Raw genomic sequence first — 55,665 nt, 5'->3', positions numbered from 1 at the left:
CATCAGCCGCAGCCGCAGATGCCGCAGTTCTGAAGACGCTGCGGGAGGCGCGGTGCCTTCACGGCGTCGCGCCTCCCGCTGATTGCGCTCAGGTCGTTTCGGGCGCTGTGGCCGGGCGCACGTCTCCGCGCCAGCGCCTGACGACCCGCACGACGGCGATGTAGAGCAGCGGCACGAAGAAGACGCCGAGTACCGTCGCCGAGATCATGCCGCCCATCACGCCGATGCCGATCGCGTTCTGGCTGCCCGAGCCAGCGCCGGTCGCCACCGCCAGCGGCAGGACGCCGAGCACGAAGGCGAGCGAGGTCATCAGGATCGGCCGCAGGCGCTGACGCGCCGCCTCCAGCGTCGCCTGGACGAGAGGCTTGCCCTGCGCTTCCTGCTCGATCGCGAACTCGACGATCAGGATCGCGTTCTTGGCGGCGAGTCCGATGGTCGTCAGCAATCCGACCTTGAAGTAGACGTCGTTGGTCTGGCCGAAGAGCGTCGCAGCCAGCAGCGCCCCGAAGATGCCGATCGGCACGCTGAGCATCACCGCGAAGGGGATCGACCAGCTCTCGTAGAGCGCCGCCAGGCACAGGAAGACGACGAGCATCGAGAGGGCGTAGAGCGCCACAGCCTGGCTGCCCGAGAGCCGCTCCTGGAAGGACAGGCCCGTCCACTCATGGCCGAACCCCGGAGGCAGCTGCGTCATCAGCCGGTCGATCTCGTCCATCGCCGCGCCCGAGGAGGCGCCGGGCGCGGCCGCGCCCTGGATCTCGACGGCAGCCGAGCCGTTGTAGCGCTCCAGCCGCGGTGAGCCGTAGCTCCAGCGCCCGGTCGAGAAGGCCGAGAACGGGACCATCTCGCCGCTGCCGTTGCGGACATACCAGCGGCCGACATCCTCCGGCTGCATGCGGAAGGGCGCGTCCGCCTGGACATAGACCGATTTCACACGGCCGCGGTCGATGAAGTCGTTGACATAGGCCGAACCCCAGGCCGTCGACAGCGTGTTGTTGATCGCGGCGAGCGGCAGGGTGAGCGCACTCGCCTTCTCCTGGTCGATCTCGACCGCGTATTGAGGCGTGTCCTCCTGCCCGTTGGGGCGGGTGCCGGTGAGCAGCTTGCTCTGCCCCGCGAGGCCCAGCAGCTGGTTGCGCACCTCCATCAGCCGCGAATGGCCGGCGCCGGCGATGTCCTGCAGGTAGAAGTCGAAGCCGGCGGTGTTGCCGAAGCCCTGGATCGCCGGCGGGGCCAGCGCATAGACCGTGCCGTCGCGGATCGACCGGAACGCCGCCATGGCGCGCCCCGCCACGGCCTGCGCTGTCGCAGCCTTGCCGACCCGTTCGGCGAAGGGCTTCAGCCGCACGAAGGCGAGGCCGACATTCTGCCCCTGTCCGCCGAAGCCGAAGCCGGCGACGGTGAGCACTCCCTCGACGAGGTCCTTTTCCTTCTCGAGATAGTGCTTCTGCACCTCGTCGAGCACTTTGAGCGTGCGGTCCTGCGTGGCGCCGACCGGGAGCTGGACGCTGGTCAGCAGGATGCCCTGGTCCTCGTCCGGCAGGAAGGAACTCGGCAACCGCGCGAACAGCGCGGCCATGCCGCCGCCGATCAGCAGGAAGACGAGCAGGAAGCGCAGGGGCCGTGCGATCATGCCGGCGACGCCGGCGCGATAACCTTCGGTGGTGCGTTCGAAATTGCGGTTGAACCAGCCGAAGAAGCCCTTGCGCGGGCCGTGATCGCCGATCGGCTTGAGGATCGTGGCACAGAGCGCCGGGGTCAGCACGAGCGCGACAACGACCGACAGGATCATCGCCGTCACGATGGTGATCGAGAACTGCCGGTAGATGACGCCGACCGAGCCGCCGAAGAAGGCCATCGGCACGAACACGGCCGAAAGCACGGTCGCGATGCCGATCAGCGCGCCGGTGATCTCGCCCATCGACTTGATGGTCGCTTCCTTGGGGCCGAGCTTCTCCTCCTGCATCACGCGCTCGACGTTCTCGACGACAACGATCGCGTCGTCGACCAGGAGGCCGATGGCGAGCACCATGGCGAACATGGTCAGCGTGTTGATCGAGTAGCCGGCGACGGCGAGCACGCCGAAGGTGCCGAGCAGTACGACCGGCACGGCGAGCATCGGAATGAAGGTCGCGCGCAGGTTCTGCAGGAAGACGTACATCACCACGAAGACGAGCAGGATCGCCTCGAACAGCGTGTGGACCACCTTCTCGATCGAGAGCGTGACGAAGGGCGTGGTGTCGTAGGGGTAGGTGACCTCGACGCCTTCCGGCAGGGTCTGCTTCAGCCGCTCGATCGTCGCCTGCACCGCCTCGGCCGTGTCGATCGCGTTGGCGCCGGTGGCCAGGCTGATGGCGAGGCCGGTGGTCGGCTGGCCATTGTAGCGCGAGACGGTGTCATAGCTCTTGGCGCCGAGTTCGACGCGGGCGACGTCGTTCAGCCTGACGATCGAGCCCGAGGGGCCGCTCTTCAGGATGATGTTCTCGAACTGCGAGACCGTCTGCAGGCGCGAGGCCGCCGTGACGGTGGCGTTGAGCTGCTGGCCCTTGACCTGCGGCAAGCCGCCGAGCTGGCCGGCCGAGACCTGGGTGTTCTGCGCCTCGATCGCCGCCGCCACGTCGAGCGGCATCAGGGCGTATTTGCGCAGCTTGTCCGGGTCGAGCCAGATGCGCATGGCGTAGCCGGCGCCGAAGAGCTGGGTCGAGCCGACGCCTTCGACGCGCTTGAGTGTGTCGTTCAGCGTGGAATCGACATAGTCGGCCAGGTCGGTGGTCGACATCCGCCCGTCCTTCGAGACGAAGGCGGCGACCATCAGGAAGCCCGTCGAGGCCTTGGCGACCGAGATGCCGGTGCTCTGCACCACTGCCGGGAGCTGGCGCGTGACGAGCTGCAGCTTGTTCTGCACCTGCATCTGCGCGACGTCGGGATCGGCCTGGCTGTTGAAGGTCAGCGTAATCGAGGCGTTGCCGGTCGAGGTCGAGTTCGCCGTCATGTACTGCAGGTTGTCGAGGCCGGTCATGCCCTGCTCTATGACCTTGGTCACCGAGTTCTCGACCGTCTGCGCGTCGGCGCCTGGATAGTTGGCGCTGATCTGCACCGTCGTCGGCGCGATCTGGGGATATTGCGAGACCGGCAGCGTGCGCAGCGCCAGCACGCCGGCCAGCATGATGACGATGGCGACGACCCAGGCGAAGATCGGCCGTTCGATGAAGAAGCGGGACATCATGGCGTCAGTTCTTCGCCGTGTTGCCGGGCGCTTGCGCCCTGCGGTTCGCGGATTTGAGCTCGCCCGTCGCCTCGTCGACGCTGACCTCGTCGGCGGTGACGGTCTGGCCCGGGCGGACGAGCTGCCCGCCTTCGACGATCACGCGCTCGCCGTCCTTGACGCCGGTATCGACCAGCCAGTTGTTGCCGATGCTGCGCCGCGTCGTCAGGACGCGTTGCTCGACCTTGCCGTCGGCCTGGACGAACTTCGCCGTCGCCTCGCCCTTCGGATTGCGGGTGACCGCGCGCTGCGGCAGCAGGAAGCTGTTCGGCGCGATGCCTTCCTCGACCACGGCGCGGACGAACATGCCCGGCAGCAGCAGGCGGTCCGGATTGGGGAACTCGGCCCGCACCGTGAAGGTGCCGGTCGTCACGTCGATGGTGGATTCGGCGAACTCGATCTTGCCCGCCTGCGGATAGTCCGCGCCGGTGTCGAGCTTGAGCTTGACCGCGACATTGCCGCCCGAAAGCTTCAGGCGTCCTTCGGCGACGGCCTGGCGGAAGTTCAGCAGATTGGTGCTCGACTGGATGACGTCGACATTGATCGGCTCGAGCTGGCGGATGGTCGTCAGGGCGACCGCCTGGTTCGCCGTCACCAGGGCGCCCGGCGTCAGTGTCGAGCGGTCGACGCGGCCGCCGATCGGCGCCGTCACCTTGGTGAAGTCGAGGTTGATTCGCGCCGTCTCGACGCTGGCCTTTGCCGCGGCGACGTCGGCCCTGGCCTGGGCCAGGGTCGCGGTGGCGTCGTCGGTGTCCTGCTGGCTCGCCGCATTGCGCTGCAGCAGCTCGCGATAGCGCTCGGCCCGGAGCCGGGCGTTGACGGCCGCCGCCTCCGCCTTCTGCTGGGCGGCGACGGCGCTGTCATAGGCGGCCTGGTAGGGCGCCGGCTCGATCTCGTAGAGCAGGTCCCCGGCCTTGACCTCGCTGCCTTCCTTGAACAGCCGCGACTTGATGATGCCGCCGACCTGCGGGCGCACCTCGGCCACGAGATTGGCGGCGACGCGGCCCGGCAGCTCGGCGGTGATGGCGACCGGCTGCGGATGCAGCACCACGACGCTGACTTGCGTCTGCTGCGGCGGCGGGGCGGCCGCCTTCTCGGAATTGCATCCTGCCGCGGCTGCCGCGAGCAGCAGCAGGGCGAGGCGGGACGACGACTTGGCGCGCAGGAGCGGCATTCTGGCTCTCATTTTGGAAACTCGCGAGTTTCTTATCGCTTGATTTCTCCCTCTGTCAAACTCAAGAATGCGGCACCATGACGAATACGGCTCGAAGACCCGATGAGGACGGCTCGCCCGGAGCGGTGCGGATGCGCGGCCGGCCGAAGGCCCGTCCGGATGCGCAGGAGCGGCAGCGCATCGTCGTCGCGGCGCGCGAGCTCTTCCTCGAAGCCGGTTACGGCGGCACCCGGATGGACGAGGTTGCGGCGCGCTGCGGCGTCTCCAAGCGCACCCTCTATCGGCTCTTTCCCGCCAAGACCGATCTGTTCCACGCCATGGTCGCCGATCACCGGCGCTCGATGCTGGCGCTTCCCCGGCGCGAGGATGAGGATCTGCCGCTCGCAGACGCGCTCGCCGCCATCTTCCGTCTCGACGACGAAGCGGCGCAGGCTGCCGAACGGCTTGCCTTCATCCGGCTCGCTCTGGTCGATTCCGACCGCTTCAGCGAAATCGGCGAGGCGATCGTGCGCGAGGGAGCCGAGCCCGCGCGGCAATTGCTCGGGGCCTGGCTCGCCGGGCAGCAGCGCCGTGGAAGGCTGCGCGACTTTCCGACCGGCGCGCTGGCGCGGATGCTGATGGACATGGTCCTTTCCGTGCTGGTCAAGCGCTTCCCCGGCGACCCGCTGATGAGCGCCGAGGAGCGGGCGCGGCATGCGCGGCTGTGCATCGACGTGTTCCTGAGCGGGTGCGCGACCGAAGCCGCATCGTCGGATCGCGGCAGCTGAGCGCCGGCGCGCTGCGGCTTGCATCCGGCTTCGAATCGTGCGCCTTCCCTCGAAACTCAGGGAGCCGGTGGATGATGCAGAAGCTCAACGATGTCCGCGATCGCCTGATCGTCGCCCTCGACGTGCCGACCGTGTGGGACGCCTATCGCCTTGTCTCGACGCTCGGCGACGGCGTCACCTTCTACAAGATCGGCTATCGCCTGGCCTTCGCCGGCGGCCTCGATCTCGCGCGCCAGCTCGTCGCGGAAGGCAAGAAGGTCTTCCTCGACCTCAAGCTCCACGACATCGGCAACACGGTGACGGAGGGGGTCGACTCGCTGACCAAGCTCGGCGTCACCTTCCTCACCGTCCACGCCTATCCGCAGACCATGCGCGGCGCCGTCGAGGGACGCGGCGATGCGGCGCTCAAGCTGCTCGCGGTCACGGCACTGACCTCCTACGACGATGGCGACCTGCGCGATGCCGGCTATGGGCTGGCGGTGCGCGATCTGGTTCGCCTGCGCGCCGAGCAGGCCCGCACGGCCGGAATCGACGGTATCGTCTGCTCGGCCGCCGAGACCGAGATCGTGCGTGAGGTGATCGGGCCCGACATGCTTATCGTCACGCCGGGCATCCGTCCCTCGGGCAGCGCCGCCGGCGACCAGAAGCGCACGCTGACCCCGGCCGAGGCGATCCGCGTCGGCGCCGATCATCTCGTGGTCGGGCGTCCCATCATCCGCGCGGCAGACCCGCGTGCGGCGGCGGGCGCGGTCATGGACGAGATCGTCGCAGCTTCGTAAGCTCGCCTCGAAACCGATTCAGCCAACGGATCACGCCATGCCCAAGGGATATGTCATCGGCCGCGCCAAGGTCTCCTACGCGACCAAATGGGGCGCTTATGCCGCCAAGGCCTCCGAGGTGATGAAGATCTATGGCGGCACCCCGATCGTGCGCGGCGGCCAGATGACGGTCGGCGAGGGCGAGGGCCGCGCCCGCAACATCATCATCGAGTTCAACGACTTCGCCTCGGCGCGGGCCTATCTGTTCTCGCCTGAATATGCCGAGGCCCGCAAGCTCCGCGAGGGGGCCGGCGAGATCGACCTCGTCGCCGTCGAGGGAGCCTGAGCCATGGCTAAGGGCTATTGGGTCGCGCGCGTCGACGTCGAGAACGAGGAAGCCTACGCCAAGTACCGCTCGCTGAACGCGGTCGCCTTCGCCAAATACGGCGCCAAGTTCATCGTCCGCGGCGGCGAGTACAAGCTCGCCCGCGGCGAGGGCCGCAAGCACAACGTCGTTATCGAGTTCAAGGATGAGGCGACGGCCCGTGCCTGCTACGCCTCGCCGGAATACCAGGAGGCGATCAAGCATCTGAGCGCCGCCGGCAAATCCGACCTGATCATCATCGGCGGCTATGAAGGCCCGCAGCCGGGCGAATGAGCTCGGCTGAGCGCGACCTCGCGCGGGAGACGCTCACCGCGGTCGGCGTGATCAGCGGCACCTCGATGGACGCCATCGACGTGTCGCTGGTGACGAGCGACGGGCGCGATGCCGTCGCCTTCGGAGCCGGCGCCTCCTACCCCTATCGCGACGAGACGCGCCGCGCGCTCCAGGCTGTGATCGCCGATGCCGCCAGGGCCTCGGCGGAGCCACTCGTCGAGCTCGAAGCCGCGGTGACCGCCGATCATCTCGCCGCGATCCGCAGCTACCTCGCCGACCAGCGTCTCGACCCGGCCGGAATCGACCTCGTCGGCCTGCATGGCCAGACGATCTATCACCGCCCCGAACAGCGCTTCACCCGCCAGCTCATCGAAGGCCAGACCGTGGCCGATGCGCTCGGCGTGCCGACCGTGGACCGTTTCCGCGATGCGGACGTCGCCGCCGGCGGCGAGGGCGCGCCCTTCGCGTCGCTCTATCACCGCGCTTTGGCCCAGGCGCTGGAGCAGCCGGTGATGGTGCTCAACCTCGGCGGCGTCGGCAACGTCAGCTATATCGACGGCGAGACCGTCATCGCCTTCGACACCGGCCCGGCCAGCGCGATCCTCGACGATTTCGTGCTGCGCCGCCTCGGCCGCGCCTATGACGCGGATGGCGCGCTGGCCGCGAGCGGGCGCGTCCATGACGACCTCGTCGACGGTTTCATGGCGAACCCGTTCTTCGATCGGCCGGCGCCGAAATCGCTGGACCGCAACGATTTCCATCGCCGTGCCCAGGTCGTCGAGACGCTCTCCGATGCCGATGGCGCCGCGACGCTGGCGGCCTTCACCGTCGAGAGCATCGTCGCCGCATTGCGTCATGTGCCGCGTACGCCAAAGCGCTGGCTCGTCGGCGGCGGCGGCCGGCTCAACCGGCATTTCATGGCGCGGCTTGTCCAGCGGCTGGGGGTGCCGGTCGATCCCGTCGAGGCCGTGGGCTGGAATGGCGATGCGCTGGAGGCACAGATCTTCGCCTATTTCGCGATCCGCTCGGTCAAGGAGCTGCCCCTCAGCCTTCCTTCGACCACCGGCGTGCCGCGGCCGCTGACGGGCGGAAGGCTGCACCGCCCCCGGCGGAGCGCGTAGGCGAGGCCGGCTCTCCGTCATTTGGAGGACGAAGGCCGCGCGCCGGAGCCTCATAATGAGGGAAATGGCGGTCGCTGCGGCGGACCACGAAAGATCGTTTCGGCACGCCACCGGGGGACGAGCGGATAGGCGGGTCTGCCGACATGGTCAGCGCGGTTGAAGGGGCAAGGCCGCGCTGCGCAACAATGACACGAGTTGGCTTTGCTGGCGGGTGTTGGTCTTCTGGAAGATCCGCGCCAGATGCGTCCGTGCGGTCGAGATGCGGACGCGCTGGGCCTCGGCCGCTTCCGTGAGGGACGATCCGTTCGCGAGGGCGGATGCGAATCTGGCTTCCGTGTCGGTCAGGTCGAAGAGCTGGCGTGCGCAGGCGACGAGGTCTGTCGCGGTCTCCAGCCGTCTCAGCGCGATCATGACCTTGCCGTGCTGCTGCGGGCAGGCGGATGAGGGAGCGGGCATGACACAGGCGGACAGGGAATGAACGCCGTCGCTGCCACGCAGGATCATGCTGGCCTGATGGTCGGCGAGAGGGTCGTGCGCGCTCTGCTGCGCGGCCTCGACGAGCCGCTTGAGCTTGCGCTGGTCGGCCGGTTGGCGGGCGAAGAGCCGCCCCTGCCGCAGGCCGGCGGCGCTCTCGGGCGAAGCAAGGATCTCGTCGGCGCGCTCGTTGGCGTAGGTGATCCGCATCTCGTGGTCGAGGATCGTGATCCCCAGGGCCAGCCGATCGAGGGTTCCTCGAGCCTGATCCCGCTGGAGCGTGACGCGGCCGATATGGCGGCGCAGTTCGGCGACGCGCCTCAGGACCGGGTAGAGCTTGCCGAGCAGCGCGGCGTCCTCGCCGTCGAAGCCCTCCTGCCGCTCGCCACGTTGGACGTCGAAGAACCAGAAGGCTTCGCCATTGTCCGCGAGCCGGCAGGCCATGCCGCCATACATGTCCTGCGGGCGCATCCACTCCCGCCAGACGCGCGAGCGATGCAGCGCCTCCGTGCCGAAGACCTCCTGGTCGCGATAGACGACGCCGAGCGGGATGCCGCGCAAGGCGAAGCCCATCTCCACGAACTCGGGCGCCAGCTCGCCGAAACAATGCTCTTCGAGAGAGATGTCCGGATTGGTCGCATAGGCGATCCAGTCTTCCGGCTCCGGTCCGACGCTGGCGAAGCAGGCCTTCGAGCCGTTGAACAGCTTGCGCATCGTCTCGGCAGCGGCCGGCATCTGCTCCTCGTCCATCGCGCCGGCGAGCAGCTGATCGATAGCGGTCATGACGGCATCGACATCCGGACGCGGCATGGCTGGCCCCCGCTGGCAGAGTCGGCACGAGATAAATGCGGCACGCACGATAGCAGCCCGGCCGCCCCCGTCAAAGTCCAAAAACAATCCAAATGCCTGGCCGGGTTTCCGATCGGCTCAGTGCGGCGAGGCGATCATCGCGGCGATCTCGTCGGCCCGTGGCAATGCCTCGAAGACGCCGGGCCGGGTCGTGGTCAAGGCGCCGGCGGCGGCCGCCTCGCGCAGCGCGATGCTCAGCGGCAGGCGTTGTGCCATCCGCACGCCGAAGGTGGCGGCGAAGGCATCGCCGGCGCCGAGGGAATCGGTCGTCGCAACGGCGAAGCCCGGCTGCTCCGCGACCTCGTCCGCCGCCGCTGCGACCGCGCCTGCGGCCCCGCGGGTGAGCACGACGCAGCGCGGCCCGCGCGCCCGGATCGCGGGGGCGAGTTCGGCCGCGAAGCCGTTGGGCGTCGCCGCCGCCTCCGCGGACAGGCCGAGCGTGGCGGCCAGGCTGCGGGCTTCGGTTTCATTGACGATCAGGATCGAGGTCGTGCCCAGGATCTCTCGGGAGATGGCGCGGAAAGGGGAGGGGTTGAGCAGGGTCGGCACGCCGGCCCGCCGCGCCAGGGCGAAGGCCTCGCGGATCGGCGCGTCCGCGATCTCGTATTGGGCGGTGACCAGCGCCGCGCCCTCGATCGCCTCGGTTCTGGCGCGGACATGGGCGGCGGAAAGGGCCAGATTGGCGTTGGGGGCGATGGCGAGGCAGGTCTCGCCCTCGGCGTCGATGAAGCCGATGCCGCTGCCGCTTTCGCCCCCGATCGGCAGCAGCATGGTTTTCGGCAGGTCGGCACGTTCGAGCGCGGGCAGGGCGAAGCGGGCGGCCAGGTCGTCACCGACCGCGAGCAGCCCGTCGACGCTGGCGCCGAGGCGCCGCGCCATCATCGCCTGGTTCAGCCCCTTGCCGCCGGGCTCGATCGTGACACGCTGCGCGGCCATCGATTCTCCGGGCTGCGGAAAGCGGTCGACTTTGGCCGTGCAGGCGAGAACGAAGCTTCCGAGAACGAAGATCGGCTTGTCGAGCATAGGGTTTGATTTTCCCATCCACGAACTGCTACGCCGGTTGTGTCACGACCATGCGAACGATGACAGCGTCCAAGCCCCCGATTCCGAGACCGCCGTTCCAGGAGCTTCTGGAGCTGCGCAACGATACCGCCCAGCCGCTCTATCAGCAGCTGGAGGACCAGCTGACGCGACTTATCGGCGAGGGCACCCTGCCGCCCGGGACGACGCTGCCGGCCGAGCGCCAGCTTGCCGAACGGCTCAGCATCAGCCGCACCACCGTACAACGATCCTACAACGCACTGCGACAGCGAAGATTGCTGAGCGCGCAGGGGCGCCTGGGCTCGATCGTGCAAGGGCCGGGCCCCCGCCTGCATTCCGGCATGGACCGGCTCAAGGGCTTCACCGAGGAGATGCGCGAGCTCGGCCGCGTGCCGTCGTCGCGCATTCTCGAACGGGAGGTCGTCACGGACCGCTCGATCTCCTCGATCTTCGGCCGCCCCTCGAACGCGGCCTTCCTCCGGCTGGTCCGCGTCCGCTCCGGCGATGGCGTCCCGATGTCGCGCGAGGCCGCCTGGTACAATCTGGAGCGAGCCCCGGACCTGGCGACGGACGATCTCTCCGGATCCGTCTATGCCCGCCTCGCCGCGCTAGGGCTGCCGCTCGTGCGCTGCGACCAGACGATCGAGGCGGCGGAGCCGACCGAGGAGGAATGCGCGATCTTCGGCTTTCGGCAACCGGTGCCGTGCCTGCTGATCAAGCGCCGCAGCTATGGCGCCGATGGCGATATGCTCGAATATGTCGAGGGCCTGTTCCGCGGCGACACCTATACCTATCGGCTGACGCTGACGATCTGAGCGGCCTCGCCTCGCGGGAGGCCTGGGCCGACGGCGGACGATGCTCCGAGAAGACCAATCCCGATCCAAACCATCCCGGCTTTGAACCTCCTTGGCTGCCGGTACGACCAAGGAGGACAGAGGCGCGCCCGGCCGGAGCTGGTCTCCAGGCGAGCAGGCGCCGCACTGCAGGGATGGATCTTGCGATGTCACTCCACGTCTCGATTGCGGGCAGGACGAACTTCATGCCGCTTCCGGCTCGCCGGGATGCGGCGCCCGGTGCGGCCGACCAGGCTTCGAAGCCCGTCTTCGTCATCGATGCCGGCCTCAATGCGCTGTTCAGCAATCGCGGCGCCGCGGAGCTCGCCCACGACGGGCTCGGCGGTCCGGACCGCTTCACCGCCTGCGACAAGGATTTCATGGCCCGGCTCCAGGTCTGGCTGAAGCGTTGCCGGGGCGGCAGCGCCATCGGGGAGACACGGCTGCCCTTGGCGCTGCGCTCCGGCCGGCAGGTGGCGATCGACGCCGTTCATCTGGCGAGCATCGACCTCTTCATCCTCACCGTCGACGATCCCGAGAGTGCGATGGACCGGAACATCGCGCAGGTGAGCGAGGCCTGCGGCCTGACGCCGACGGAAGAACGCATGCTGGTGCTCATCGTCGAGGGATTGGACACGATCATCGCTGCCAAGCGCCTCGGCATCGCCCCGACGACGGCACGGACCCATCTCCAGCGGCTGTTCGCCAAGACCGGGACGGCGCGGCAGAGCGAGCTCGTCCGTTTCGTCGCGACCTATGTCGAGGAGGCGCGCTGATCCGCCTGCGGCGCGGCCGGATCGGCCGTTCCCGCACATCTTGACACGCAACGCCGTTGGAAGCCCTCTGAGGCTGCGGCCGGGCCGCATCTGCCCGGAGCGATGGCGACCATGGCTGAGACGCTGGCGGCCTTCACCTTCTGCGCTTTGCTGAGCGCGAGCGCGGTCCTCGGCGTCAAGCTGCGCGGCTGGCTCCCGGAAGAGCATCTGTCCGATCGGAACATCGAAGCTCTGCGCCTGGTGACGAGCCTTCTCGTCACCTTTGCCGCGCTCGTGCTCAGCCTGCAGCTCTCCAGCGTCAAGGCCGCTTTCGACAAGGCTTATCGGGATCGCGGCGCGGATGCAGCCCAGCTCGCGCAGCTGGACGAATGCCTGCGCAGCTACGGCGCGGATGCCGAGGCGACCCGACACATCCTGCGCGGCTACACCGCCGCCGTGATCGCCAGCACCTGGCCGCAGGAGCCGAGGCCGACCGGGGTGTCCTATCCCGACACGAGCACCATGGTGCGCGAGGGCGAGGACGTCACGCTGGGCCGGATGCTCGATCGCATCGGGCGCGAGATCAGCGGCCTCGCCCCTGCGGACGAGCTTCACCGAAACCTCGCCGCTGCGTGCCGGGCGACCTATCAGCAGCTGCAGCAGCGGCGCTGGGCCGTGATCGAGGATGTCCAGGGCCCGGTCTCGCCGCTGTTCTCCAGCATCGTCACCTTCTGGCTCATGCTCGTCTTCCTGAGCTTCGGCCTGCAGGTGCCGCGCAAGCGCCTCGCCGCGATCGTCCTGGCCATCGGCGTCGTCTCGATCTCGACCGTCATGTTCGTGATCACCGACCTCGAGACCCATTATGGCGGGCTATTCGGTGTTCCGAGCCTGTCGATGCGCAACGCGCTGGCCAGCATGCTCCGCTGAGCGGAGGTCCTCCGGCGCCGCTGTTTCCCATGAATTTTGGATTGGCCCGGTGCTTGCCAAGAGCCGCATGATCGGGTGCGATGCTCGGGATCGCGTCCGCGTGACGCGATTCAAACGATACGATCTCGGCACGAGACAGGGGACAGATACGATGATGGCTAAGGTGACGGGGTTGAGATTTGGTCTGGCGCTTGCCGCGTCGCTGCTAGCGCTCGGCGTGGCGCAGGCCCAGGAGCCGAAGAAGGGCGGGACGGTCCATGTCGTGGTGCAGCCCGAGCCGCCGATGCTGATGCAGGGCCTCAACCAGAATGGCCCGACCAACATGGTCGCCGGCAATATCTACGAGTCGCTGCTGCGCTATAACGAGAAGCTCGAGCCGCAGCCCTCGCTCGCCAAGAGCTGGGAGATCTCGCCGGACGCCAAGGTCTACACCTTCAAGCTCCAGGAAGGCGTGAAATGGCATGATGGCAAGCCCTTCACGGCCGATGACGTCGTCTTCACCCTCGACAAGTTCCTGCGCGACGTCCATCCGCGCTGGCGCCCGATCGTCAACGCCCAGGTCGAGAAGATCGAGAAGGTCGACGACCTCACTGTCAAGATCACGCTGAAGCAACCCTTCGGCCCGATGATCGTGACGCAGGAGGTCGCCTCTGCGCCGATGATCCCGAAGCACATCTATGACGGCACCGACTATCGCGCGAACCCCGCCAACAACACGCCGATCGGCACCGGCCCCTTCAAGCTCAAGGAGTGGAAGAAGGGCTCCTATATCCACCTCGTCAGGAACGAGGACTACTGGCTGAAGGGCAAGCCGAACCTCGACGAGATCTACTGGCAGATCATTCCCGATGCAGCTGCCCGCGCCGTTGCCTACGAGACGGGCAAGGTCGACGTGCTGACCGGCGGCTCGGTCGACGTCTACGACGTGGCGCGCCTGTCGAAGCTGCCCAATACCTGCATGACGACCAAGGGCTGGGAGATGTTCGCCCCCCATGCCTGGCTCACGCCCAACGTGCGCAACGGCATCCTCGGCAACAAGCAGTTCCGCCAGGGGCTGATGTACGCAATCGACCGCGAATTCGGGAAGGACGTGGTCTGGGGCGGCCTCGGCAAGCTGCCGACCGGGCCGATCTCGTCCAAGACGAAGTTCTATTCGGCCGACGTGCCGAAATACACCTATGACCCCGTCAAGGCGAAGGAGCTGATCAAGGCCTCCGGCTACAAGGGCGAGACGATCAAGCTGCTCAACCTGCCCTATGGCGAGACCTGGAGCCGCTGGTCCGAGGCGATCAAACAGAATTTCGAGGATGTCGGCGTCAAGGTCCAGATCGAGAACACCGACGTGCCCGGCTGGACGCAGAAGGCGTCGAACTGGGATTTCGACCTGAACTTCAACTTCCTCTACCAGCTCGGCGACCCCGCCATGGGCGTGGCACGCTCCTACATCTCGTCCAACATCGCCAAGGGCAATCCCTTCGCCAATGTCGGCGGCTACTCCAATCCGGAGGTCGACAAGCTCTTCGCCGATGCCGCGATCGCGCCGACCGACAAGGAGCGTCAGGACCTCTACACCAAGATCCAGAAGATCCTGGCCGACGATCTGCCGGTGCTCTGGCTGCTCGAGATGGACTTCCCGACCATCTACCGCTGCAACGTCAAGAACCTCGTCACCACCGGCATCGGCGTGAACGACGGCTTCCGCGACGCCTGGAAGGAGTGAGGGCGAGGCGGCCGCCCCTTCGAGGAAGGCGCCTTCGCGTTGTGCGTCATGGTCGGGCTTGTCCCGGCCATCCACATCTTCCTTGGTCGGTGACGGAGTTCAAGACGTGGATGCTCGCCACAGGGGCGAGCATGACGGTGGAGGCCCCGTCATCGGGAAGAGGACTGAATGAACCTCGCGCAATTCCTGGCCGGCCGACTCGTGAAGGGCGTCCTCGTCCTGCTCGCGATTGCGGTGCTGAACTTCCTCCTGATCCGGGCCGCGCCGGGCGACCCGGCGCAGGTGCTCGCCGGTGAGGCGGGCGCCGCCGACGCGCAGCTCCTCGAGCAGCTGCGTGCACGCTTTGGCCTCGACCAGCCCTTCCTGACCCAGCTCTGGATCTATCTGAAGGGCTACCTGACCTTCGATCTCGGTTTCAGCTACCGCCAGCAGCAGCCGGTGCTGAACCTGATCATGGAGCGCCTGCCGGCGACGCTGCTTTTGACCGGCGCGGCCTTTCTCGTTTCGCTCGTCGTCGGCACGGCGATGGGCGCGCTCGCCGCGCGCCGGGCCGGCAAATGGTCGGACAGCCTGATCACCACGCTGGCGCTGATGTTCTATGCGACGCCGCTGTTCTGGATCGCTCTGATGAGCCAGATCGTCTTCGCGCTGAAACTGGGGGTCGTCCCCAATGTCGGCTACGAGACCATCGGCGCGAACTATACCGGCCTGGCGCGAGCGCTCGACATCGGCCAGCACCTCGTCCTGCCGGCGCTGACGCTCGGCCTGTTCTTCACGGCGCTCTATGCCCGGATGATGCGGGCCTCGATGCTGGAGGTGGCGGGCGCCGATTTCGTCAAGACGGCCCGCGCCAAGGGCGTCTCGCAGCCGCGGGTCTGGCGCCGGCACGTGGCGCGCAACGCCATCCTGCCGGTGGTGACGCTGGCCGGCCTGCAGGCGGGCCAGCTCGTCGGCGGCGCCGTGCTGACGGAGACCGTCTTCGCCTGGCCGGGCATCGGCCGGCTGATGTTCGATGCGCTGGTCCAGCGCGATTATTCCGTCCTGCTCGGCGTCTTCTTCGTTTCCTCGGCGATGGTCGTTGGCTTCAACATCCTCACCGATCTGGTCTACCGCATCGCCGATCCGCGCATCGAGGCGAGCGCATGAGAGCCCGTTGCCTGTCCAACCCGAATCCTCATCCTGAGGAGCCGCATCAGCGGCGTCTCGAAGGATGTTTCAGGAGGCTCCGGAGACGCGCCTGCGGCGCTCCTCAGGATGAGGGTTGTGGGGAAACCGCAGCATGAACTTCCTCAAGCGCTTCGCCCGGAATCGCGGCGCCGTCATCGGCATCGTCATCCTGCTCGCCGTCGTCGCCTTCGCGATCTTTGCGCCGACGCTTTATCCGCAGTCGCCCTGGCGCCCGGTGGCGCGGCCCTTCCTGGCGCCCTTCGTCATGGAGCGCTTTCCGCTCGGCACCGATACGCTCGGCCGCAACCTCGCCTCGGGCCTCGTCCATGGCGCCCGTGTCTCTCTGATGATCGGCGTGGTCTCGACGCTGGTCGCGCTGGTGATCGGCGTGCCGCTCGGCGCGATCGCCGGCTATGCCGGCGGCTTCGTCGACGACGCGCTGATGCGCTTCACCGAGTTCTTCCAGACCATTCCCTCCTTCGCGCTCGCCATCGTGCTGGTCGCGATCCTGCAGCCGCAATTGGGATCGATCGTGCTGGCGATCGGAGTGGTGAGCTGGCCGCCGGTGGCGCGGCTGGTAAGAGGGGAGGTGCTCTCGCTGAGAACCCGCGAATATGTCCAGGCGGCCGTCACCATCGGCCAGTCGACGCCGCGGATCATCTTCAGCCAGGTCCTGCCCAACACGATCGCGCCGATCATCGTCATGGGCTCGCTGATGATCGGCTCGGCGATCTTGCTCGAATCCTCGCTGTCCTTCCTGGGCCTCGGTGACCCCAATCTGATGAGCTGGGGCTATATGGTCGGGGCCGGGCGCACGCGCCTGCTCGACGCCTGGTGGATCAGCTTCTTTCCCGGTTTCGCGATCTTCCTGACCGTGCTCGCCCTCAACCTCGCCGGCGAGGGGCTGAACGATGCGCTGAATCCGCGCCTGGCACGGGGGCACGAATGACCACGCCCGCGCTCGCCATCGAAGGGCTGACGCTGGCGCTGCCGGTGATGGCCGATCGTCCGAATGCCGTCGAAGACATCAAGCTCACGATCGCACCCGGCGAGACGCTCTGCGTCGTCGGCGAATCCGGCTCCGGCAAGTCGATGATCGCCCATGCGGTGATGGGCCTTCTGCCCAAGGCGGTGAAGCCGACCGCCGGTTCGATCAAGCTCGCCGGGCGCGATCTGCTTACGCTCGACGAGGCGGCCATGGAGGACGTGCGCGGCCGCGAGGTCGGCATGATCTTCCAGGAGCCGATGACCTCGCTCAACCCGGTCATGCGCATCTCCGACCAGATCGTCGAGACCTTCGAGGCCCATGGCCTGCACGACAAGGCGACGCGGCGGGCCCGCGCCATCGAGCTCCTGACCGAGGTCGGCCTGCCCGATCCGCCGCGCCTCGCCAAGGCCTATCCGCACGAACTTTCGGGCGGCCAGCGCCAGCGCGTGATGATCGCGATGGCGCTCGCGCTCGAACCCAAGCTCCTGATCGCCGACGAGCCGACGACTGCACTCGACGTCACCACCCAGGCGCAGATCCTCAAGCTGATCGACAATCTCCGCCACCGCCATGGCACGGCCGTGCTTTTCATCACCCATGACATGGGCGTGGTCGCCGAGATCGCTGACCGCATCGCCGTGCTGGAGAAGGGCGTGCTGGTCGAGGAAGGCACGGCCGATCAGGTGCTCGGCTCCCCCCGTCATCCCTATACCCAGAAGCTGCTCGCCGCGGTTCCCTCCCTGACGCCGGCCGTGCTGCCGCCGCTGCCGGACACTGCGCCGGTGATCAGCGTCGAAGGGCTCGGCAAGATCTATCGCAAGCGCTCGCTCTTCGGCGTCGCGCGCGAGGTCAAGGCGGCCGACGACATCTCTTTCGCGCTCGTCCGCGGCGAGACGCTCGGACTCGTCGGCGAATCCGGCTCGGGCAAGTCGACGGTGGGGCGCTGCTGCCTGCGCCTGATCGAGCCCGATCGCGGCCGCATCGCGCTCGGCGATCTCGTCCTCTCCGAATTGAAGCCGGCCGAACTGCGCCGCCAGCGCAAGCGCATTCAGATGGTCTTCCAGGACCCTTTCGCCTCGCTCAACCCGCGCCAGACCGTCGGCCGCATCATCTCGGACGGCCCGGTCGCTCATGGAACGCCGCGCAAGGAGGCGCTGGCGCGGGCGAAGGAATTGCTGGAGCTCGTCGGCCTCTCCGCCAATGCGATCGATCGCTACCCGCATGAATTCTCGGGCGGCCAGCGCCAGCGCGTCGGCATTGCAAGGGCGTTGGCGCTGGAACCGGATGTGCTGGTGGCGGACGAGGCCGTCTCGGCGCTCGACGTCTCCGTGCAGGCCCAGATCCTCAAGCTGATCAAGGACATCCAGGGCCGGCTCGGCCTCGCCATCCTCTTCGTCACCCATGATCTGCGGGTCGCCGCGCAGATCTGCGACCGCATCGCCGTGATGCAGCGCGGGCGCATCGTCGAGAGCGGGCCGACCGCCGCGATCTTCGCCGACCCGCAGCACGCGTATACGCGGCAACTGCTGGCGGCGGTGCCGGGCGGCGGGCGCTTCGGGCACTAATGCGTGAACCACGCTCCGCGTCATGGTCGGGCTTGTCCCGACCATCCACGTCTTTCCCTTCATCCATGTCGCAAGGCGTGGATGCTCGGCACAAGGCCGAGCATGACGGATTTGGCCTAAAGGAGACCCGCCCATGCCCCTCGATCTCGCCTTGCGTGACAAGATCCTCGCCGCCGTCGAGGCTGGCTTCGACGAGCAGGTCGCCTATACTCAGGAGCTCGTCCGCTTCGCTTCGACCCGCGGGCAGGAGCACACGGTCCAGGACTTCATCTTCCGCGCCATGAAGCAGCGCGGCTTCACCATGGACCGCTTCGCTATGGATAAGGAGGCGATTGCCGCCCATCCCGGCGGCGCGCCTTTCTCCGACACGCATTCCGAAGCCCCGATCGTCGTCGGCATTCACCGCCCCCGCGAGGAGAAGGGCCGCTCGCTGATCCTTCAGGCCCATGTCGATGTCGTCCCGGCGGGGCCCGCCGATCAATGGAAGCACCCGCCGTTCGATCCTGTCATCGAGGGCGACTGGATGTATGGCCGCGGCAGTGCCGACATGAAGGCGGGCTCCGCCGCCAATCTCTTCTGCCTCGATGCGCTGCGCCGCATCGGCATGCAGCCGGCGGCAACGGTCTATGTCGAATCCGTGGTCGAAGAGGAATCGACCGGCAACGGCGCGCTGATGACGCACTTACGCGGCTACCGCGCCGAGGCTGCGCTGATCCCCGAGCCGGAATACGAGATGCTGGCGCGCGCCAATGCCGGCGTGCTCTGGTTCCAGTTCGAGGTGCGTGGTATCCCCGCCCATGTCCGCGAGATGGGCACCGGCGCCAATGCGATCGACGCCGCCTATCGCGTCGTCGCGGCGCTGCGGAACCTCGAGGAGCAGTTCAATCTCGAGAAGGCGGGCCGCGAGCATTTCGAGGACGATCCGCATCCGATCAACCTGAACATCGGCAAGATCGAGGGCGGCGACTGGGCCTCTTCGGTGCCGTGCTGGTGCCGCGTCGACTGCCGCGTCGGGCTCTATCCGGGCGTCACCGCCAAGGAGACGGCGCAGCGCATCGAGGATTGCATCCGCGAGGCCGCGCGCGGCGATTCCTTCCTGGCCAACAACCCGCCGAAGGTGACCTTCAACGGCTTCTGGGCCGAGGGCTACGTGCTGGAGCCCGGCAGCGAGGCGGAAGCCGTGCTCGCCCGTGCCCATGAAGCCGCGCTCGGCAAGCCCCTGAAGAGCTTCATGACGGCGGCCTATCTCGATACCCGTGTGCATGCGCTCTACGATAAGATCCCGGCGCTCTGCTACGGCCCGATGGGCGAGAACATCCACGCCTTCGACGAGCGCGTCAGCCTCGCCTCGGTGAAGCGCATCACCGGCGCCATGGCGCTCTTCGTCGCCGAATGGTGCGGGCTCGAAAGCATCGAGGCTTGAGCGCGGTCCAAGCATCGGACCGAAAAGTGGGAACCGGTTTTCGGAGTATCCGATGCTGAAGCAAGAAACCGGATCGCCACGCGTCCGGAAGGATGCGGGGCGTCCGAACAGGGCGCTGCTGCTCGTCCCCCTGCTCGGGCTGCTCTGGGGTTTCAACTGGCCGGCGGTGCGGATTTCGCTGACCGAGATCGCGCCCTGGACGTTGCGCGCGGCCGGCATGAGCTTTGCCGGGCTCGTCCTCGTCGCGGTCGCGCTGGCGCGCGGCGTTCAGCTCACCGTGCCGCGCGGGCAGTGGTTGCGGCTGGTCGTGGCCGGCTTCCTCTCGATCGCCGCCTTCAATGTGCTGCTGGCCTTCGCGCAGCTCGCGGCGCCGACCTCGCGCGCCGCCATCCTGACCTTCACCATGCCGATCTGGGCGACGCTGCTCGCTCGCCTCGTGCTCGGCGAGGCCTTCGACGGCCGGCGCCTGGCCGGGCTCGCGCTCGGCATCGCCGGCCTGCTCTGCCTCGGCCTTCCGCTGATCATGGCCGGGCAGCTCTCCTTCGGCCTGATGTTGGCGCTGCTCGCGGCGGTGAGCTGGGCGGTCGGCACGATCGTGACCAAGCGCTGGCCGGTCTCGGCCCCGGCACTCACCATCGCCGCCTGGCAATTGCTGATCGGCGGGCTCGCCGCCGGCATCGGCATGCTTGTCTTCGAGGGGCTGCCGGTGCCGAAGCTGCTGTCGCCGCACGTGCTGACAGCTCTAAGTTTCCACATCATCGGCGCGCAGGCGCTCGCCTATTTCCTCTGGTTCACGGTGGTGGCGCGCCTGCCGGCGGGCATTGCCAGCCTGGGCACGCTGATGGTGCCCGCGGTCGGCGTGCTCGGCTCGGTGCTGCTGCTCGGCGAGCGGCCGACGGCGACCGATTGGCTCGGCCTTGCCCTGGTGATCGCGGCCTCGGGTGCGATCATGGTCCCGGCCCGCCGTGGCTGAGCATGCGTACGATTATTCACAAATGCACTGAATAGCATCGGGATATTTAATTTTCGGATAGGCATTGCCGTTCCTATCTAGGGGCGGCGGCATGTGCCCGCGAGACCGGCGACGAAGCCATGGCCCAGCGGGGCGACGTCTCCCGACCATTCTGGAGGACAGCGATTGTCCAGATCGTCTCCGATCATCGCCTTCGTTCTTTTCCTGCTGGCGCTCTGCCCGCAGATTACCATCGGACAGACCATGACAGACACGAGCCTTCATGCTGCCGCGGCCCGCGACGATGCGGCCGCCATCGCGCGTCTCCTCGCCGGGGGCGCCGCCATTGATGCGCGCGATTCGCGCGGGCGCACCGCGCTGCTGGTCGCGACCCATGATAATCGCCTCAATGCGGCCAGGGCGCTGATCGAGGCCGGCGCGAATGTGAACGCCAAGGACGCGATCAACGACAGCCCCTATCTCTATGCCGGCGCGCGCGGCCACCTCGCCATCCTGAAGCTGACGCTGGCGCATGGCGCCGACCTCAAGAGCACGAACCGCTATGGCGGCACGGCCCTGATCCCGGCCTGCGAGCGCGGCCATGTCGAGACGGTGCGGACCCTGATCGCCGCCGGCGTCGACGTCGACCACGTCAACAATCTCGGCTGGACCGGGCTGCTCGAGGCGATCATCCTCAGTGATGGCGGGCAGGCGCATCAGCAGATCGTCCAGGACCTGATCGCCGCCGGCGCCGATGTGAACCTTGCCGATCGCGACGGCGTCACCCCGCTCCAGCACGCGCGCAGCCGCGGCTATGCCAGGATCGAGCAGATCCTGCGTGCCGCCGGCGCCCGCTGAGGGGATCGGTCATGAGCCAGACACAGCGCTTTCTCTGCGAGGCGATCGAGCTCGCCCAGGCCAACATAGAGGAGGGCGGCCGCCCGTTCGGCGCCGTCGTCGTCAGGGACGGGGCGATGGTCGCAACCGGCGTCAACGAGATCATCGCCACCAAAGATCCCACCGCCCATGCCGAGCTCGTGGCGCTGCGCGCGGCGAGCCGTGCGCTCGGCTCGCCGAATCTCGCGGGCTGCGCCGTCTACGCCAGCGGCCATCCCTGCCCGATGTGCATGGCGGCGATGCGGCTTTCCGGCGTGAGCGAGGTCTACTACGCCTATTCGAACGATGACGGCGCGCCCTATGGGCTCTCGACGGCGGCCATCTATGCCGATCTGGCGAAGCCTTTCGCCGAGCAGTCGATGAAGATCAGCTATGTGCCGGTGCGCAAGGATGGCGAGGCCGATCTCTACGCCGAATGGAAGCGGCGCCAGGCGGCAGGTTAGGCGGCGGACAGGTCTCGCTGCGCCGTCCCCGTCATTCCGGGGCGAGCCGCTGCTTGAGCAAGCCGGCCCTCTGCACATGACGGGCTTCCAGATCGTCATGCTCGCGCTTGTGGCGAGCATCCACGTCTTGGACGGCCGATGGCGTTAAGGAAGACGTGGATGGTCGGGACAAGCCCGACCATGACGGCGTGGCGCCGCATGGCGTGCGCCCCTGGTCTCAGGCCTTGTCGCCGAGATAGGCGGTGGCGTCGATCTCGACGAGGCAGTCGGGCGAGCCGAGGCCGTTGACGATGCAGGAGACGCGGTGCGGCGAGGCCTGCGCGAAATTGGCGAAATAGACCTCGTTCATCGGTTCCCAGTAGGCGCGGTCGGTGACGTAGACCGTGCATTTCACGACATCGTCGAGGCTGCCGCCGGCTTCCTCCAGCAGCGCCTTGATATTGTCGATGCATTGCTGGGTCTGGCGCCGCGGGTCGCCGATTGCGAGCTTGCCGTCCCGGTCCGTGCCGACGCAGCAGACGAACATGAAGCCGCCGGCCACGGTCGCCTGCGCGAAGGGCAGCCGGCCCTTGTGGATCTTGTCCGATGAGATGATGCGCTTGGGCATGGGCAGCTCCGTTGGTTGGCTTGCCGCCTCCTAGCCCGGAAAGGTGGAGAAGCCCTTTCCGGCGCATGCCGGGCGGCTGCGGCGCAGGGCCGGCTGTGGTGGCCGTTCCGGCTCCGGTCGAACCGGTCTGCGCGGCAAGCCGCCTGCCCCCGCGGGCAGGGAATGCGTGGCGCTGCGGGATCGCGTTGCCATCCGCTCGTCGCGTGCTCTAGGTTGGCGCTCTCGCTTGGGAGTTCGTCATGTCTGGATACCGGCTTTGCGCCGCCACTTTTCTGATCGTCGCTCTGGGCGCCTGCACGCCGCGTGAGCCCGTCGCGAGCTCCGAGCCGGTCGCGATGCCGAGCGTGTCGAACGTGCCGCCGCAGCGCAGCTATCTGGACGCGGGTCCGGCGCCTGGCCGCGGCGGGCCGAACTATATCCGCGACAATCTGTCGAACGGTCCGCGCCAGACCGACAGCTTCGGCAACGATCTTCTGACGCGGGCGCCCTGACGTAATTCCGAAGAGTTTTTTCTGACGGGCTGGGATCAGGTAACGGCGCTTCGGTCCGTTACCCGTCGCCAGATTGTGCCGTCAGAGAAAGCTAGCACGGGGCCGGCGCTCTCATCGCTGACGTAGGCTATGGCGCCAGGGCCAACTACAGCAGGGGTTGGGAGCGCCGCTTTCGCATATGATTTGACTTTAACCGGCCCGTCGACATCGAGCCGTGTGGTGGGTGCGGCGATACCAATTCCAACGTTGCCTTGAGCGTCGAAATAGGCGCGTGCCGCTCCGTTTACGTAGATGAGAAACGGCTTCTCGTTCGAGGTGTCGATAAAAACCTGCGTCGACGATACTCCAAACTGCGCAATTTGACTCGCATCCGCACGCAGTTGGATCCGACAGTCGGCGTCACCACTGGAGTCGGCTACTTCAAGCTCGGCCGCTGGCTCGGCAACGCCGATACCTACGCGACCGGTGCCAGATTTGACTACCATGGCCTGCCGCAGCGTTGCGCCGTCACTGATTTTCACGCGGAGGTCATTATCGCCGATGAGGCCTAGTTCAGCTTGGGCAGCGAAGCCGGTTTGAAACTGCAAAGTCCCGACGTCGGCAGCAACGGCCTTGTTGACGGCAAGCCGCATGTCGCTGCCGGCATGGTTGAACAGCGCAGCGGGAGATGAGACCGCCAGCCGGTTGGTAGAGTCGGCGTCGGTGTTGACACCAAAGCTCTCGGCGCGGCGTACCAGTGGCGCCCAGCTAGTGCCGTCGAACACAATAAGTTGCGCCTCATCGCGAACAAACACGCGCCAGCCAGCCTGCGGTCGATGGTAGACCCAGCCGCTGCTGTCTTCGGCCGCGATTGCGCCATCTCGGCCTAACCAGTCTCCCGTCGCACCCAAGGGGATGAGATAACGCACGCCGACTATCGGGCTCGGTGGTGGAGTCGGCTGCGCGCGGCTCTCGACAGCAAGGTGAACGAGTGCGTCGATGATCGTGAGTGCGTCGTTGTGGGTGACGTGCTTCTGAGCTTGGCCGGCGGCGATGTAGGGCAAGTCTAGACGTGCAGTGCTAGCCATGGCAGCCTCCTATTCAGCTATTGATATAGGATAATATTCCTTATGTCAAGTTGTGCTGCCACGACGCTGTTGCGGTTCCAAAAAAGCTTAGCCGCCTGCGGAACGCAGGATTGCGGGGTTCTGGAGGAACTCGTCTCGGGCGTCGCTGGGGGTGAGCTCGACCTTGCCGCGCTGCGCCGGCGGGCGATCCGCGCCCGCCGGCGCTCGGCGCATTATCATCTGGCGATGTCCTATGCCGTCGGGCCCGGCCGCCGCAGCACCGCCATCGCGCTCGCCCGGCGCGCGACCGGGATCGCTCCCCACGCCGCCCATGCCTGGCATCACCTCGGCATCCATCTGGACGATGCAGGGCAGGTTGCCGAGGCGCGGGAAGCCCATCGCGAGGCCGCCCGGCTCGCCCCCGACATGGTCGGCCTGCTGATCGCCTATGCTAGGGCGCAGCGCGCTGCCGGCGATTATGCCGGAGCTCGGGCTACGGCCGAAAGGGCTGCCGCAAGCCACAGCACGCCGGAGATCCGACGCCGGATCTGGCTCCTCCTCGTTCGCCTGCATATCGAGGCCCGGTTGGCTGCCGTGCGGAATGGTCTGCGGCTCGTCTTCCGGTGACCAGCAGGGGAGGTGCCGGCCTCCGCGACCGCGGAGTGGCGCCGGGCTCCGTCATCTTCCCGATCGGCTAATCTATTCCGGAATTTCATAAGATCGCGCTCCGAATGCATTAGCCAGCGGCGCTTTCGACGTGCCATCCTGCCCCGGACCAGGGGCGTCGCGGCGCTCGGTTCGGCGGAGTCCCGTGTGCCAGACGACGAGAGCGCCCTCTATCCAGCGATCGAGCCCTATCACTCCCAGCGCCTGCCGGTCGGGGACGGCCATGAGCTGATCGTCGAGCAGAGCGGCAATCCCGACGGGATTCCCGTCGTTTTCCTGCATGGCGGCCCGGGCGCGGGCAGCAAGCCGGCGCAGCGGCGGACCTTCGATCCCGCCGCCTTCCGGATCGTGACCTTCGACCAGCGCGGGGCAGGGCGCTCGCGCCCTCTGGCGGAGCTCGCGGGCAACACGACCCAAACGCTGGTCGCCGATCTCGAACGGATCCGGGAGCATCTCGGCATCGCGCGCTGGCTCGTCACCGGCGGTTCCTGGGGCAGTTGCCTCGGCCTCGCCTATGGGCAGGCGCATCCCGAGCGCTGCCTCGGCTTCCGCCTGCACGGCATCTTCATGGCAGAGCGCGCCGAGATCGACTGGTGGTTCCACGGCTCGCGCACGATCTTCCCGGACCATTGGGAGGTCTTCGCCAATTTCGTGCCGGAAGCGGAACGCGGCGACCTGCTCGGCGCCTATTATCGCCGCCTGACCGGGCCCGATCGCGAGCAGCAACTGGCGGCCGCAGTCGCCTTGCGCACCTTCTCGGGAAAGACGCAGACCTTCCTGCCCGATGCCGAGCATGTCGCGGCGCTGACCGAGCCGGAGGCCGCGCTCGCGCTGGCCCGCATCTTCACGCATTACTGCGTCAACGGCGCCTTCCTCGAACCCGGCCAGTTGCTGCGCGACGTCTCGCGCATCCGGCACCTGCCGGCCGAGATCGTGCAGGGGCGCTACGACATCGTGACGCCGATGTGCACGGCCTGGCGCCTGAAGACGGCCTGGCCCGAGGCCCGCTTCACCATCGTGACCGAAGCCAACCACGCGGCGACGCCGAGCGCGCCGGCGCTGTCGCTGGCCCTGCGCGAAGCGACCGACCGCCTGCGCGATTCGATGCTGGCCCTCGCGGCCTGAAGGAACAGCCATGTACGAAGCCGCCAGCCAGATCCGCCTGGGCATCGAGCCCTATCTCGAAATCCGCAGCGCCAAGAGCCCGGCCGTGGCGCCGGACGGCGAACTCCTCGCCTATCTCAGCGACGAGAGCGGCACGCATCAGATCTGGCTCCGGCCGCTCGCCGGCGGGGCGCCCTGGCGCCTGACCGACATGCCGGAGCCGGTCGGCGCGATCGCCTTCAACCCGAAGAGCCGCGACCTGCTGTTCACGATGGATTGCGGCGGCGACGAGCGCCACCAGCTCTGGCTCGTGCCGGGCGCTTCCGGCGTGCCGCAGCCGCTGACGGATGATCCGACCGTCGTCCACGTCTGGGGCTGCTGGGCGCCGGACGGCCAGCGCATCGCCTTCGCCTCGAATGCGCGCGACCGCGAGCATATGGACATCTATGTGATGGACATGGCGACGCGGGCGGCGCGGCGCGTCTTCGAGGGCAGCGGCTATCGTGAGGCCGTGGCCTTCTTCCCGGACGGACGTTCGCTGCTGGTTGCCGACGCGACCCATGCGATGAACGACCAGGACCTCTACCGGCTCGATCTCGAAAGCGGGGCGCGCGAAGCTCTGCTGCCGCATGAGGGCCGGGCCCGCTACGCCGCCAACCGGATGAAGAAGGACGGCAGCGGCTTCTTCACCATCACCGATCAGGGCCGGGAGTTTCTCAGCGTCGCCTTCCGCTCGGCAGCCGACGGCACGCTGAGCTGGATCGTCGAGCGCGACGGGCAGGATATCGAGGCGGTCGCGCTGGCGCCGGACCAGAACCGCCTCGCCTATGTCGCCAATGATCGCGGCTGGAACCGCGTCTTCGTGCGCGACATCGCCAGCGGGGCGGAGTTCGAGGCTGAAGGCCTGCCGCCGGGAACGGTCGGTTCCGTCGCCTGGCTGCCGAATGGTTCCGGGCTCGTCTTCCCGCTCGACGGCTCGACCGCGTCGCCGGATATCTGGCACTTCGACATCGCGACCAAGCAGGTCAAGCGATTGACCGATGCCTCGAAGGCCGGGCTCGATCCGGCCGGTTTCGTCGAGCCGATGGTCGCGAGCACCAAGAGCTTCGATGGGCTCGAAGTCCCGTTCTTCGTCTACCGGCCGCGCTGCAAGGCGCCGGAAGGCGGCTATCCTGCCGTCGTCGTGGTCCATGGTGGCCCGGAGGCGCAGTGGACGCCGATCTTCCGGGCCGACCTGCAGTTCTTCCTGAGCCAGGGCATCATGGTGATCGCGCCGAATGTGCGCGGCTCGACCGGCTATGGCCGCAGCTACCACCATCTCGACGACAAGCATCTGCGCATGGACAGCGTCGCCGATCTGAAGGCGGTCAGGCTCTGGCTGCGCGAGCAATCCGACGTGAACGATGACCGCGTCGCGGTCTATGGCCGCTCCTATGGCGGCTTCATGGTGCTGGCGGCGCTGACCGAACAGCCCGAGCTCTGGAAGGTCGGCATCGAATTCTACGGCATCGCCAATTTCCTGACGCTGCTGGAGACGACCGGGCCGTGGCGCCGCTATCTGCGCGCGGTCGAATATGGCGATCCGGTCGCGGACCGCGAGAACCTGATCCGCTTCTCGCCGATCCACAAGCTCGACCAGATCCGCGTGCCGCTCTTCATCGCGCAGGGTTTCGACGACCCGCGCGTGCCGCCCGGCGAGAGCGAGATGATCTATTCGGTGCTGCGTGGGCTTGGCCGCCCGGTCGAGTATGTGCGCATCCCGCATGAGGGCCATGGCTTCGCCCGGATCGAGAACCGGCGCACCGTTTTCGGCGGCGTGGCCCGTTTCCTGCGAGAGCATCTCTGAGAGAGGACCACGCCATGCAGAATTCCGAGATCATCTGGGAGCTGGTCGATACGAAGCGGCAGCCCTTCGAGGCGCTGAGCGACCGCGTCTGGGGCATGCCCGAGATCGCCTATACCGAGTACCGCTCGGTCGGCGAGCATATCGCGATGCTCAAGGAGCAGGGCTTCCGCATCACCGAGAACGTCGCGGGCATCCCGACCGCCGTGATGGGCGAGGCGGGCGAAGGCGGCCCGGTCATCGCCATCCTCGGCGAATATGACGCGCTGCCGGGCCTCAGCCAGGAGGCCAACATCGCCGAGCCGAAGCCGGTCGAGGCCGGCGGCCACGGCCATGGCTGCGGCCACAACATGCTGGGCTCGGCCGCGCTGCTGGCGGCGACCGCGGTGAAGGACTGGCTTGCGAAGACCGGACGCCCGGGGCGCGTGCGCTATTTCGGCTGTCCCGCGGAAGAGGGCGGCGCGGCCAAGGCCTTCATGGTGCGGGCTGGCGCCTTCGACGATGTCGATGTCGCCATCTCGTGGCACCCGGCGACGATGACCAAGGTCGACGATGCCTTGTCGCTCGCCAATACCCGGATGGATTTCCAGTTCACTGGCCGCGCTTCGCATGCGGCGGCGGCGCCTCATCTCGGCCGCTCGGCCCTCGATGCGGTCGAACTGATGAATGTCGGCGTCAACTACATGCGCGAGCATGCGCCGTCCGACGCGCGCATCCACTATGCCTATCTCGATGCCGGCGGCATCGCGCCGAATGTCGTGCAGGCTTCGGCCAAGGTGCGCTACGCCATCCGGGCGCGCGACCTCGCCGGCATGCTGGAGCTCAACGAGCGCGTGAAGAAGATCGCCGAGGGCGCGGCGCTGATGACCGAGACCACCGTCTCGATCTCGATCATGAGCGCGGTCTCCAACATGCTCGGCAACACGCCGCTGGAAGACGCGATGTTCAAGAACATCGACCGTCTCGGCCCCGTGCCCTTCGATGCGGCCGACAGGGCCTATGCGGCGAAGATCCAGGCGACGCTCGGCCCGGCCGACATCCTCAACGACTATCGCAAGACCGGCATCGCGCCGCGCGAGAACACGCCGCTTTGCGATTTCGTCGTGCCGCAGGGCACGCGCGGCGTGCCGATGATCGGCTCGACCGATGTCGCCGATGTCAGCTGGAAGGTGCCGACCATCCAGGCGCGGGTCGCGACCCATGCCATCGGCACGCCCGGGCATTCCTGGCAGATCACGGCACAGGGCAAGGCGCCGGCTGCGCATAAGGGCATGGTCCATGCAGCCAAGATCATGGCCGCGACGGCGGTCGACGTCATCAGCGACGAGACGCTGCTGGCGCGGGCCAAGAAGGACCATCAGGAGCGGACGACGCAGACACCCTATGTCTGCCCGATTCCGGCCGAGGTGAAGCCGCCGATCAAGCCGCGGCCCGAAGCCGCCTGAGCCGACTGCCGGGAGCGGTCGCAAGGGCGGCTCCCGGACGACCGACGCGTCTTCCAATCAAACAACAACCAAAGAGCGGGATTCGATCATGGCCAAGCGAAACGACGAGACCGGAACCAAGCGCAGCGCCGCCGGGCGCAGGCTGCTCTCGGCCGCGGCTGCCGCCGCCCTCTGCGCCGGCGCGGGAGCGGCCATCGCCGCCACGCCCAAGAACGCGCTGGTGATGGCCTGGAACATCGACGCCATCAGCACCTTCGACCCGGCCCAGGTCGGCGAGGTCGTCACCAACGAGATCCTGCAGAATACCTGCGACACGCTGGTCGATTTCGACCCGGCCGACGAGCGCAAGGTCGTGCCGAGCCTCGCCGAGCGTTGGGACGTCTCGCCGGACCGCAAGGAGATCACCTTCCACCTGCACAAGGGTGCGAAGTTCCCGTCCGGAAACGTCGTCACGGCGGAGGATGTCGCCTGGTCGCTGCAGCGCGTCGTCAAGCTGAACTTCGGCAATGCGGCGACTCTGACCGAGTACGGCTTCACCAAGGACAATGTCGAGCAGACCATCGTCGCGGGCCCGAACGACACCCTCGTCCTCAAGTTCGACAAGCCCTATCCGACGACGCTGATGCTGCAGGCGATCGCCGCCAACCGGGTCTCCATGGTGATGGACAAGAAGACCCTGATGGCGAACGAGCAGGGCAGCGATCTCGGCAACAAGTATCTGGCCACGCGCACGGCCTGCGTCGGCCCCTACAAGCTGACGCGCTGGAATGCAGGCGAGTCGATCGTGCTGGAGGCGAATGACGGCTATTGGGGCAAGGCGCCCGGCCTGAAGCGTATCCTGATCCGCCATGTCGCGGAACCGGGCACCCAGCGCCTGCTGCTGAGCCAGGGCGACGTCGACGTGGCGCGCGACCTGACGCCGGAGGACCTGAAGGACCTCGAAGGCTCCAAGGACATCTCGATCATCAAGGTCCTGAGGCCGCAGCTCTTCTACTGGGGATTCAACGTCGCGGACGGCCCCTTCTCCAAGGAGAAGGTGCGCCTCGCGATGCGCTACCTGGTCGACTATGACGGCCTCGCCAAGACGGTCATGACCTATCTCGGCGTTCCCCGCGCCAGCTTCGCCCAGCTCGGCGCCGTCGGTGCCCTCGACGAGAAGGAGGGCCAGCCCTTCAAGCTCGACCTCGACAAGGCCAAGCAGCTCCTGACGGAGGCCGGCTACCCGAACGGCTTCGAGGCGACCATGATCTTCGGCACGCTGCCGCATGCCAACCCGATCGCCCAGAGTGTCCAGCAGAACGCCGCCAAGGTCGGCGTCAAGCTCTCGCTGGAACGCATGGCCAACGCCCAGCTCTTCAGCAAGGTGCGCGGGCGCGAGTATCAGTCGGCGATGCTGGCCTGGCAGACCGGCGTCCCGGACGCGCATGGCAACGCCTCGCGCCTCGTCTTCAACCCCGACAACCGGCTCGAGGCCAAGCAGACCCAGTATCCGAGCTGGCGCGCCGCCTACCAGGATCTCGACCTCAACAAGAAGGTTGACGAGGCCCTGCTCGAGCCCGATCCGGCCAAGCGCGACGCCCTTTACGCCACGATCCAGAAGGAAGTGATGGCCAAGGGGCCGATGGCCTTCATGTTCCAGATGAACAGCGTCGCTGGCGTGCGCAAGGACCTGAAGTCTTGGACCTGGAACGGCTTCCGTACCTACTACGAGCGGGCGACCAAGTAAGGCCGCCGCGATGTCCCGGACCGCCGCTGCGGCGCCCGGCCTGAGCTCCGAGCCGGAACGGACCATGCTTCCGTCCTGGCTCAAGGCATCCGGCCGAATCGTCGTCTCCTTCGCCGTGACCCTGCTCGGGCTCGCCGCGTTGACCTTCTTCATCGGCCGCCTGCTGCCGCTCGATCCCGTTGTCGCCGTGCTCGGCGACAACGTGACCCAGGAAGCCTATCAGGCGATGTACAAGCAGCTCGGTCTCGACCAGCCGCTCTATGTCCAGTTCGGCCGCTATCTCTGGGGCGTGCTGCATCTCGATTTCGGCATGGCGCTGACCACCGGCAAGCCCGTGATGGCGGATATCGCCCGCGTCTTCCCGGCCACGATCGAGCTCGCCAGCGTGGCGATCGTGATCGGGACGAGCCTCGGCATTCCGCTCGGCGTGCTCTCGGCGATGTATCGCGGCTCCTGGCTCGACCAGATCGTCCGGATCGTCGGGTTGATCGGCTATTCCGCGCCGAATTTCTGGCTCGGCCTGATGGGGCTCGTGCTGTTCTACGCGACGCTGGGCTGGGTCGGCGGGCCGGGGCGCATCGACTTCACCTATGAGTTCGATCTCGAACCCGTGACCGGCTTCCTGCTGATCGACAGCGCGCTCGCCGGCAACTGGGAGATGTTCGGCAATGCCGTGTCCCACATCATCCTGCCGGCCTCGATCCTGGCCTTCAGCTCGCTCGCCTATATCAGCCGCATGACCCGCAGCTTCATGATGGAGCAGCTCGGGCAGGAATATGTGGTGACGGCGCGGGTCAAGGGCCTGTCCTGGGCGCGTACGGTCTGGGGCCACGCCTTCCGCAACATCGCCGTGCAGGTGGTGACGGTGGTCGCGCTCTCCTACGCCTTCCTGCTCGAAGGCGCGGTGCTGACCGAGACGGTATTCGCCTGGCCGGGCTTCGGCCGCTACCTGACAAATGCGCTCCTCGCCGGCGACATGAACGCCGTCGTCGGCTGCACGCTGCTCGTCGGCGTCATCTTCGTCACGCTCAACCTGTTGTGCGACCTGCTTTACCGGGTCTTCGACCCGCGGACCCGCTGAGGCATGGCCATGGCACCAAACTCCATCGACCAGGCCAACGGGCGAGGCCTCCGGGCCTGGCTCGCGGCGCCCGTCCCGTCCTCGCCTTTCCAGGCGCGGATGCAGCAATTGTCGCTGAAATGGTGGCGGCTCAGGGCCAACCCCGCCGCGCTGTTCGGCCTCGCCATCATCGTGCTGATCATGCTGGTGGCACTGTTCGCGCCGCTGATCGCGACGCATGACATCTACGCGCAGGACCTGACGCAGCGCTTGCAACGGCCCTCCGCCGCGCACTGGTTCGGCACGGACGAGCTCGGTCGCGACATCTTCAGCCGACTGGTGTTCGGCTCGCGCATCACGCTCTACATCGCCCTGCTGACGGCGGTGATCGCGGCGCCGCTCGGGCTGATCATCGGCACCACTTCCGGCTATCTCGGGGGCTGGGTCGACACCGTGCTGATGCGCATCGTCGACATCTTCCTGGCGTTCCCGAGCCTGGTGCTGGCGCTGGCCTTCGTCGCGGCCCTCGGGCCGAGCATCGATCACGCTATCATCGCGATCGCGCTCGCTGCCTGGCCGCCGATCGCGCGCCTCGCCCGCGCCGAGACGCTGTCGATCCGCAAGTCCGACTACATCGCCGCCGTCCGGCTGCAGGGGGCGTCGCCGCTCAGGATCATCCTCGGCCATGTCGTGCCGATGTGCATTCCCTCCGTCGTGGTGCGCATCACGCTCAACATGGCGTCGATCATCCTGACCGCGGCCGGCCTCGGCTTCCTCGGGCTGGGCGCGCAGCCGCCGAGCCCGGAATGGGGGGCGATGCTGGCTTCGGGCCGCGAGTTCATCCTGACCAATGGCTGGATCGCCGCGATCCCCGGCCTCGCCATCCTCGTCACCAGCCTGGCCTTCAACCTGTTCGGCGACGGCCTGCGCGACATCCTGGATCCGCGCCATGGTTAAGCCGCTGCTCGAGGTCGAAGACCTCTCCGTCACCTTCAAGGGCGCGCATCGCACCGTGCAGGCGGTGCGCGGCATCTCCTTCAGCGTCGGCCGCGAGAAGGTCGGCATCGTCGGCGAGTCCGGCTCCGGCAAGTCGCTGACCGGGCGCACCATCCTGAAGCTGACGCCGAAGGCGGCGAGCATCTCCGCCAAGCGGTTGTCCTTCGACGGGATCGACCTGCTCGCCGCCGGCGAACGCCAGATGCGGACGATCCGCGGCAACCGCATCTCGATGATCCTGCAGGACCCGAAATTCTCGCTCAACCCGCTGATGCGGGTGGGCGAGCAGATCACCGAGGCCTACCGGCTGCACCACAAGGTCGGCGGCAAGGAGGCGGAAGCTCGGGCGCTCGCCATGCTGGAGGCCGTGAAGATCCGCGACCCCGCGCGCGTCTTCAAGCTCCTCCCGCACGAGGTTTCGGGCGGGATGGGACAGCGCATCATGATCGCGATGATGCTGATCCCGGAGCCGGATCTGATCATCGCCGACGAGCCGACCTCGGCGCTCGACGTCACCATCCGGCGGCAGGTGCTGAGCATCCTCGACGAGCTGGTGACGCGGCGCGGCGCCGGGCTGATCTTCATCAGCCATGATCTCAATCTCGTGGCCGATTTCTGTGACCGCGTGTTGGTTATGTATGCCGGCCGGATCATGGAGGACATCCCGGCGCGCGAGCTGCGCAATGCGCGGCACCCCTATACGCGCGCCTTGCTCGACAGCCTGCCGCGGCTCGACCGGCCGGCCGATGTGCTGCAGGTGCCGAGCCGCGATCCCGCCTGGCTCGACGGGCCGACGCTGCAGAGCGGAGCGCGGTCATGAACGTGGCGGATCCGACCCTGGCGGCGAACCGCAAGGCGGCTCTTGCGGTCGACAAGCTGACCGTCGTCTTCGGGCGCGGCGGCGCGGCGTTGAAGGCCGTGGACGACGTCTCCTTCACGCTTCGCCATGGCGAGGCCTTCGGCCTGATCGGCGAGTCCGGCTGCGGTAAGTCGACGGTGCTGCGCGCGCTTGCAGGCCTCAACAGCGAATATGGCGGCACGATCAGCTTCCATGACCGCGAGGTGCCGCACAAGCGCGACAAGGCTTTCTTCCGCCGCGTGCAGATGGTGTTCCAGGACCCCTATGCCTCGCTGCATCCGCGCAAGATGGTGCAGAACGTGCTGGCCGAGCCGCTGAAGATCCACGGCTTCGACAGGGCGCAGGAGCGGATCGACGAGATCCTGACCGCGGTCGGCCTCGGGCCCTCCTTCCGCTATCGCTTCCCGCACGAGCTCTCGGGCGGCCAGCGCCAGCGCGTTGCGATTGCGCGTGCGCTCATCATCGAGCCGGAGCTGCTGCTGCTGGACGAGCCGACCTCGGCGCTGGACGTCTCGGTGCAGGCGGAGATCCTCAACCTGCTGAAGCAGCTGCGCCGCGACCGGGACCTGACCTATCTGATGGTCAGCCATGATCTCGCAGTGGTGACGCATCTGTGCGGACGCGTCGCGATGATGAGCGAGGGCCGCATCATCGAGGAAATGAGTGCCGAGGATGTTCGGGCAGGCAGGGCGAATGAGCCCTATACGCGCGAATTCCTCGAGGCGAGCGTTGGCTATCGCCCGATCGCATGAGCGCAATCGGGTTTCGGAGAACCAGAAAATGGATGACGCGGGCATGATGGGCGAAAACCGGACCGAGGGGCATTGGCCGGCGAGCGGCTGGGAGACGGTCGCGCCGGAGGCCGCAGGCTGGTCCCGCGACGGGCTGGACCGGGCCTGGCGCTTCGCCGACACCATCTCGACGGCGACCCTGATGATCGTGCAGGGCGGGCGCGTGGTGGCGAGCCGCGGCGATCTCGCCCATCGCTACCAGTGCCATTCCGTCCGCAAGAGCTTCCTCAGCGCCCTGATCGGCATCCATGAGGAGGAAGGCCGGATCGACCTGTCGCGCACGCTCGCCGATCTCGGAATCGACGACAAGCAAGGCCTCAGCGACCTGGAGAAGGCGGCGACGATCTACGATCTGCTGACGGCGCGCTCGGGCATCTTCCATCCGGCCGGCTATGAATCGCCCTGGATGAAGTCGATCAAGCCGCAGCGCCATGCGCATCCGCCGGGTACCTTCTGGCTGTACAACAACTGGGATTTCAATGCGCTCGGCACGATCTTCACGGCGCTGACCGGCACCGGCATCCATGACGATTTCCTGGCACGGATCGCCCGGCCGCTCGGCATGGAGGATTTCCGCCTCGACGGCGAGCGGCGCGACGGCTGGCTGGAGCCGGATGATTGCTCCGTTCACCCCGCCTATCCGTTCCGGATGTCGACGCGCGATCTCGCCCGTTTTGGCCTGATGTTCCTGCGGCAGGGGCGCTGGCAGGGCGAGCAGGTCGTGCCGGCCAATTGGGTGGCGACCAGCGTGCTTCCACTCTCCGATGCCGGCCCGCGCGGGGGCTATGGCTATATGTGGTGGACCGAGCGTTCCGGCGCGGGCTTCCCGGGCGTGGTGCTGCCGGCCGGCAGCTACAGCGCCCAGGGCGTCGGCGGGCAGAACTGCCTCGTCATCCCGTCGCACGACCTGGTGATCGTGCATCGTGTCAACACCGACATCAAGGGCACGGAGGTGAACCGCTTCGCCTTCGGACGCCTGCTGCGCCTGATCCTCGAGGCGCGTCGGCAGGGTTGAGCCCATTCGCCATCGCGGGACTGACCGGGAGTGATCATGCCGAGTGCTATCGAACGGATTGCGGACTGGAGCGGCTCCAGGCCGGCCTTCTCGCCCCTGGCTCGCCTGAGGGCGCATCACGCCATCGCCGATACGGTCGGCTGCATGCTGGCGGGCATCGGCGATCAGGCGACGCAGGCCGTGCGCGAGGCCTTTGCTTCCGGAATTGGCCCCGAAGGCGCGGCTGCGGTCGCCGGCGGGGGGCGGGCGACCGAGGCGATCGCCGCTTTGGTCAACGGCACGGCCGCGCATGCGCTCGATTATGACGACAATTTCAGGCCGGGCATCACCCATGCCTCGGCCGTGCTCGTGCCGGCCCTGCTTGCGGTGGCGCAGGGGCGCGCGGCGAGTGGGCTGTCCTTCGTCGACGCCTATCTCATTGGGCTGGAGGCGCAGGCTGCCGTCGGGCGCGGCATCAACCCGGCGCATTACACCATCGGCTGGCATGCGACCTCGACGGTCGGCGCGATCGGCACGGCGGCCGGAACGGCCTGGTTGATGGGCCTCGACGCGGCAGGCGTTGCGCGGGCGATGAGCGTCGCCGCCAGCATGGCCGCCGGTCCGAAGGGGCAGTTCGGCACACCCGCGAAACCTCTCCATGCCGGGCTCGCGGCGCGCAACGCCGTCGATGCGGCCGCGCTCGCAGAGGCGGGGATGACCGGGCGCCTCGATATCCTGGAATGCCCGATGGGCATCGCCGAATTGTTCGGCGACGACAGTGCCGCCGGCTGGGAGCGGATGGTGCTGGCCTCTCCGCACGTCATCGAAAGCGACGGGCTCACCCCGAAGCGCCATCCCTGCTGCGGCTCGACGCACAACACGGTCGACGCCATCCTTGATCTGAAGGCGGAACACCGTTTCGGGGCGGGGGATGTCGAGGCTGTGGACACGCTGGTCGGCATCGCCAATGTCCGCAACCTCGCCTATCCCGATCCGCAGGACGAGATGCAGGCGCGCTTCTCGATGCATTATTGCGTTGCGCTGGCGCTGTTGCAGGACAGGCTGTCGCTCGCCGATTTCACGCCGGAAGCGGTCGGGCGCCCGGAGATCCGGCGCCTGCTGTCGCTGACGACGATGCGCGCCTACGACAAGAGCGAGGAGGCGGCGGGGCGCCAGCCGCATCGCGTCACCATCCGCCTCAAGGACGGGCGCCTGCTCAAGGCGGAGCGGCTGGAGGCGAGGGGCTCGATCGCGGTTCCGTTCGACGATGCCGACCGGCAGGCGAAGTTCGCGGATTGCTGTGCCGGAATGCCGGGCGCCGCGGCGCTCTATGCCCGGCTCACCGACATCGACGCGGCAGCGGATCTCGGCTTCCTGCTGTCGGAGCCCGCCGAGGCCGGGCGCGCATAGTCGCGCCGACCGGAAGCAGGGCGGGCTGAATCATCAGGCAATGATGGAGGCTGGCTGTCGCCGAGGGCGGCGGCCCAGAACTGTTCGACGGCGGGACGGCCCTGCTGCCGCGCCCGGTAGAGTCGGATCTCCGCGGCGATGTACCAGGACGGATCGGCGGCCGGTACGAGCTGGCCGTTGCGCAGCTCCTCGCCAACCAGGCTCTCGGGCACCCAGGCGACGCCGCGGCCGGCCAGGACCATGGCCTTGAGGCCGACCGACATCGGGTTCTCGTAGACGGTGACCAGGGGCGTCGGCCGCTCGGCGAAGAGCAGGGCGAGCCGGCGGGCGAAGAAGGAGCAGTTGCCGTAGCTCAGCAGGCGGACGGGCGCTTCGCCGCTGCGGAAGGGGTGGAGCGGCTCGCCCCGGCCGTCGGGGATCGAGACCGGGATCGCCTGTTCGGTGCCGAGGTGGCGATAGAGGAAGCGTTCGGCATCCAGTTCGGGCAGCACGGCCGGGTGCGCATAGGTCAGCAGGAAATCGCATTCACCGTGGTTGAGGAGGCCGACATTGCCGTCAAAGGATGCGCGCTGGTCGCAGAACCGCGTCTTCAGCGGGCCGAGCCTGTCCTCGATGCGACGGATGAGGCCGGGGAAATAGGTCAGGGACAGGGTGTTCAGTGTGGCGAAGGTCAGCGTTTCCGACGCATCTTCGTGCAACTGGCGCATTTCCAGCCTTGCACCCCGCACCTGCTTCAGGATTTCCTGGGCACGCGGAAGGAAGGTCCTGCCGGCTTCGGTAAGGCAGATCGGATAGCTGCTGCGGTCGAACAGCGGCAGGCCGAGCCATTCCTCGAGCTGCTTGACCCGGCGGCTGAGCGCCGACTGCGTGATGTTCCTTTCGCGGGCGGAACGCGAGAAGCTGAGCGTCGTCGACAGGCTCAGGACGTCTTCCAGCCATTTCAGCTCCATCGCCGCCCCCCTCGTCGCTGTGCCTCGGCCCATGATCCGAAGCGGCCGTCGGCAGGTCAACATGCATGCACCGGCAGGGGCCGTTCGGCCAGGCGCCGGCTTCGCCGGTCTTCTGGCCTCGCCGATACGCCGGCGCAGGAGCGGCCCGGCCCCCTGGGCCGGGTGCTGCCGTGGCAGCCGGGCTTCCGGAAGGACGCTTGCGGTTCGATGCTCTCCCCGCCCTCGGTGGAGATGAGAGCGGCGAAGGTTAGTATGATCTCGGCATGCCGAGCACATGCTCGGCGAGATAGGACAGGATCAGGTTCGTCGAGATCGGCGCGACCTGGTAGAGCCGCGTCTCGCGGAATTTGCGCTCGATATCGTATTCCTCGGCGAAGCCGAAGCCGCCATGGGTCTGGACGGCGGCATTGGCTGCCTCGAAGGAGGCATCGGCCGCCAGCATCTTGGCCATGTTGGCCTCGGCGCCGGGATTGGCGCCGGCCTCGTAGAGGCGGATCGCCTCGCGCACCATCAGTTCGGCGGCGCGCATATTGGCGTAGGCCTTGGCGATCGGGAACTGGATGCCCTGGTTTTGGCCGATCGGCCGGCCGAAGACATGGCGTTCCTTCGCATAGTTCGAGGCCTTGTCGATGAACCACTTGGCGTCGCCGATGCATTCGGCTGCAATCAGGATGCGCTCGGCGTTCATGCCGGACAGGATATAGCGGAAGCCTTTGCCCTCCTCGCCGACGAGGTTCGCGGCCGGGACCTTCACATTGTCGAAGAAGACCTCGGTGGTGGCATGGTTCATCATCGTGCGGATCGGCCGGATCGTCAGGCCGTCCTTCAGCGCCTCGCGCATGTCGAGGATGAACACCGAGAGCCCGTCGGTGCGCTTCTGCACCTGGTCGCGTGGCGTGGTGCGCGCGAGCAGCAGCATCAGATCGGACTGCGCGGCGCGGCTCGTCCAGATCTTCTGGCCGTTGACGACGTAATGGTCGCCCTCGCGGCGGGCGGTGGTGCGCAGCGCGGTCGTGTCGGTGCCGCTGGTCGGCTCGGTGACGCCGAAGGCCTGCAGGCGCAATTCGCCGGAGGCGATCTTCGGGAGGTAGCGCTGCTTCTGGTTCTCGGAGCCGTGGCGCAGCACCGTACCCATCACATACATCTGGGCGTGGCAGGCGGCGCCGTTGCAGCCCTGCCGCTGAATCTCCTCCATGATGACGGCTGCCGCCGAGAGCGGCAGGCCGGCCCCGCCATATTCCTCCGGGATCAGCGCCGAGAGGAAGCCGCTTTCGGTCAGCGCCGCGACGAACTCAGTCGGATAGGCCATCTCGCGGTCGAGCTTGCGCCAGTACTCGTCCGGATAGTCTGCGCAGAGCCTGGCGACCGCGTCGCGGATATCGGCATGGGCGTCCGAAGGGTGATGATCTGTCGTCATGCTTCGACTCGTTCTTGGCGCGCGGCGGGATTCGACTCGAACCGTCGCTTACACTCCGGGCCCGGGTGAAGATATCGGCACTGCGGCCGCGAAGGTCACGCGCCGTATTCGGCGTCGCTGACATGCTCCAGCCAGTCGACCACCTTGCCATCCTTGACCTCCTGAAGCGCGATATGGGTCATGGCTGCCTCGGGTGACGCGCCGTGCCAATGCTTCTCGCCCGGCTCGAACCAGACGACGTCGCCGGGGCGGATGGTTTCGACGGGGCCGCCGTCGCGCTGCACCCTGCCGAGACCGGAGGTCACGATCAGTGTCTGGCCGAGCGGATGGGTATGCCAGGCCGTACGCGCGCCCGGCTCAAAGGTGACATGGGCCCCCTGCACGCGGTCGGGGGCGGCCGGATTGAACAGGGCGTCGATACGAACCCGGCCGGTGAACCAGTCGGACGGCCCGGGGCGGGATGGCGTTTGCCCGGCACGATAGATCTGCATGATGATCTCCTTTGGATCAGGTCCGAGCTTCAACGCGCAGCAGATGCCCGCCGCGTACCAGCTACGATGCGGTCCCCCGGTCGGGGCGGTCGAGCCGGACCAGAGCGCGAGACCCGCGGCGCGGGCCGTGGAAACATCGCGAGATTGCCCCAGGGCGCGCAATAGCAGAGATCGCCAACCGCTTCGCCGCCGAAACGGCCGCGGGGGAGACCTGCTGCTGCAGATCCTTCGGGAGGTGAATCCGGGTGTCGCAGGCGCTGATCTCCGGGTGTTCCGGGACTGGCCGTGTACCGCCCCTGTGTCCCCGGGCGGTTTCCAAACCCTTGCAGGATAACATTTTTCCAAGAAATCGGGGTTTGGGGCTGGTGCTGCCAGAGAGGATCGAACTCTCGACCTCTCCCTTACCAAGGGAGTGCTCTACCACTGAGCTACGGCAGCAGGATCGTCAGCCAACCCGCGGTCACCTGCCCGGAGGCGTTGGCGGCGCGGCTTCGTTGCGAAGCGGCGCCCTGATGCCACAAGCGCGAGGCGGACGCAACCCGCTCTCTCAATCCGGAAGCAATAACCGTGGATCAATCCGGAAGAGCCGGCCGTCGCCGAGGAGATGCGCGCTCAGCCCATCGCGAAAGAGCGGCCGGAAGGCGGCATCGCGCAGGTTGAGGCCGCCGGCATAGGCACCCATCGCCGGCATCACGCAGCGCTGCTGCGACAAGGCGAAGCAGCGCCGCCGCAAGGCCCGCCCGCGCATCCTGACCTTCGCGGTCGGATGCAGATGCCCGGCGATTTCGGGGGCCTGCGCGGTCGCATCCGGCTCGTGGCGCAGGACGACGCCGGAGACCGTGATCGTCGGCGCGCTCTCGCCGCCCATGGCGCGGCTGATCGCCGGGTCATGGTTGCCGGTGATCCAGAGCCAGTCGCGGCCCTGCTGAAGCTGGCGCAGGGCGGCAAGCGTCGCGGGGACGAGCCGGTTTTCGGCCTCCCGGTCGTGGAAGCTGTCGCCGAGCGCGATGACACGGGCCGGCTGGCGGCGGCGCATCACCATGGCCAGCGCGGCGAGCGTCGCAGCCGAATCATAGGGCGGCAGCATCACGCCGCGTGCGGCATAGGCCGAGCCCTTTTCCAGATGCAGGTCGGCGACGACGAGCGTGCGCTCCTCCGGCAGCCAGAGCCCGCCGGAAAGGTCCGGCACGAGCGCGAGCCGGCCCAGCATGAAGGCCTCGCTTGCCGGCGCGGAGCGGACTGCTGCAACCGTCACGCCATCGCCTCTTCCGTCAGCATCGCTTCCGCCTCCGCCAGGATCTCGTCCGCCGCCTCGCCATAGACTGCCTCGCGCCCGATCTCGAGCATCACCGAGACGCCGAGCGGCGAGACATGGTCGAGCGGCTGATGCACGATTCGGCCGCTGATCCGTGTCAGCATCTCACCGAGCCGGCGAATGTCGAGCAGGCCCGTTGCCGCGTCCGCTCGCGCCGCCTTGAGGAGGATATGGTCGGGCTCGTGCCGGCGCAGCACGTCGTAGATCAGATCGGTCGAGATCGTCACCTGCCGGCCGCTCTTCTCCTGGCCGGGATAGCGTCGCTCGATCAGCCCACCGATGATGGCGCAGGAGCGGAAGGTGCGCTTCATCAGCGCCGATTCCGCCATCCAGTCCTCCAGATCGTCGCCGAGCATGTCCTGCGCGAACAACTCGTCGAGGTCGAGCGCGCCGCGCGCGATCGCTGCCGTCATGTCGCCGAGCGTCCAGCAGGCCATGCCGTAATCGTTGCAGACGAAGCCGAGCGGCCGCATCCGGGCGCGCTCCAGACGACGCGTCAGGAGCATGCCGAGCGTCTGGTGGGCGAGGCGGCCCTCGAATGGATAGGCGACCAGATAGAAGCGTCCGGCACGCGGGAAGGTCTCGACCAGAAGCTCGCCGGGCTTCGGCAGGCGCGATATCCGCTTCTGCGCATGCAGCCAGGCCGAGACTTCCTCCGGCAGCGTATGCCACAGGCTGGGGGAGGCCAGGATGGCGCGCACGCGGGCGGCGAGGAAGGTCGAGAGCGGGAACTTGCCGCCGTCATAGGAGGGAATCTTCGGATCGGTGCCGGCGGCGGCGCGCGAGCAGACCGCCTCGTTCTCGACGATGCCCTCGAAGCGCAGCACCTCGCCGGCGAAGACGAAAGTGTCGCCCGGTACCATGGTCTCGGCGAAATACTCCTCGATCTCGCCGAGCACGCGCCCGCCCCGGGTGATCATGCCGGGTTGTCCCGGCTTTCCGGCCCGCGCCCGGCCGAGCCGGACCTTCAGCATCGTCGCCTCGACGATGGTGCCGACATTCATGCGGTATTGCTGGATGACGCGCGCATTGCTCGCGCGCCAGAGGCCGGCCTTGTCCTGCCGGAGCTTGGCGAAGCGCTCATAGCTCTTCAGCGCATAGCCGCCGGTCGCGACGAAGTTGACAACCGCGTCGAAATCCGCGCGGACGAGACCGGCGTAAGGCGAGGCGGTGCGGACTTCCTGATAGAGCGCATCGGCATCGAAGCCGTCCGAGCAGGCGACGCCGAGGACATGCTGGGCGAGGACGTCGAGCGCACCGATGCGCGGCGGCGGCGTGTCCTGCGCGGCCTCGTGGACAGCTTCGAGCGCGGCGCGGCACTCCAGCAGCTCGAAGCGGTTGGAGGGCACCAGCAGGGCTTCCGAGGGCTCGTCCATGCGGTGGTTGGAGCGGCCGATGCGCTGGATCAGGCGGCTCGCCCCCTTGGGTGCGCCGAGATTGACGACGAGATCGACATCGCCCCAGTCGATGCCGAGATCGAGCGTCGCGGTGCAGACCACCGCCTTGAGCCGCCCATCCGCCATCGCCGCCTCGACCTTGCGGCGCTGCTGCGCGTCGAGCGAGCCGTGATGCAGCGCGATCGGTAGATTGTCGTCGTTGAGATTCCACAGCGCCTGGAAGGCGAATTCCGCCTGCATGCGCGTGTTGACGAAGACGAGGGTGAGCTTGTGCGTGCGGACCGCCTCGTAGACTTCCGCCATTGCATGCAGGGTGGTGTGGCCGGCGATCGGCAGGCTGCGTTCGGTGTCGAGGATGCCGATGCGCGGCTTCGCCCCGCCCGCGACGGTGACGAGCCCCGCCGGCGTCTCGGTGCCGCCGAGATAGTGTTGGAGGTCAGCCGGCTCGCGCACCGTCGCCGAGAGGCCGACGGCGGAGACCTGCGGCGCCAGCGCCTTCAGCCGGGCGAGGTCGAGCGAAAGCAGGTCGCCGCGCTTGGAGGTGACCAGAGCGTGCAGTTCGTCGAGCACGATGCGGCGCAGGGATGAGAAGAACGGCGCCGCGTCGCGATGCGAGACCAGGAGCGCCAGCTGCTCGGGTGTCGTCAGCAGGATGTCGGGTGGGCGCTGGATCTGGCGCGTGCGCTTGGCGGCGGAGGTGTCGCCGGTGCGGGTCTCGATCGTGATCGGCAGCCCCATCTCGCGCACGGGCGCTTCGAGGTTGCGGGCGATGTCGACGGCGAGCGCCTTCAACGGCGAGATGTAGAGCGTGTGCAGCCCGTCATGCTTGCCCATGCGCTCGGCGAGTTCGACCAGCGAGGGCAGGAAACCGGCGAGCGTCTTGCCGGCCCCGGTCGGCGCGACCAGCAGCGTCGAGCGCCCGGCGCGCGCCTCTTCCAGAAGAGCGAGCTGATGCGGCCGCACGTTCCAGCCGCGACCGGAAAACCAGGCCTCGAAGGCGGGAGGGAGCGGGGAGGGCGCAGCCATGCTGCCTCAGAGATAAAGCGCGGCGATCGAGAACGAAAGGAGAATATAGACGATCTCCCTTCTGTCTCCTGCCGTGATTCGTCATCGGCGCGCGGCTAGGACTGGGCGGCTGCCGATACCGGAAGCCGCAGGGCCTGGTCGAGAGGCCCTCGAGGAGCCGCTTGCGGAACGCTGGCGGCGCCCGCGCATTCCATGGTGGTGGCATCCGTCGAAGACTGCTGTCTCCGCTTTCAGATGTCTCGAAATCGGGCTGGATTGGTTTCAGAAGCGAAAGGGTAAGCGATGGCCAGTGCCAAGAACACGATCTGCCTGTGGTTCGACAAGGAAGCCGAGGCTGCGGCCCGCTTCTATGTCGCGACTTTCCCGGACAGCTCCATGGGGGCAGTCCATCGCGCGCCGACCGATTACCCGTCGGGCAAGGCCGGCGATGTCCTCACGGTCGAGTTCACGGTCGCCGGCATCCATTGCATCGGCCTGAACGGCGGGCCGATCTTCAAGCACAGCGAAGCCTTCTCCTTCCAGATCGCCACCGACAGCCAGGAAGAGACCGATCGCTACTGGAATGCCATCGTCGGCAATGGCGGCCAGGAGAGCGCCTGCGGCTGGTGTAAGGACAGGTGGGGCTTGTCCTGGCAGATCACGCCGCGCGTCCTGACCGAGGCGATGGCCGCCGGCGGCGAGGAGGCGAAGCGGGCTTTCGCCGCGATGATGGAGATGCGCAAGATCGACGTCGCCGCGATCGAGAAGGCCCGCCGCGGCTGACGGGCTCTGGGCCGTTCCTGTCTGAAAGGCGAGGGCGGCCCTCAGCGCCGCTCCGCCACCACCAGGAGCCCGGGCACTGGCTGCCCGCGATCCTGCCGCGAGCTGACGGGCTCGACGATCAGGGGAACGAAGCCCGTCTCGTCCAGCCTCTGTCGCAGCCAGGCTTCCGCATGCGCGAACCGCCGATCCGCGCCGACGACGACGCCTTCGCCGTCATGGTTCTGCACCGTGAAGGCGAGGAGGCCGCCAGGCTCCAGCACGCGCGCACTCTGGGCGAAGCACGGTGCGAGCTCTCCGACATAGACGAAGACATCGGCCGCGGTCACGAGATCCGCGGAATGGTCGGCCCGGCTGGTGAGGAAGCTCGTCAGCCCCCCCACGGCGAGCTTGTCGTAGAGCGGCGTGCCGGCCGGGGTGGTCTTGCTGCGTGCGCGCTCGATCATGCGGGAGGAGAGGTCGCAACCGGCAAGGAAGCCGCATTGTTCGCGGATCGCCGCGCCCATCAGCCCGGTTCCGCAGCCGAGATCGTAGACCGTATCGAACCGGAAGGGCCGGCCGGCGTTGCTGCAGCACCGGATCAGCGCCGCCTTCAGCGCGGCGGGAGCTTTGTATTGCAGGGTCTCGGTCAGGTGGTTGTCGAAACGGTCGGCATAGGCATCGAACAGGGCACCGGAGAAGTTCTCCGAGGTCGCCTCCTCCGCCGGCAGGGCACCGATGCGGGCAAGGTCGAGGCGTGCGCCGAAATGATCGGCGGGATCGAGATCGAGGCATTGCCGCCAGGCGGTCGCGGCATCTTCCTTGTGGCCGAGCGCTTCCTGTGCCAGCCCATAGAGATGCCAGGCCGCGGTGAAATGATAGGCTTGCGCCACCGTCTGATCGAGGATCTCGACTGCGGCTTGCGGATCGCCATCCTCCAGCGCGGCTTTGGCTCGGCCATAACGGCGGTCGAGCACGGGATCGCCGGAGCTGGCGAAGTGCATGGGCGGATCCTCGGAGGCTGGGCTCGCGGGTCTAGAGCAGTGCGAAGCGAAGCGAAATTCGTCTTTCGCAGCAGTCCCGCCTCTTTTTCGATGAGCGTGCGACCTGTCGCCCGCCCCGCAACGCCGCCGCGCAGAGGAGCATGACGCTGGCCAGTCCGAGCGCCCGCTGGCGCCACTCCGAACTTCTGCTGCCGACGCCGGCCGGGCTCTACTGTCCCCCGGCCGACATCCACATCGATCCCGTTCGCCCGGTCGCGCGGGCGCTGATCACCCATGGGCATTCCGATCATGCGCGGGCTGGCCACGGGGCCGTGCTGGCGACGCGGGAGACGCTCGCCATCATGGCCCTGCGCTATGGCGAGGGCTTCGCCGCGACGCAGCAGGTCGCCGAGCCCGGCGAGATCATACGGATCGGCGAGGTCGCGTTTCGCTTCGCGCCGGCTGGCCATGTCCTGGGTTCGGCCCAGATCGTGGTCGAGAGCCGCGGGCTGCGCATCGTTGCTTCCGGTGACTACAAGCGCGAGCGCGATCCGACCTGCGCCTGCTTCGAGGTCGTGCCCTGCGACATCTTCATCAGCGAGGCGACCTTCGGCCTTCCGGTGTTCCGCCACCCGCCGGCCGATGGCGAAATCGCCAAGCTGCTGGAATCGGTCAGGCTCTTCCCGGAGCGCACGCATATCGTCGGGGCCTACTCGCTGGGCAAGGCGCAGCGCGTGATGGCGTTGATCCGCGAGGCCGGCTACGAACGGCCGATCTATATCCACGGCGCGGTCGAGAAGCTGACCGAGTTCTACCAGGCGGAAGGCATTCCGCTCGGCGAGATCCGCAAGGTCGCCGATTTCGACCGCAAGGCGCTGGGCGGCGAGATCGTCATCTGTCCGCCGAGCGCGACGCAGGACCTCTGGGCGCGCCGCTTTCCCGATCCGGTCACCGCCTTCGCCTCGGGCTGGATGCGTATCCGCGCCCGGGCACGGCAGAAGGGCGTCGAGCTGCCGCTGGTCATCTCCGACCATGCCGGCTGGGACGATCTCCTCGCCACCATCCGCGACGTCCAAGCCGGAGAGATCTGGGTGACCCATGGCGAGGCCGAGGCGCTCGTCCACTGGTGCGGCACGGCGGGCCTGAGGGCGAAGCCCCTGCATCTCGTCGGCTATGGCGACGAGGGCGAGGCCGATCCCAAGGAGGAGGTCGCCGATGCCGCGATTTGAATGGTCCAGTCCTCGTCCTGAGGTGCCGCGAAGCAGCGTCTCGAAGGATGAGGGCTTGGCGCGTAGACTAGCGCGACGCCGCGACGACCGGCCGGGCGGGCGCGGCCATGCCGACCATCGCATTCGCCATGTCGCGGGCGAGGCAGTCATAGCCGGCGTCGCTCATATGGAAGCCGTCCGTCCAGAGCGCCGCCTTGAAGGCTTCCGCGTCGGCACGGTGCCATTCGCGCATCGCCTCGTAGCGGCTGAAGACCGGCACCGCTTCGCGCCGGGCGACCGCACCGACGGCCTCGACATAGGCGCCGTAACGCTGTGGGTCGCGGATCGAGGGGAAGAACTGCGGATCGAGGAGCGCGAGCGCCGGTCCGGCCTCGCGGACCATGGCGATGCCGTCGCCGATCATCGCCTTGAAGGCCTCGATGTCGCCGCCCCGGACGGCATCGTTGGTGCCGACCTGCCAGATCACCAGATCGTAGCCGCGGGCGGAGAGCGCGTCCTTGAGCCGGGCGAGGGTCTGCGGCGCGGTCTCGCCGCCGATGCCGGCATTGACGATTTCGATCTTCGACTTCGGCCAGGCCTTGGTCAAAAGCGCCTGCAGGCGTGCGGGATAGGTCCGGTCCGTCGCGCTGGCGCCGACGCCCTCCGTCGAGGAGGAGCCGATGGCGAGGATCGCGAGCGGCTGGCCCTGTGCGATCTTGGCGGAGAGGGGGGCGAGCGCCACATTCGAGCGCACGATCGGCGTCTCGCGGCAGGAGAAGCTCGCCGCCTGCGCGGGGGCTCCCACCGAAAGCGTTGCAGCGATAACAGGCAAGGCAAGCAACCGCATCGCGGCACGCATCGGCATGGCTCTCCCTTGTGCGACTCCGCCGGTAAGGTTTCGTTCATGAATGGTGGCTGAACGATGCGCAGCACTAAGCCTAAAGTTACGGGGTGTGTCGGGAGGGCGGCGGTATGAACCGCTTCGCCTGGCTGCTGGACCGCCTTGCCTATGAGCCGCGCCGCAACGCCAAGCTCGCGCTGATCACCGATTATCTGCGCAGCACTCCCGATCCCGACCGCGGCTACGCGCTGGCGGCGATGACCGGCGGCCTCGCCTTCCGCAACGCCAAGCCGGGCTTGATCCGCGCGCTGGTCGCCGAGCGCACGGACCCGTTGCTGTTCGGCCTGTCCTACGACTATGTCGGCGATCTCTCGGAGACCGTCGCCTTGATGTGGCCGGCCCGGCACGGCGCCAATGCGGTGCCGCATCTGCCGGAGGTGGTCGAGAGCCTGCGCGAGGCCGGCAAGACCGACCTGCCGCGCCTCGTCGCGGGTTGGCTCGATGCGCTCGACGAGACCGGGCGTTGGGCCTTGCTCAAGCTCATCACCGGGGCGCTGCGCATCGGCGTTTCGGCCCGCCTCGCCAAGACGGCCGCCGCCAATCTGGGAGGCGTGCCGCCCGACGAGGTCGAGCAGGTCTGGCACGGGCTGGAACCGCCCTATCGCGAGCTCTTCGCTTGGCTGGAGGGGGTGGGCCCTCGGCCCGAGGCGCGCGATCCGGCGCCGTTTCGCCCGGTGATGCTCTCGCATCCGATCGAGGACGGCGATTTCGACAGGCTCGACCCGGCCGAATTCTCGGCCGAATGGAAATGGGACGGCATCCGGGTCCAGGCGGTGAGCGGCCGCAAGGCCGACGGCAGCCGCGTGACGCGCCTCTATTCGCGCACCGGCGAGGATATCGCCGGGGCCTTCCCCGATCTCGTCGACGAACTGACGCTGGATGGCGCGCTTGATGGTGAATTGCTGGTGATGCGTGAGAGCGCGGTGCAGAGCTTCAACACGCTGCAGCAGCGGCTGAACCGCAAGACCGTCACCGCGAAGATGCTGGGCGAGTTCCCCGCCCATATCCGCGTCTACGACCTGCTGGCGGATGGCGAGGAGGATATCCGCCATCTGCCGCTGGATGAACGGCGCGGCCGCCTCGAAGCGTTCCTGTCCCGCCTTGCCAGCGTCCGTTTCGACCTTTCTCCCGAAATCCCCTTCGCCTCATGGGAGAAGCTGACGGCCGCACGCTCCGATCCCGCGTCGGCCGGGGCGGGCGCCGATGCGGAGGCGGTCGAAGGCTGCATGATCAAGCGGCGCGATTCGCCTTACCTGCCGGGCCGCCCCAAGGGCTATTGGTGGAAGTGGAAGCGCGATGCGCGCCTGGTCGATTGCGTGCTGATGTATGCCCAGCGCGGCCACGGCAAGCGCTCCTCCTTCTATTCGGACTACACCTTCGGCGTCTGGCGCGTGGCGGCGGAGGGCGGCGAGGAGCTCGTGCCGGTCGGCAAGGCCTATTTCGGCTTCACCGACGAGGAACTGATCGAGCTCGACAAATATGTGCGCAAGAACACGGTGAATCGCTTCGGCCCGGTGCGCGAGGTCACGCATGAGGCGCAGGCCGGCCTCGTCTTCGAGGTGGCCTTCGAAGGCTTGCAGCGCTCGACCCGGCATAAATCCGGGCTCGCCATGCGCTTTCCCCGCATCAGCCGCATCCGTTGGGACAAGCCGCCGCGCGAGGCCGACCATATCGAGGTTCTGGAGGCGCTGCTGCCGACCAATGTCTGAGCCCGAGCGACTTGCAGCCTTGCGCTCGCGATGCTTGTGATCGCGTCTGCGCCTGGGGCAAAATGTCCGGATCGGACAAGGGGAGTGGTGCGATGAGCAAGCAGCCTTCGACGCGGATCGTCATCGCGGACGATCATCCGCTGTTTCGCGGCGCATTGCGCCAGGCCGTCTCGCACGCCATCGGCGGGGCGGAGGTCAGCGAGGTCGGCTCGCTCGAGGCCCTGACCGAGGCGCTGACCGGCGGCGGCGATGCCGATCTCGTCCTGCTCGACCTGACCATGCCCGGCGTCCAGGGCTTTTCCGGCCTGCTCTTCCTGCGCGCCGACCATCCCGAGATCCCGGTCATCGTCGTCTCGGCCAATGACGACCCGGCCGTGATTCGCCGCTGCATCGAGTTCGGCGCCCTCGGCTTCCTGCCCAAGACGGCCGATGTCGCCCAGATGGGCGAGGCGATCCGGGCCGTGCTCGACGGCGGGGTCTGGACGCCGCCGGGCGTCGATCTCGCGGCGCCGGTCGATGCCGAGGTCGCCGACATGGTGCGCCGTCTCTCGACGCTGACGCCGCAGCAGGTGCGCGTGCTGATGATGTTGTCAGAGGGTTTGCTCAACAAGCAGATCGCCTATGAGCTCGGGGTTTCCGAGGCGACGGTGAAGGCGCATGTCTCGGCGATCCTGACCAAGCTCGACGTCGACAGCCGCACCCAGGCCGTCATCGCCGCCTCGAAGATCGCCGGCACCGCCTGGGCGACGGCCGGGGCCTCCGCGACGGGGTAGGGGCTGGCGAGCCGGCTTCGCGTTCAGGCACCGTTCAAGCGCGGTGGATTTCAGGTTAAGACGGGTACGAACCGCCCCGGCGATGCTCCGGGGCGTGCAACAGGATGGCCAGCGCTTCCATGGAACGGTTTCTCGGCGGCTCGCCGCTCAGCGTCCTCGTCCGCCTGATCTTCATCTCGCTGCTGGTCGGCGCGGCCATGGCCTTCCTCGGCTTGTCGCCGCAAGGCCTGTATGAGTCAGCCGCGCGCTTCATCCGCTCGATCACGGGCCTCGGTTTCGGCGCCGTGCGCGAGGTCGGGCAATGGATCATCGCGGGTGCGTTGATCGTGGTGCCGCTCTGGCTGCTGCTGAGGCTCTTCGCTGCGCGGAAGTGAGTTGAGCGGCCGTCATTCTCGGGGCGCCCGAACGCGAACCCCGAATCTATGAACGCGACCTCGTTCCAGCTGTCGTCATGCTCGCCTTTGTGGCGAGTATCCACGTCTTGAACACGATCTGAGGGAAGACGTGGATGGTCGGGACAAGCCCGACCATGACGGCATGGCTCTCGCGCCTTACAACCCCTCGCCACGGGCGATCGCAGCGGCGTCGCGTCCGACCAGCGCCGTGAGGCGCGTCAGCCCGGCGCGGCGCGCCTGCGCGGCGAGGCCGAGCTTGACGTCCTTGGTCAGCGCCGGCCCCTTGAACACCATCGCCGAATAGAACTGCACCAGCGTCGCGCCGGCCCGGATCTTGGCGAAGGCCGTCTCGGCCGAATCGACGCCGCCGACGCCGATCAGTGGGAACTGCCCTTCGACGCGCAGGAAGGACTCGGCCAGGATGCGGGTCGAGGCGGTGAAGAGCGGCTTGCCGGAGAGCCCGCCCGTCTCGGCCTTGGCCGCGCTGCGCAGGCTGGCCGGGCGCGTGACCGTCGTGTTCGAGACGATCATGCCGTCGATGCCGCGCTTGCGGGCGACCGCGACCATCCCGTCGAGCTCGGGCATGGTGAGGTCCGGGGCGATCTTGACGAGGACGGGCGTGCGCTTGCCGCCGGCGGCCGCCTCGTCGCGTGCCACCAGCGTGCGCGCCACGAGGTCGTCGAGCGCGGATTCGGCCTGCAGGTCGCGGAGGCCCGGCGTATTCGGCGAGGAGACGTTGATCGTCAGGAAATCGGCGAGCGGAGCCAGCCGGCGGGCGAGGACGGCGTAGTCGGAGGCCCGGTCGGCCGATTCCTTGTTGGCGCCGAGATTGACGCCGACCAGGCCGCCGCGGCCGCGACGGGCCTCGAGCCGCCTGGCGACGGCGTCCATACCTTCGCTGTTGAGGCCGTAGCGATTGATGACGGCCTCGTCCTCCGTCAACCGGAAGACGCGGGGCCGCGGGTTGCCGGGCTGCGGCAGCGGCGTGACCCCGCCGACCTCGACAAAGCCGAAGCCGAGCCCGAGCGCGCCGTCGATCGCCTCGGCGTTCTTGTCGAAGCCGGCGGCGAGGCCGACCGGATTCGGGAAGTGGAGGCCGAAGGCTTCCGTTGCCAGAACCGGGTCGTCGGCGGCGGGCTTCAGGGACGGCGCCGCGGCGAGCGCAGCGACCGTCAGGCGATGCGCCGTCTCCGCATCCATGCGATGGATCAGCGGCCGGGCGAGGTTGAACAGGCTGCCGATCATGCGAGATCCTCCGGGATGGCGTGGTGGCCGTCGGCCTTGCGCGGCAGCGGGGCTACCCACCGGACTGCGCGCGGGTCGAGCGGGGCGTAGAGATGCGGGAACAGGGCGCCGCCGCGCGAGGGCTCGTAGCGCAGCGCCGGGCCGAGCCGCGAGTCCTCGACGGCGACGAGCAGCAGCCCGTCCTGCCCGGCGAAATGCTTCGCCGCCGTTTCGGCGAGCTGCGCCGCCGTCGAGAAGTGGATGTAGCCGTCGGCGAGGTCGACCGGCGCGCCGTCGAAGCGGCCTTTCCCCTCCGCCTCTCGCCAGAGGGCGGCAGGGCATATCTTGTAGATCAGGGGCACCGGTAATCTCGCACGCACATGTCGGGCACCGGCTTAAACACTGGCAGGAGGTTTCCGCAAGCGGCAGCCGGAATGTGGCGAGAATCGGATTGAAATCTCACATGATAGGGTATATTTCCTATATTCGATCCCCGCCGAACGGCAAGAGCGAAGCGAGGCCCGTGCGATGCTGTCACATGACCAGATCTGGGGGGCGATCGACACGCTCGCCCAGCGCTACGGATTCACCGCTTCGGGGCTGGCGCGCAAGGCCGGCCTCGACGCCACCACCTTCAACCGCTCGAAGCGCGTCGGCCCGGACGGGCGCGAGCGCTGGCCCTCGACCGAATCGATCGCCAAGATCCTGGCGGCGACGGGGGCCTCCCTCGACGAATTCATGAGCGTGGTGCTGCGCCGGGGGCCGGCGCCGGCCCGCACCATCCCGTTGATCGGCTTCGCCCAGGCGGGATCGGGCGGCTTCTTCGACGATGGCGGCTTCCCGGTCGGCACCGGCTGGGAGGAGGTCGCCTTTCCCGGCGTGGCCGACGAGAAGGCCTATGCGCTCGAGATTTCCGGCGATTCGATGCTGCCGCTCTATCGGGACGGCGACACCATCATCGTCTCGCCGACCGCGACTGTGCGGCGCGGCGACCGCGTGGTGGTCAAGACCGTGGAGGGCGAGGTGCTGGCCAAGCAGCTCAAGCGCCAGACGGCGAAGACCGTCGAACTCGCCTCGCTCAATCCGGAGCACCCGGACCGGGTGCTGAATCTGGGCGAGATCGCCTTCATGGCGCGGGTGATCTGGGCGAGCCAGTAGGTGCTGCGCTAGTGGCCGTTGCTCCGCCGCAGCGGTAGCGTGACCTTGAAGACCGCGCCGCTGGTGGCGGGCTCGAGCTCGATCGTTCCGCCATGGAGACGGACCAGCTCGGCGGCGACGGCGAGGCCGAGGCCGGTGCCGCCCGGTGTCACCGAGCCCCGGAAGGCCTGGAAGAGGTTGGCGCGCGCCCGCTCGGGTACGCCGGGTCCGTTGTCGATGACCCGCAGCGCCACCGAGCCGTTCACGTTCCCGCCGGCCACCGTCAGCAAGGGGCGGTCGCCTTCCTCCGCCCCCGCCTGCGTCAGCGCCTGGACCGAGTTTCGCATCAGGTTGGTCAGGACCCGTGCCATCTGGTCTGGGTCGCAGGGGGCGACCAGCTCGGCCGGGACATTGTTCTCGAAGCGCAGCCGCCCGTCGCCGGGCAGGCCGAGCATCTCCGCCTGCTCGGCAACGAGCTGGCGCAGCCCGACGTCGCGGATGACCGGCGTCGCCTCCGCCGCGCGGCCATAGGCGAGGGTGGCCTGGCAGAACTCGATCGCCCGCCCCAGCGTCGCGATCAGCCGCGGCGCGAAGCGGCGGATCTTGGCGTCGCGCGTCTCGATCAGTTGATCCGACATGAGCTGCGCCGCAGCCAGCATGTTGCGCAGGTCGTGATTGATCTTGGAGACCGCCAGGCCGAGCTCGGCGAGGTGCTTCTTGGTCCGCAGTTCCTCGGCGAGTGTCGCCTCCATGCGGGCGAGCGCGCGCTCGGCCTCGCCGATTTCGTCGGCGCGCAGCGAGGGCGTGATGATCCGCTGCGGATTCTCGGGCTCCGCCTCGAATTCCATGACGTTGGCGGCCAGATGCCGGATCGGTCCGATGATCAGCGCATTGAGCGCGATATAGACAGCGAGTGCGGTCAGGCCCGTGATCAGCAGTGAGATCAGCAGCAGGCTCCAGGAGAATTTCAGCATCGCCCGGCGCAGCGGCGCCTCGTCGATCACGATCTCGACGAAATCGGCGCCGCCGACCGCCTCGCCGACGACGCGGATCGGCATGGTCGCGGGGGCGATCAGCACGGCGACCGCCTCCTTGATCGCGTTCACCCAGTGGAGATCGCGCAGATCGACCGAGCGGGAGACCTCCGGCGGCGGCATCGAGTCGAGGCTGAGGAGCCGCCTTGCGCCGCCGACGCGGGCCGCGATCGCCCGGGCGCCGACGCCCATCAGCAGCCGGTTCTCGCTGCCTTCCGGCAGTCCATCCTCGGGCGCGCCCTCCAGCACCAGCGCCGCGACCTGCGCGGCGGCGATCCGGTCGTGCAGCCAGTTGCGCCGGAAATTCGCGATGGACGGCAGGTAGATCAGCACCTCCGCCGCCATGACGAACAGCACGGTGACGAGCAGCAGCTTGGCCGACAGGCCGAGGCGGGTCAGGCCACGCGGCTGACTGATCGACAGGTTGTTCCTGGGCAGGCCGGGCTGATGCATCGACACCAATCTTAGCCGAAGCGGCGCAGAAAGCCGATCAGCCGGCGCAGGCGCGGGTCGGTGGTCGAGGCCATATGGGTGGAAAGTGCCGCGCGGCGCGAGGCGTCCGCGCGGGAGAGCGCGGGCATGACGACGTCGGCCATCTCGGCAAGGGTCATTCCGGCCTTGGCCGCCACGCACCAGGGGGCGATCAGCTCGCCGGCGCCGTCTGCGACGATGGTGACGCCGAGGATGCGGCCCTTGCGGTCGGCGAAGAGCTTGACGAAGCCCTCCGCCTCGCCGGCGGCGCGGGCGCCGGCCGCTTCCGCGAAGGGCCAGCGCAGCACCTGGAGCGCGCCGGCCTTGGCCCGCGCCGCGTCCTCCGCCAGGCCGATCGCGGCGATCTCGGGCCGGCACCAGGCGACGCGCGGAACCTGCGTCGGCTCGATCCGAACCGGCAGGCGGAACAGGATGCTGCGCAGGACCAGGCCGGCATGGTCGTCTCCCGCCTGGTCGGCGCCCGCTTTCGCAGCGCCGCCCGCGCAGGCTCCGAAAGCGTAGACATGTCGGTTGGCGGTGCGCAGACCCTTGTCGACGGTGATGCCGGTGGCGTCGTGGCGGATCCCGGCGAGCTCGAGGTCGAGCGCGGCGATCTCCGGCTGCGGCACATCGCTGACCAGCAGATGCGTGCCGTCGATGACGACCTCGCCCGACGGTCCGGAGATAACCAGGCGCAGGCCCGCGCGGCTGCGTTCCGCTCGGATCGGCTCGCTGCCTTCGTGAAGGGCGAGTCCCTCGCGCAGCAGGCGGCGTCGAACCAGTGTCGCAGCCTCGTCGTCATGCTCCGGCAGCAGCTTCTCCGGGGCGACCAGGGTGGCCCTGCCGCCGAGGCGGTGCAGCGCCTGCGCCAATGCGACGGCGGTCGCGTTGCCGCCGAGAACGACCGGCCGCTCCGGCAGGCGCGTCAGGTCGGACAGCGCGTCCACGTCGAGGCAGGGGACGGTTGCGAGTCCCGGCAGCGCGGGCGGCCGAGGGCGCGCGCCGGTGGCGATGACGAAGCGCCGCGCCTTGATGGGCTGGTTTTCGACCATGATGGTGCTGCGGCTGGCGAAGCGCGCCTCGCCGCGGATGATTCTGATCCCGAGGGCGGCGAGGCGCTCCTCGCTGTGATTGGCCGTGTCCGCCGTCAGAGTGCGCTGGATATGGTCGCGGAGCTGGGCCGGGCTCGTCTGCGGCGCCTCGGCTGTGAGGCCGAGCCGGCCCGAGGCCCGCATCGCCTGCGCCGCGGCTGCCGCCTCGACCAGGGCCCGCGTCGCCAATGGGCCGGAGCCACCGCCCAGCCGGTCCTTCTCGACGAGAACGACCGATACGCCGAAGGCCGCCGCCGCCGTCGCCAGCGCGATGCCGCCGGCGCCTGCGCCGACGACACAGATGTCGGGTGTCAACGCGGCGGGTTTCGCCGCCTTGGCCGTGCCGTCGCTCACCGGATGTCCCGCTTCGCTCTCGTTCCCTTCGCTGATGCGTCGGCCGGCGGGCGGAATCAAGGCCGAACGGCGCTTAAGTCCGCCGGAGGCACTATGTCGCGCGTCAGGCGACGCTGCGCTTGCCGTTGGGGCCCTTGATCGTCACCAGCGGCGTGGGCCGGCCGAACAGGAAGCCCTGGGCGCGATGGGCGCCGAGCAACTGGACGGCGATGCGCTGCTGCTCGGTCTCGATACCT

53 protein-coding genes, 1 tRNA gene and 1 pseudogene (2 of these 55 running past the window's edge) are annotated in these 55,665 nt (G+C 67.9%); 36 read left to right on the top strand and 19 right to left on the bottom strand.

The genetic code is table 11. The features are described from left to right. Window positions 1–33 carry the 3' portion of a DsbA family oxidoreductase gene (locus tag B5Y19_RS10030; RefSeq protein WP_055730774.1) on the top strand. The gene continues 684 nt to the left of window position 1, outside the view, so only the last 33 of its 717 coding nucleotides appear in the window; its start codon lies off the left edge, out of view; the stop codon is at window positions 31–33. Between the two features lie 55 nt (window positions 34–88). On the opposite strand, the gene B5Y19_RS10025 is transcribed toward B5Y19_RS10030, so the two are convergent. Both B5Y19_RS10025 and B5Y19_RS10020 read right to left on the bottom strand, forming a co-directional pair. After that, a complete protein-coding gene (locus B5Y19_RS10025) occupies window positions 89–3,223 on the bottom strand; it encodes an efflux RND transporter permease subunit (protein WP_055730787.1) in 3,135 nt (1,044 codons plus the stop codon). A gap of 7 nt (window positions 3,224–3,230) precedes the next feature. Then, complete coding sequence (locus B5Y19_RS10020) at window positions 3,231–4,439, bottom strand: efflux RND transporter periplasmic adaptor subunit (RefSeq protein ID WP_176168603.1); 1,209 nt, start codon at window positions 4,437–4,439, stop codon at window positions 3,231–3,233. Window positions 4,440–4,516: 77 nt separating this feature from the next. Here B5Y19_RS10020 and B5Y19_RS10015 point away from each other — a divergent pair, with 77 nt between their 5' ends. The 5 genes from B5Y19_RS10015 (at window position 4,517) to B5Y19_RS09995 (ending at window position 7,743) form a co-directional block, all read left to right on the top strand. After that, window positions 4,517–5,206 carry a TetR/AcrR family transcriptional regulator gene (locus B5Y19_RS10015; protein WP_079591406.1) on the top strand — a complete coding sequence of 230 codons (690 nt, stop codon included), beginning with the start codon at window positions 4,517–4,519 and terminating at the stop codon, window positions 5,204–5,206. Window positions 5,207–5,277: 71 nt separating this feature from the next. Further along, a complete protein-coding gene (gene pyrF, locus B5Y19_RS10010; RefSeq protein WP_055730777.1) occupies window positions 5,278–5,985 on the top strand; it encodes an orotidine-5'-phosphate decarboxylase in 708 nt (235 codons plus the stop codon). A gap of 37 nt (window positions 5,986–6,022) precedes the next feature. Then, window positions 6,023–6,310 carry a DUF1330 domain-containing protein gene (locus B5Y19_RS10005; protein ID WP_079591405.1) on the top strand — a complete coding sequence of 96 codons (288 nt, stop codon included), beginning with the start codon at window positions 6,023–6,025 and terminating at the stop codon, window positions 6,308–6,310. 3 nt (window positions 6,311–6,313) lie between these two features. Then, window positions 6,314–6,622, top strand: coding sequence for a DUF1330 domain-containing protein (locus B5Y19_RS10000; protein WP_055730779.1), 309 nt, complete (start codon window positions 6,314–6,316; stop codon window positions 6,620–6,622). Further along, window positions 6,619–7,743 (top strand): anhydro-N-acetylmuramic acid kinase, encoded by a 1,125-nt coding sequence (locus B5Y19_RS09995; protein ID WP_055730780.1) that lies wholly within the window; start codon window positions 6,619–6,621, stop codon window positions 7,741–7,743. The genes B5Y19_RS10000 and B5Y19_RS09995 overlap by 4 nt, the downstream gene beginning before the upstream one ends. Before the next feature lie 147 nt (window positions 7,744–7,890). Here B5Y19_RS09995 and B5Y19_RS09990 read toward each other — a convergent pair whose 3' ends face one another. Then, a complete protein-coding gene (locus B5Y19_RS09990) occupies window positions 7,891–9,000 on the bottom strand; it encodes a helix-turn-helix transcriptional regulator (RefSeq protein ID WP_139384335.1) in 1,110 nt (369 codons plus the stop codon). Between the two features lie 144 nt (window positions 9,001–9,144). After that, window positions 9,145–10,089, bottom strand: a complete 945-nt coding sequence (locus tag B5Y19_RS09985) for a PfkB family carbohydrate kinase (RefSeq protein WP_244555546.1) — start codon at window positions 10,087–10,089, stop codon at window positions 9,145–9,147. Window positions 10,090–10,148: 59 nt separating this feature from the next. Here B5Y19_RS09985 and B5Y19_RS09980 point away from each other — a divergent pair, with 59 nt between their 5' ends. The 11 genes from B5Y19_RS09980 to B5Y19_RS09930 all read left to right on the top strand — a co-directional run bounded on the left by B5Y19_RS09980 (window position 10,149) and on the right by B5Y19_RS09930 (window position 21,777). Then, complete coding sequence (locus B5Y19_RS09980; RefSeq protein WP_244555545.1) at window positions 10,149–10,922, top strand: GntR family transcriptional regulator; 774 nt, start codon at window positions 10,149–10,151, stop codon at window positions 10,920–10,922. A gap of 224 nt (window positions 10,923–11,146) precedes the next feature. Further along, window positions 11,147–11,716: a helix-turn-helix transcriptional regulator gene (locus B5Y19_RS09975; protein ID WP_176168602.1), complete on the top strand. Its 570-nt coding sequence runs from the start codon at window positions 11,147–11,149 to the stop codon at window positions 11,714–11,716. A 111-nt stretch (window positions 11,717–11,827) separates the two neighbouring features. After that, on the top strand, window positions 11,828–12,622 hold the full coding sequence (locus B5Y19_RS09970; protein ID WP_139384334.1) for a bestrophin-like domain: 795 nt from the start codon (window positions 11,828–11,830) through the stop codon (window positions 12,620–12,622). Between the two features lie 154 nt (window positions 12,623–12,776). Next, a complete protein-coding gene (locus B5Y19_RS09965; RefSeq protein WP_244555544.1) occupies window positions 12,777–14,342 on the top strand; it encodes an ABC transporter substrate-binding protein in 1,566 nt (521 codons plus the stop codon). Between the two features lie 168 nt (window positions 14,343–14,510). Continuing rightward, entirely contained in the window at window positions 14,511–15,488 is a 978-nt protein-coding gene (locus B5Y19_RS09960; protein ID WP_055726558.1) for an ABC transporter permease, read from the top strand. Between the two features lie 133 nt (window positions 15,489–15,621). Further along, complete coding sequence (locus B5Y19_RS09955) at window positions 15,622–16,458, top strand: ABC transporter permease (protein ID WP_055726559.1); 837 nt, start codon at window positions 15,622–15,624, stop codon at window positions 16,456–16,458. Then, complete coding sequence (locus B5Y19_RS09950) at window positions 16,455–18,062, top strand: ABC transporter ATP-binding protein (protein WP_055726560.1); 1,608 nt, start codon at window positions 16,455–16,457, stop codon at window positions 18,060–18,062. The genes B5Y19_RS09955 and B5Y19_RS09950 overlap by 4 nt, the downstream gene beginning before the upstream one ends. Window positions 18,063–18,195: 133 nt before the next feature. Next, a complete protein-coding gene (locus B5Y19_RS09945) occupies window positions 18,196–19,485 on the top strand; it encodes an ArgE/DapE family deacylase (RefSeq protein ID WP_055726561.1) in 1,290 nt (429 codons plus the stop codon). 52 nt (window positions 19,486–19,537) lie between these two features. Beyond that, complete coding sequence (locus B5Y19_RS09940; protein WP_055726562.1) at window positions 19,538–20,458, top strand: DMT family transporter; 921 nt, start codon at window positions 19,538–19,540, stop codon at window positions 20,456–20,458. 243 nt (window positions 20,459–20,701) lie between these two features. Further along, complete coding sequence (locus B5Y19_RS09935; RefSeq protein ID WP_079591441.1) at window positions 20,702–21,295, top strand: ankyrin repeat domain-containing protein; 594 nt, start codon at window positions 20,702–20,704, stop codon at window positions 21,293–21,295. Between the two features lie 11 nt (window positions 21,296–21,306). Next, on the top strand, window positions 21,307–21,777 hold the full coding sequence (locus B5Y19_RS09930; protein ID WP_055726563.1) for a nucleoside deaminase: 471 nt from the start codon (window positions 21,307–21,309) through the stop codon (window positions 21,775–21,777). Window positions 21,778–21,994: 217 nt separating this feature from the next. Here B5Y19_RS09930 and B5Y19_RS09925 read toward each other — a convergent pair whose 3' ends face one another. Further along, window positions 21,995–22,384 (bottom strand): RidA family protein, encoded by a 390-nt coding sequence (locus B5Y19_RS09925; protein ID WP_079591402.1) that lies wholly within the window; start codon window positions 22,382–22,384, stop codon window positions 21,995–21,997. Between the two features lie 239 nt (window positions 22,385–22,623). On the opposite strand from B5Y19_RS09925, the gene B5Y19_RS09920 reads away from it, so the two are divergent. Further along, complete coding sequence (locus B5Y19_RS09920; protein ID WP_055726565.1) at window positions 22,624–22,875, top strand: hypothetical protein; 252 nt, start codon at window positions 22,624–22,626, stop codon at window positions 22,873–22,875. A gap of 35 nt (window positions 22,876–22,910) precedes the next feature. Here the strand turns inward: B5Y19_RS09920 and B5Y19_RS09915 are convergent, their stop codons facing one another. Beyond that, on the bottom strand, window positions 22,911–23,942 hold the full coding sequence (locus B5Y19_RS09915; protein WP_055726566.1) for a DUF2793 domain-containing protein: 1,032 nt from the start codon (window positions 23,940–23,942) through the stop codon (window positions 22,911–22,913). 69 nt (window positions 23,943–24,011) lie between these two features. Here B5Y19_RS09915 and B5Y19_RS09910 point away from each other — a divergent pair, with 69 nt between their 5' ends. The 12 genes and pseudogenes from B5Y19_RS09910 to B5Y19_RS09860 all read left to right on the top strand — a co-directional run bounded on the left by B5Y19_RS09910 (window position 24,012) and on the right by B5Y19_RS09860 (window position 36,815). Next, a complete protein-coding gene (locus tag B5Y19_RS09910; protein ID WP_079591401.1) occupies window positions 24,012–24,548 on the top strand; it encodes a tetratricopeptide repeat protein in 537 nt (178 codons plus the stop codon). Between the two features lie 186 nt (window positions 24,549–24,734). Further along, complete coding sequence (gene pip, locus B5Y19_RS09905) at window positions 24,735–25,712, top strand: prolyl aminopeptidase (RefSeq protein WP_055726568.1); 978 nt, start codon at window positions 24,735–24,737, stop codon at window positions 25,710–25,712. A gap of 10 nt (window positions 25,713–25,722) precedes the next feature. Continuing rightward, the gene (locus B5Y19_RS09900) at window positions 25,723–27,537 is read left to right on the top strand and encodes a S9 family peptidase (protein ID WP_055726569.1); all 1,815 of its coding nucleotides are present in this window, start codon (window positions 25,723–25,725) and stop codon (window positions 27,535–27,537) included. A gap of 14 nt (window positions 27,538–27,551) precedes the next feature. Then, entirely contained in the window at window positions 27,552–28,979 is a 1,428-nt protein-coding gene (locus B5Y19_RS09895; protein ID WP_055726570.1) for a M20 family metallopeptidase, read from the top strand. Window positions 28,980–29,067: 88 nt separating this feature from the next. Next, window positions 29,068–30,705 (top strand): ABC transporter substrate-binding protein, encoded by a 1,638-nt coding sequence (locus B5Y19_RS09890; RefSeq protein ID WP_079591400.1) that lies wholly within the window; start codon window positions 29,068–29,070, stop codon window positions 30,703–30,705. 64 nt (window positions 30,706–30,769) lie between these two features. Next, window positions 30,770–31,786, top strand: coding sequence for an ABC transporter permease (locus B5Y19_RS09885; protein ID WP_055726592.1), 1,017 nt, complete (start codon window positions 30,770–30,772; stop codon window positions 31,784–31,786). A gap of 3 nt (window positions 31,787–31,789) precedes the next feature. After that, window positions 31,790–32,722 (top strand): ABC transporter permease, encoded by a 933-nt coding sequence (locus B5Y19_RS09880; RefSeq protein ID WP_055726571.1) that lies wholly within the window; start codon window positions 31,790–31,792, stop codon window positions 32,720–32,722. Window positions 32,723–32,792: 70 nt separating this feature from the next. Continuing rightward, window positions 32,793–33,251 (top strand): annotated as a pseudogene (locus B5Y19_RS26725) (ATP-binding cassette domain-containing protein); the annotation flags it as partial. Window positions 33,252–33,395: 144 nt separating this feature from the next. Beyond that, window positions 33,396–33,581, top strand: coding sequence for an ABC transporter ATP-binding protein (locus B5Y19_RS26720; protein ID WP_411914150.1), 186 nt, complete (start codon window positions 33,396–33,398; stop codon window positions 33,579–33,581). Next, complete coding sequence (locus tag B5Y19_RS09870; protein WP_055726573.1) at window positions 33,578–34,372, top strand: ABC transporter ATP-binding protein; 795 nt, start codon at window positions 33,578–33,580, stop codon at window positions 34,370–34,372. Before B5Y19_RS26720 ends, B5Y19_RS09870 begins: the two co-directional genes overlap by 4 nt. A 28-nt stretch (window positions 34,373–34,400) precedes the next feature. Next, window positions 34,401–35,426, top strand: coding sequence for a serine hydrolase domain-containing protein (locus B5Y19_RS09865; RefSeq protein WP_244555543.1), 1,026 nt, complete (start codon window positions 34,401–34,403; stop codon window positions 35,424–35,426). Window positions 35,427–35,462: 36 nt separating this feature from the next. Next, a complete protein-coding gene (locus tag B5Y19_RS09860) occupies window positions 35,463–36,815 on the top strand; it encodes an MmgE/PrpD family protein (protein ID WP_055726594.1) in 1,353 nt (450 codons plus the stop codon). On the opposite strand, the gene B5Y19_RS09855 is transcribed toward B5Y19_RS09860, so the two are convergent. The 6 genes from B5Y19_RS09855 to B5Y19_RS09825 all read right to left on the bottom strand — a co-directional run bounded on the left by B5Y19_RS09855 (window position 36,734) and on the right by B5Y19_RS09825 (window position 43,411). After that, on the bottom strand, window positions 36,734–37,765 hold the full coding sequence (locus B5Y19_RS09855; RefSeq protein ID WP_079591398.1) for a LysR family transcriptional regulator: 1,032 nt from the start codon (window positions 37,763–37,765) through the stop codon (window positions 36,734–36,736). The genes B5Y19_RS09860 and B5Y19_RS09855 overlap by 82 nt on opposite strands. A gap of 247 nt (window positions 37,766–38,012) precedes the next feature. After that, window positions 38,013–39,182: an acyl-CoA dehydrogenase family protein gene (locus tag B5Y19_RS09850; RefSeq protein WP_079591397.1), complete on the bottom strand. Its 1,170-nt coding sequence runs from the start codon at window positions 39,180–39,182 to the stop codon at window positions 38,013–38,015. 95 nt (window positions 39,183–39,277) lie between these two features. Next, window positions 39,278–39,673, bottom strand: a complete 396-nt coding sequence (locus B5Y19_RS09845) for a (R)-mandelonitrile lyase (RefSeq protein ID WP_055726575.1) — start codon at window positions 39,671–39,673, stop codon at window positions 39,278–39,280. Window positions 39,674–40,036: 363 nt separating this feature from the next. Beyond that, window positions 40,037–40,111 (bottom strand) — tRNA-Thr (locus B5Y19_RS09835). Between the two features lie 109 nt (window positions 40,112–40,220). Beyond that, window positions 40,221–40,883, bottom strand: coding sequence for a ligase-associated DNA damage response endonuclease PdeM (gene pdeM, locus B5Y19_RS09830; RefSeq protein WP_079591440.1), 663 nt, complete (start codon window positions 40,881–40,883; stop codon window positions 40,221–40,223). Window positions 40,884–40,924: 41 nt separating this feature from the next. Continuing rightward, window positions 40,925–43,411: a ligase-associated DNA damage response DEXH box helicase gene (locus tag B5Y19_RS09825; protein WP_055728802.1), complete on the bottom strand. Its 2,487-nt coding sequence runs from the start codon at window positions 43,409–43,411 to the stop codon at window positions 40,925–40,927. Between the two features lie 282 nt (window positions 43,412–43,693). On the opposite strand from B5Y19_RS09825, the gene B5Y19_RS09820 reads away from it, so the two are divergent. Then, window positions 43,694–44,173, top strand: a complete 480-nt coding sequence (locus tag B5Y19_RS09820; RefSeq protein WP_055728801.1) for a VOC family protein — start codon at window positions 43,694–43,696, stop codon at window positions 44,171–44,173. A gap of 41 nt (window positions 44,174–44,214) precedes the next feature. Here the strand turns inward: B5Y19_RS09820 and B5Y19_RS09815 are convergent, their stop codons facing one another. Further along, window positions 44,215–45,153: a class I SAM-dependent methyltransferase gene (locus B5Y19_RS09815; protein ID WP_055728800.1), complete on the bottom strand. Its 939-nt coding sequence runs from the start codon at window positions 45,151–45,153 to the stop codon at window positions 44,215–44,217. A gap of 140 nt (window positions 45,154–45,293) precedes the next feature. Between B5Y19_RS09815 and B5Y19_RS09810 the strand changes: the two genes are divergently transcribed. Beyond that, window positions 45,294–46,361, top strand: coding sequence for a ligase-associated DNA damage response exonuclease (locus tag B5Y19_RS09810; protein WP_055728799.1), 1,068 nt, complete (start codon window positions 45,294–45,296; stop codon window positions 46,359–46,361). 67 nt (window positions 46,362–46,428) lie between these two features. Here B5Y19_RS09810 and B5Y19_RS09805 read toward each other — a convergent pair whose 3' ends face one another. Beyond that, on the bottom strand, window positions 46,429–47,205 hold the full coding sequence (locus tag B5Y19_RS09805; protein ID WP_055728798.1) for an SGNH/GDSL hydrolase family protein: 777 nt from the start codon (window positions 47,203–47,205) through the stop codon (window positions 46,429–46,431). A gap of 107 nt (window positions 47,206–47,312) precedes the next feature. Between B5Y19_RS09805 and B5Y19_RS09800 the strand changes: the two genes are divergently transcribed. The 3 genes from B5Y19_RS09800 to B5Y19_RS09790 all read left to right on the top strand — a co-directional run bounded on the left by B5Y19_RS09800 (window position 47,313) and on the right by B5Y19_RS09790 (window position 50,097). Beyond that, window positions 47,313–48,950, top strand: a complete 1,638-nt coding sequence (locus B5Y19_RS09800; protein WP_055728797.1) for a cisplatin damage response ATP-dependent DNA ligase — start codon at window positions 47,313–47,315, stop codon at window positions 48,948–48,950. A 92-nt stretch (window positions 48,951–49,042) separates the two neighbouring features. Continuing rightward, window positions 49,043–49,723 carry a response regulator gene (locus tag B5Y19_RS09795; protein WP_055728796.1) on the top strand — a complete coding sequence of 227 codons (681 nt, stop codon included), beginning with the start codon at window positions 49,043–49,045 and terminating at the stop codon, window positions 49,721–49,723. Window positions 49,724–49,842: 119 nt separating this feature from the next. After that, window positions 49,843–50,097, top strand: coding sequence for a DUF6460 domain-containing protein (locus B5Y19_RS09790; protein WP_244555542.1), 255 nt, complete (start codon window positions 49,843–49,845; stop codon window positions 50,095–50,097). A 177-nt stretch (window positions 50,098–50,274) separates the two neighbouring features. Here the strand turns inward: B5Y19_RS09790 and B5Y19_RS09785 are convergent, their stop codons facing one another. Then, window positions 50,275–51,363 carry a quinone-dependent dihydroorotate dehydrogenase gene (locus B5Y19_RS09785; RefSeq protein ID WP_079591396.1) on the bottom strand — a complete coding sequence of 363 codons (1,089 nt, stop codon included), beginning with the start codon at window positions 51,361–51,363 and terminating at the stop codon, window positions 50,275–50,277. After that, window positions 51,360–51,704, bottom strand: a complete 345-nt coding sequence (locus B5Y19_RS09780) for a DUF952 domain-containing protein (RefSeq protein WP_055728793.1) — start codon at window positions 51,702–51,704, stop codon at window positions 51,360–51,362. Before B5Y19_RS09780 ends, B5Y19_RS09785 begins: the two co-directional genes overlap by 4 nt. A gap of 166 nt (window positions 51,705–51,870) precedes the next feature. Here B5Y19_RS09780 and B5Y19_RS09775 point away from each other — a divergent pair, with 166 nt between their 5' ends. Further along, window positions 51,871–52,500: a S24 family peptidase gene (locus B5Y19_RS09775; protein WP_055728792.1), complete on the top strand. Its 630-nt coding sequence runs from the start codon at window positions 51,871–51,873 to the stop codon at window positions 52,498–52,500. 8 nt (window positions 52,501–52,508) lie between these two features. Here the strand turns inward: B5Y19_RS09775 and B5Y19_RS09770 are convergent, their stop codons facing one another. The 3 genes from B5Y19_RS09770 to B5Y19_RS09760 all read right to left on the bottom strand — a co-directional run. Continuing rightward, entirely contained in the window at window positions 52,509–53,966 is a 1,458-nt protein-coding gene (locus B5Y19_RS09770; protein ID WP_055728842.1) for a sensor histidine kinase, read from the bottom strand. A gap of 11 nt (window positions 53,967–53,977) precedes the next feature. Further along, window positions 53,978–55,429, bottom strand: coding sequence for an FAD-dependent oxidoreductase (locus B5Y19_RS09765; protein WP_176168601.1), 1,452 nt, complete (start codon window positions 55,427–55,429; stop codon window positions 53,978–53,980). Between the two features lie 103 nt (window positions 55,430–55,532). Next, a protein-coding gene (locus B5Y19_RS09760) for a putative bifunctional diguanylate cyclase/phosphodiesterase (RefSeq protein WP_176168600.1) crosses the window boundary here: on the bottom strand, window positions 55,533–55,665 show its end. The gene runs 2,171 nt beyond the window's last position; the window shows 133 of its 2,304 coding nt (coding positions 2,172–2,304); the start codon falls outside the window, past its right edge; its stop codon occupies window positions 55,533–55,535.

Source organism: Allobosea thiooxidans (genome assembly GCF_900168195.1).
Taxonomy (GTDB): domain Bacteria; phylum Pseudomonadota; class Alphaproteobacteria; order Rhizobiales; family Beijerinckiaceae; genus Allobosea; species Allobosea thiooxidans.
Note: the sequence above shows the minus strand (reverse complement) of the source record. Positions and strands in the feature narration are given on the sequence as shown.

Bases quoted from the DNA above. Each gene is read 5' to 3' on its own strand.
- B5Y19_RS10025 (WP_055730787.1), bottom strand. From the start codon at position 3,223: ATGTCCCGCTTCTTCATCGAACGGCCGATCTTCGCCTGGGTCGTCGCC.
- B5Y19_RS10020 (WP_176168603.1), bottom strand. From the start codon at position 4,439: ATGCCGCTCCTGCGCGCCAAGTCGTCGTCCCGCCTCGCCCTGCTGCTG.
- B5Y19_RS10015 (WP_079591406.1), top strand. From the start codon at position 4,517: ATGACGAATACGGCTCGAAGACCCGATGAGGACGGCTCGCCCGGAGCG.
- pyrF (WP_055730777.1), top strand. From the start codon at position 5,278: ATGATGCAGAAGCTCAACGATGTCCGCGATCGCCTGATCGTCGCCCTC.
- B5Y19_RS10005 (WP_079591405.1), top strand. From the start codon at position 6,023: ATGCCCAAGGGATATGTCATCGGCCGCGCCAAGGTCTCCTACGCGACC.
- B5Y19_RS10000 (WP_055730779.1), top strand. From the start codon at position 6,314: ATGGCTAAGGGCTATTGGGTCGCGCGCGTCGACGTCGAGAACGAGGAA.
- B5Y19_RS09995 (WP_055730780.1), top strand. From the start codon at position 6,619: ATGAGCTCGGCTGAGCGCGACCTCGCGCGGGAGACGCTCACCGCGGTC.
- B5Y19_RS09990 (WP_139384335.1), bottom strand. From the start codon at position 9,000: ATGACCGCTATCGATCAGCTGCTCGCCGGCGCGATGGACGAGGAGCAG.
- B5Y19_RS09985 (WP_244555546.1), bottom strand. From the start codon at position 10,089: ATGCTCGACAAGCCGATCTTCGTTCTCGGAAGCTTCGTTCTCGCCTGC.
- B5Y19_RS09980 (WP_244555545.1), top strand. From the start codon at position 10,149: ATGACAGCGTCCAAGCCCCCGATTCCGAGACCGCCGTTCCAGGAGCTT.
- B5Y19_RS09975 (WP_176168602.1), top strand. From the start codon at position 11,147: ATGCCGCTTCCGGCTCGCCGGGATGCGGCGCCCGGTGCGGCCGACCAG.
- B5Y19_RS09970 (WP_139384334.1), top strand. From the start codon at position 11,828: ATGGCTGAGACGCTGGCGGCCTTCACCTTCTGCGCTTTGCTGAGCGCG.
- B5Y19_RS09965 (WP_244555544.1), top strand. From the start codon at position 12,777: ATGGCTAAGGTGACGGGGTTGAGATTTGGTCTGGCGCTTGCCGCGTCG.
- B5Y19_RS09960 (WP_055726558.1), top strand. From the start codon at position 14,511: ATGAACCTCGCGCAATTCCTGGCCGGCCGACTCGTGAAGGGCGTCCTC.
- B5Y19_RS09955 (WP_055726559.1), top strand. From the start codon at position 15,622: ATGAACTTCCTCAAGCGCTTCGCCCGGAATCGCGGCGCCGTCATCGGC.
- B5Y19_RS09950 (WP_055726560.1), top strand. From the start codon at position 16,455: ATGACCACGCCCGCGCTCGCCATCGAAGGGCTGACGCTGGCGCTGCCG.
- B5Y19_RS09945 (WP_055726561.1), top strand. From the start codon at position 18,196: ATGCCCCTCGATCTCGCCTTGCGTGACAAGATCCTCGCCGCCGTCGAG.
- B5Y19_RS09940 (WP_055726562.1), top strand. From the start codon at position 19,538: ATGCTGAAGCAAGAAACCGGATCGCCACGCGTCCGGAAGGATGCGGGG.
- B5Y19_RS09935 (WP_079591441.1), top strand. From the start codon at position 20,702: ATGACAGACACGAGCCTTCATGCTGCCGCGGCCCGCGACGATGCGGCC.
- B5Y19_RS09930 (WP_055726563.1), top strand. From the start codon at position 21,307: ATGAGCCAGACACAGCGCTTTCTCTGCGAGGCGATCGAGCTCGCCCAG.
- B5Y19_RS09925 (WP_079591402.1), bottom strand. From the start codon at position 22,384: ATGCCCAAGCGCATCATCTCATCGGACAAGATCCACAAGGGCCGGCTG.
- B5Y19_RS09920 (WP_055726565.1), top strand. From the start codon at position 22,624: ATGTCTGGATACCGGCTTTGCGCCGCCACTTTTCTGATCGTCGCTCTG.
- B5Y19_RS09915 (WP_055726566.1), bottom strand. From the start codon at position 23,942: ATGGCTAGCACTGCACGTCTAGACTTGCCCTACATCGCCGCCGGCCAA.
- B5Y19_RS09900 (WP_055726569.1), top strand. From the start codon at position 25,723: ATGTACGAAGCCGCCAGCCAGATCCGCCTGGGCATCGAGCCCTATCTC.
- B5Y19_RS09895 (WP_055726570.1), top strand. From the start codon at position 27,552: ATGCAGAATTCCGAGATCATCTGGGAGCTGGTCGATACGAAGCGGCAG.
- B5Y19_RS09890 (WP_079591400.1), top strand. From the start codon at position 29,068: ATGGCCAAGCGAAACGACGAGACCGGAACCAAGCGCAGCGCCGCCGGG.
- B5Y19_RS09885 (WP_055726592.1), top strand. From the start codon at position 30,770: ATGCTTCCGTCCTGGCTCAAGGCATCCGGCCGAATCGTCGTCTCCTTC.
- B5Y19_RS09880 (WP_055726571.1), top strand. From the start codon at position 31,790: ATGGCCATGGCACCAAACTCCATCGACCAGGCCAACGGGCGAGGCCTC.
- B5Y19_RS26720 (WP_411914150.1), top strand. From the start codon at position 33,396: ATGTATGCCGGCCGGATCATGGAGGACATCCCGGCGCGCGAGCTGCGC.
- B5Y19_RS09870 (WP_055726573.1), top strand. From the start codon at position 33,578: ATGAACGTGGCGGATCCGACCCTGGCGGCGAACCGCAAGGCGGCTCTT.
- B5Y19_RS09865 (WP_244555543.1), top strand. From the start codon at position 34,401: ATGGATGACGCGGGCATGATGGGCGAAAACCGGACCGAGGGGCATTGG.
- B5Y19_RS09860 (WP_055726594.1), top strand. From the start codon at position 35,463: ATGCCGAGTGCTATCGAACGGATTGCGGACTGGAGCGGCTCCAGGCCG.
- B5Y19_RS09855 (WP_079591398.1), bottom strand. From the start codon at position 37,765: ATGGAGCTGAAATGGCTGGAAGACGTCCTGAGCCTGTCGACGACGCTC.
- B5Y19_RS09850 (WP_079591397.1), bottom strand. From the start codon at position 39,182: ATGACGACAGATCATCACCCTTCGGACGCCCATGCCGATATCCGCGAC.
- B5Y19_RS09845 (WP_055726575.1), bottom strand. From the start codon at position 39,673: ATGCAGATCTATCGTGCCGGGCAAACGCCATCCCGCCCCGGGCCGTCC.
- pdeM (WP_079591440.1), bottom strand. From the start codon at position 40,883: ATGCTGGGCCGGCTCGCGCTCGTGCCGGACCTTTCCGGCGGGCTCTGG.
- B5Y19_RS09825 (WP_055728802.1), bottom strand. From the start codon at position 43,411: ATGGCTGCGCCCTCCCCGCTCCCTCCCGCCTTCGAGGCCTGGTTTTCC.
- B5Y19_RS09820 (WP_055728801.1), top strand. From the start codon at position 43,694: ATGGCCAGTGCCAAGAACACGATCTGCCTGTGGTTCGACAAGGAAGCC.
- B5Y19_RS09815 (WP_055728800.1), bottom strand. From the start codon at position 45,153: ATGCACTTCGCCAGCTCCGGCGATCCCGTGCTCGACCGCCGTTATGGC.
- B5Y19_RS09810 (WP_055728799.1), top strand. From the start codon at position 45,294: ATGACGCTGGCCAGTCCGAGCGCCCGCTGGCGCCACTCCGAACTTCTG.
- B5Y19_RS09805 (WP_055728798.1), bottom strand. From the start codon at position 47,205: ATGCCGATGCGTGCCGCGATGCGGTTGCTTGCCTTGCCTGTTATCGCT.
- B5Y19_RS09800 (WP_055728797.1), top strand. From the start codon at position 47,313: ATGAACCGCTTCGCCTGGCTGCTGGACCGCCTTGCCTATGAGCCGCGC.
- B5Y19_RS09795 (WP_055728796.1), top strand. From the start codon at position 49,043: ATGAGCAAGCAGCCTTCGACGCGGATCGTCATCGCGGACGATCATCCG.
- B5Y19_RS09790 (WP_244555542.1), top strand. From the start codon at position 49,843: ATGGAACGGTTTCTCGGCGGCTCGCCGCTCAGCGTCCTCGTCCGCCTG.
- B5Y19_RS09785 (WP_079591396.1), bottom strand. From the start codon at position 51,363: ATGATCGGCAGCCTGTTCAACCTCGCCCGGCCGCTGATCCATCGCATG.
- B5Y19_RS09775 (WP_055728792.1), top strand. From the start codon at position 51,871: ATGCTGTCACATGACCAGATCTGGGGGGCGATCGACACGCTCGCCCAG.
- B5Y19_RS09770 (WP_055728842.1), bottom strand. From the start codon at position 53,966: ATGCATCAGCCCGGCCTGCCCAGGAACAACCTGTCGATCAGTCAGCCG.